Here is a 57,671-nt window from a genome sequence, read left to right as displayed (position 1 = left end):
TCGGATAACAAGGTAGAGCTCAAGGTCCTGGATCGGCACGGCAATCCGGTGGTCGCAGATCGCCTGTTCCACTCGGGCGAGCACCAGACCTACACGGTGCGTACTGCCGAAGGCTACGAAGTCACCGGAACGTCGAACCACCCGCTGCTGTGTCTGGTCGATGTTGCCGGCGTGCCCACACTGCTGTGGAAGCTGATCGACGAGATCCGGCCCAACGACTGCGTCGTGGTCCAGCGCACCCCCGCGGTGGAGTTCGGGCCCGGGGAATGGCACGACGTGCTGGAAGCCCTGCTGTTCGGTGCCTTCATCAGCGAGGGATTCGTATCGGTACGCCGCGCAGGTTTCAACAACCTGGATCGGGACTACTTCGATATGGTCGTCGGCGCGTACGACGCGGTGGTCGGCGGTCGGCGTTACGTGTCCTCGCGGACAATCGCCTCAGGTTCGCTGCTGCACGAACTCGACGTGCACAATCTGGCGGCGCTCAGGAAGACGCGGCTCGGCGAACTATGTGGGCAACGGTCCGCCGACAAGTATGTGCCGGAATGGCTCTGGCAGTCTCCGGCCGCGGTCAAGAGGGCATTTCTGCAAGCCCTCTTTGAGGGTGACGGTTCGTGTTCGGAGCTGCCGCGCAACACGATTCAAGTGTCATATTCGACGCGTAGCGGACGGCTCGCTGCCGAGGTACAGCAGATGCTGCTCGAATTCGGCGTTGTGTCGCGGCGTTACCAGCACGCGGTCGGCGAACACAAAGTCGTCATCACCAATCGCGCGCAAGCCGAAATGTTCGCGAGCCGGATCGGTTTTGGCGGCGCCAAGCAGGCCAAGCTGACCGCGATCCTGGCGGCCATGCCGGTATGCGCAGGCAGGGATGGCGACCACGTTCCCGGGCTGGCGGCCTTCATCCGGAAGCACGCGGGCGGCTCCTGGGCCGACCGGGATTGGCTGAATCGCCACAACCTAGACCGCATCCATCGCTGGCGGACGCGCGGCGCTGAAATCCTTTCGCACATCGCCGATCCCGACGTGCGTTCCATCGCGACCAACCTCACCGACGGCCGGTTCTACTATGCCCGCGTCGCATCCGTGACCGATGCCGGAGTGCAACCGGTATACAGCTTGCGGGTGGACACCGACGACCATGCGTTCCTCAGCAACGGCTTCGTCAGCCATAACACCGAGGCCCGGCTAACCCCGCTCGCGATGGAGATGCTGCGCGAAATCGACGAGGAGACAGTCGATTTCATCCCGAACTACGACGGCCGGGTGCAGGAACCCACGGTGCTGCCCAGCCGGTTCCCCAACCTGCTGGCCAACGGATCCGGCGGCATCGCGGTCGGGATGGCGACCAACATCCCGCCACACAACTTGCGCGAATTGGCAGAAGCCGTCTACTGGTGTCTGGACAATCACGAGGCCGACGAAGAAGCCACCCTGGCCGCAGTCTGCGAGCGGGTCAAGGGCCCGGACTTCCCCACCCACGGTCTGATCGTCGGTTCGCAGGGCATCCATGATGCCTACACCACCGGTCGCGGATCGATCCGGATGCGTGGAGTCGTTGAGATAGAAGAAGATTCGCGGGGCCGCACCTCGATCGTCATCACCGAGTTGCCCTATCAAGTCAACCACGACAACTTCATCACGTCGATCGCCGAGCAGGTCCGTGACGGCCGGCTCACCGGTATCGCCAACATCGAGGACCAATCCAGCGATCGGGTCGGCCTGCGCATCGTCGTCGAGATCAAGCGCGACGCGGTGGCCAAGGTGGTGCTGAACAACCTCTACAAGCACACCCAGCTGCAGACCAGCTTCGGCGCCAACATGTTGTCGATCGTCGACGGGGTGCCGCGCACGCTGCGGCTCGACCAGATGATCCGCTACTACGTGGCGCACCAACTCGACGTCATCGTTCGGCGCACCACCTACCGGCTGCGCAAGGCGAATGAACGCGCCCACATTCTGCGCGGTCTGGTCAAAGCGCTCGACGCGCTGGACGAAGTCATCGCGTTGATCCGGGCGTCGGAAACCGTCGACATCGCCCGGGCTGGACTGATCGAGCTGCTCGACATCGATGAGATCCAGGCGCAGGCCATCCTCGACATGCAGTTGCGTCGCCTGGCCGCTCTGGAGCGCCAGCGCATCATCGACGACCTGGCCAAGATCGAGGCCGAGATCGCCGACCTGGAAGACATCCTGGCCAAGCCAGAACGGCAGCGCGGCATCGTTCATGACGAGCTCGCCGAGATCGTCGAGAAGCACGGCGACGACCGACGGACCCGGATCATCGCGGCCGACGGTGACGTCAACGACGAGGACCTGATCGCCCGTGAAGAGGTCGTCGTCACCATCACCGAGACCGGTTACGCCAAGCGAACCAAGTCCGACCTCTACCGCAGCCAAAAGCGCGGCGGCAAGGGCGTGCAGGGTGCCGGCCTCAAGCAGGACGACATCGTCAAGCACTTCTTCGTCAGCTCGACGCACGACTGGATCCTGTTCTTCACCACCCAGGGGCGGGTCTACCGCGCCAAGGCGTACGAACTGCCCGAGGCGTCCAGGACGGCGCGCGGTCAGCACGTGGCGAACCTGCTGGCCTTTCAGCCGGAGGAACGCATCGCCCAGGTCATTCAGATCCGCGGCTACGAGGACGCCCCGTATCTGGTGCTGGCCACGCGCAACGGCCTGGTCAAGAAGACCAAGCTGACCGACTTCGACTCCAACCGATCGGGTGGAATCGTCGCGATCAACCTGCGCGACAACGACGAGTTGGTCGGCGCGGTGCTGTGCTCGGCGGACGAGGACCTGCTGCTGGTGTCGGCCAACGGCCAATCCATCCGGTTCTCGGCGACCGACGAGGCGCTGCGTCCGATGGGGCGCGCTACCTCCGGCGTCCAGGGCATGCGGTTCAACACCGACGATTACCTGTTGTCGCTCAACGTGGTTCGTGAAGGCACCTACCTGTTGGTGGCGACGTCCGGCGGCTACGCCAAGCGCACCGCGATCGAGGAGTATCCGGTGCAGGGGCGCGGCGGCAAGGGCGTGTTGACGGTCATGTTCGACCGGCGGCGCGGCAAGCTGGTGGGCGCGCTGATCGTCGACGATGACAGCGAGCTCTACGCCATCACCTCCGGGGGCGGGGTCATCCGCACCGCGGCGCGGCAGGTCCGCAAGGCGGGACGCCAGACCAAGGGCGTACGGCTGATGAACCTGGGCGAGGACAACACGCTGCTGGCCATCGCGCGCAACGCCGAGGAGAACGCGGACGAAGTCGCCGAGGAAGCGGAAGGCGCCGCGGAGTCCGATGGCTAGTCGGTGACAATCCCGGGGGCCCGGTTAATAGCCGGGCAATTAGACTCGGCCCGACCAGACAAAATGTGACTGCCATCGCCCCCGGGGGTCGTGGCAGGAGATCAAAGGAGTCGGGGTGAGCTCACCGAACGAGCCGGCCGCCCCCAAAAAGGGCGACGGCCTTAATGGGGATGGTTCGGCCGAGCGCGCTGGGATACACCGCGCGACACCGCCCGCACCGGCCGGCCGCGCCCCGGACGCGGGTGAATCGCCGCCGTGGCAGCAGCGCGGTGGGGCCCGGCCCCCGCAGGCACCCCAGCGCCAGAACGAGCCCCCCACCGAGGCCCGGCCGCCGGCGCCGTCGAGTGGTGTCGAGGCCCGGCTCAACCGGTTCGTCTCCGGCACTGCTGCCCCGGGCGCCGGCGCGCCCCCGCCAGGCAAGGCCCCGTCGCACGACGCCGACGCTCCCGGCGGGCGCGGTGACGGGCCTCCCTCGGAGGCCTATGCCAGCGAGCTGCCCGACCTGTCCGGCCCGATACCGCGGGGTCCGCAGCGCAAAACGGCACCCGACCGCGCGCCGGAGTCGTCGAGCTTGTCGGGGTCCGGCCGGTCGTCGGGGGCCGAGAGCCGCGAGGGCCGCGACACCCGCGAGAACCGCACCCAGGTGTCCCGGCGACCGCGCGGACCCGTGCGGGCCAGCATGCAGATCCGCCGGATTGATCCGTGGAGCACGCTGAAGGTGTCGCTACTGCTCTCGGTCGCGTTGTTCTTCGTCTGGATGATCGCCGTGGCCTTCCTGTACCTGGTCCTCGGCGGCATGGGCGTGTGGTCGAAGCTGAACAGCAACGTCGGGGACCTGCTTAACAACACCAGCGGCAGCAGCGGAGAACTGGTCTCAAGCGGCACCATCTTCGGGGGGGCCGTGTTGATCGGCCTGGTCAATATCGTGTTGTTGACGGCGATGGCCACCATCGCCGCGTTCGTCTACAACCTGACCACGGATCTGATCGGCGGCATCGAGGTGACGTTGGCCGACCGCGACTAGCGTTTTTGGGGGTGGGGCGGCAATTGCGGTAATCTCGTCGCTCGGCCGTACGCGTGTACGGGCCTATAGCTCAGGCGGTTAGAGCGCTTCGCTGATAACGAAGAGGTCGGAGGTTCGAGTCCTCCTAGGCCCACAACCATGTGCCCATCAAGACGTTGCGTAAGGCTGGCGCTGCCAATCACACTGATCGTTGTGGTGGCGGCGGTGGCGTGGTCCCGACGCGGGGTCGAAGTCTGGCACGTGGCGGTGGACGATCCCCCGGGTCAGCCACCCAATCACATCGAGGGGCCTTAGCTCAGTTGGTAGAGCACCGCCTTTGCAAGGCGGGTGTCAGGGGTTCGATTCCCCTAGGCTCCACATTGTGATGAGTCGCGTCATAGGTGACAGATGAGTCGCGTCATGGGTTACAGATTCCCCGGCCATCGGCCGGGGTTTTTGTTTTGGTTGCGCCAGTAGTTTCGTTCGGGGTTGATGTGGTGGGTGCTGAGGACGTGGTGGCTGGTTTTGCTGACGACGGTGACGGTGTGGGTGGTGACCAGGATCAGGGCGGGGGTGTGGGCGTGGGTGCGGCCGACGCCGAGGTGGTGGAGGCGGCTGCCGTGGCGCAGGGTGAGTTTGCCGAATTGGTCGATGGTGTCGTGGCGGATGCGGAATTGTGGGTGGGGTTGGCCGGTGGGGGTGGCTTTGGGTCGGGCGAGGTAGGCCTGTTCGGGGGTGAGCCGGCCGGGGTGAGCGCGGTGGGCTCGCGCGGTGTTGTAGATGGTTCGGAAGGTATCGAGTAGCTGTTGCAGGTCGGCCAGTGTGGCGGGTCGGGGTCGGGCGGCGAGCCAGCGTTTGAGGGTTTGGTGGAAGCGCTCGATTTTGCCTTGGGTTTGGGGGTGGCCGGGGTGGCCGTTTTTTTGGGTGATGCCCAGGCTGGCCAGCAGGCGTTCGAAGTCGTTGTGGCCGTGGGTGAATCGCGAGGTGTAGACCGATCCGTTGTCGGTCAGGGTGGCTGTGGGCAGGCCAAAGTGGGATGCGGTGGCGGTGAAGGTGGCCACGACGTCCCCACCGCCGACGCGGCGGTGGGCGATGCACGACAGCAGGTAGCGGGAGTGGTCGTCGAGCCAGTTGAGGATCTCGACGTCGGTGCCATCGGCCAGTGTCCAGTGGGTGAAGTCCGATTGCCAGCATTGTTTGGGTTGCTCGGCGTGGAAGCGGTGATAGGAGCTCTTGGGCCGTTTGCGTGGCTGTGGGGTGATCAGGCCGTGGTGGCCCAGGATGCGCCGGATCGTCGAGGTGGAGGGCACCGTCAGGCCCTGGCGGGCTAAATGGTCTTGCAGGGTCAGCGGGCCGGCGTCGAGGCCGTCAGCGACGAGTTGTTTGCGGGTCAGTACGACGGCGGCGATTACCTCATCACTGACAGCGCGGGGGTTGCTGGCGGGGCGTCGTGAGCGGGGATCGACGGCCTCAAGACCGTCGTGGTGGTAGCGCTTGAGGAGCCGGTAGATGTGTTGCCGGGACAACCCGTAAGCACGGGCTGCGTCGGTCACTGAGAGATGACCGCTGGTGACTTCGAGGACGACCACACGCGCTTTGGACATCCACCATGACTGTCACCTATGACGCGACTCATCGAGCATCGACACAGGTGTCACCCATGACCCGACTCATCTGTCACCTATGTCGTGAACTCACACACCCTAGGCTCCACATATCAGGGGCGCGGCTGCACGTCGACGCTGGGCGGGCGTGACTGCGGCTCCTGGGGCTTTGCCCGCACCGAGCGCCGCACAACGCTGAATGCGATGGCGCCACCGGCGAGGACTACAACGGCCGCCCCGGCCAACACCAACGGACGCCGGGTGCGGCGCTGGGCCCGCCGCGCATCCTGCAGAGCCTGGGGCAGGTTCGAAACAACCTCCTGCGCGGCCGCCAGTTCCTGCGCGACGGTTTGTTGGGCAGCGGCGAGTTCCTTGGCCAGACGCCCCTCTTGGTATTTGCGACGAATCTGCGCTGCGGTCGCCTGCGCCGACTGAGCACCCAGGCCGACGACTCCACGCGCAACGTCCACCGGCCCCAGCGTCGAGTAGGTAAGCCCGCGAGCGAGCCGCTCGCGCGGGGTCAGCCGGGATTCCGCCTTCGCGCTCATCTGCCGCCTTTCTCTGCACCGCCGAGGAAGCCTGCCGTCGGACTGGCTCACGGGTATCCGAACAGACTGCCAGCATAGGGATGCCAGCGGAACTGCTGTGCGCGCGCCACCTTTTCGGTCGGGGCTCGCGGCTCGGGGTGACACCGGGTGCGGGCCTCTCCACGCGGAGTGGCAGACTCTCATGCCGTGACCAACAGCCCCATTCAGACCGCCACCGCCACGCTGCACACCAACCGCGGCGACATCAAAGTCGCTCTGTTCGGAAACCATGCCCCCAAGACCGTCGCCAACTTCGTCGGCCTGGCGCAGGGCACCAAGGAGTACTCGACCCAGAACGCATCGGGTGGCTCCTCGGGTCCGTTCTACGATGGCGCGGTCTTTCACCGGGTGATCCAGGGCTTCATGATCCAGGGCGGCGACCCGACCGGAACGGGTCGCGGCGGCCCGGGCTACAAGTTCGCCGACGAGTTCCACCCCGAACTGCAATTCGACAAGCCGTACCTGCTGGCCATGGCGAACGCGGGCCCCGGCACCAATGGCTCCCAGTTCTTCATCACGGTCGGCAAGACTCCGCACCTGAACCGCCGGCACACCATCTTCGGCGAAGTGACGGACCCGGAGTCGCAGCGGGTTGTCGAGGCGATCTCGACGACATCCACGGACAGCAACGACCGCCCCACCGAGCCCGTCGTCATCGAGTCGATCACGATCTCCTAAGCCCGGCGCGGTCCCGTCAACGCGGGTTTCGGCCCGCGTAGCCGGCGGCCGTCAGCGCGTCGAGCACCTCCAGCGGGTCGGTCCCCAGATCCCATCGGGAGAAGAGCACCAGGCCGCCGTCGGCCGTTTCGACCTCGAGCAACCTCACCTGGCGTCCGTAGCGGCGGAATTGGGTGATGCGGATGATCATGATGTCGGGCGGCCGTAATAGCTGCGTCCTGAACCATCCCCGGAGCACCAAGCCGTCGGCGGTAATTGCCAGCTTGGGCCGCGCGCGCCACGTTGCGCCCGCAAACAAGATCAGACCCGTTGCGGCAATCCCGGTCAGAATGCGCCCGGGCACATCTGTGACCACGGTCACAGAGGCGATAGCCATCAGAATGCCGGCGGCGCCACAACCAGCAATTCCTCTGAGGCCGGGCTCCCATTGTGTTTGCTGCATGCGCCGCTCAAGCCCTCCCACCACGGTTGATGCAGTTATCCACAGACGCTATCAACAGTGGGGATAAATCACACGCGTGTGATTGGGTGGTCGCAGCGTTGCTGGCGCAGTAACGGGACAACCCAAAAATAAATTCATTCCGTAGCGGGCGTCGCTCAGTGCCAGCGCATCGTCAGCAACAAACCGGTGATCATGAAAGCGAACGCGATGGCGTAGTTCCACGGCCCCAGTTGCGCCATCCAGTTGAGCGCGGTCGGCGCCTGGCTTCCGACGGCCGCCAGCTGGAACACCATCAGCCAGACCAGTCCGATCAACATGAGACCGACGAACAACGCCACGAACCACACGCTTGACGGTCCGACCTTGACCTTCACCGGCGTACGGCTGACCGCGCTGACGGTGAAGTCATTCTTCTTGCGGACCTTGGACTTGGGCATGATTACCTCAACAACACGGTGAGCGGGACGGGGTGCAACGATAACGACCGCAGCTGCACGCACAGCTTGGCTACGAGACTAACTCACCCGGCACGCCGACCAGGAAATTGGAGAGCAGATGAGCGACCGAGGCCGGTCACCTTGGCGCTTCGGCGTCCCGGTGGTGTGCCTGCTGGCCGGATTGCTGCTCGCCGCCACGCACGGGGTGTCCGGGGGCGCCGAGATCCGCCGCAGCGACGCCCCCCGGCTGGTCGATCTGGTCCGAGAGGCCCAGGCGTCGGTGAATCATCTCAACGCCCAACGCGACGAGCTGTCCGGCAAGATCGACGTCGCGCACGGACGGTCCTCGGATCTCGCCCTGGCGGCGATGCTGCGACGCTCCGCCGAGCTGGCCGCCGAGGCGGGCATGAATCCGGTGCACGGCCCGGGGTTGACGGTCACCCTGGAGGACGCGCCGCGCGATGCCAATGGCCGTTTCCCGCGGGATGCGTCGCCCGACGACCTGGTGGTGCACCAGCAGGACATCGAGGCGGTGCTCAACGCCTTGTGGAGTGCCGGCGCGGAGGCGATCCAGATCAAAGACCAGCGCATCATCGCCACCTCGGTGCCCCGCTGCGTGGGCAATACGCTCTTGCTCAACGGCCGGACCTACAGCCCGCCCTACACGATCACCGCGATCGGCAACGCGGCCGCCATGCAGGCCGCGCTGGCCGCCGCTCCCCTGGTCACGCTGTACCGCCAATATGTGGTCCGATTCGGGCTCGGTTATCGCGAAGAGGTCAAGCCGGACGTCCAGATCGTCGGCCACACCGAGCCGGATCGGCTGCATTTCGCGCAGCCCATGGGAACCATCGGCTACTGATTTCCACCGGACGGTAACCTGGCACGGTGCGGATTCTCGTCGTCGACAACTACGACAGCTTCGTGTTCAACCTGGTGCAGTACCTCGGCCAGCTGGGCGTCGAGGCCGAGGTGTGGCGCAACGACGACGCCAGACTCTCCGACGAGGCCGCCATCGCCCAGCGGTTCGATGGCGTGTTGCTCAGCCCGGGCCCGGGTACCCCGGAACGCGCGGGTGCGTCCATCGGACTGGTGAGCGCCTGCGCCGCCGAGCGCACCCCGCTACTCGGAGTCTGCCTCGGCCATCAAGCCATCGGCGTCGCCTTCGGTGCCACCGTGGACCGCGCCCCCGAACTGCTGCACGGCAAGACCAGCAGCGTCTTTCACACCAATATCGGTGTCCTACAAGGACTTCCGGATCCCTTCACGGCAACCCGCTACCACTCGCTGACCATACTTCCCGAGTCGCTTCCGCCGGCGCTGGAGGTAACGGCCCGCACCCGCGGCGGCGTCATCATGGGTGTGCGGCACCGCGAGTTGCCGATTCACGGGGTCCAGTTTCATCCGGAGTCGATCCTGACCGAGGGCGGGCATCGGATGCTGGCGAACTGGCTGGCCTACTGCGGATGGGCGCGCGATGACACGCTGGTGCGGCGGCTGGAGAACGAGGTCCGGGCGGCGGTGCAGCCCTATCTCCCGGCCGATCCGCCGGCTACTGGCCGAACTTCAGCGTGATGATCCCGTCTCGGTTGCAACCGGTGCCGGCCGGCGGGTTCTGATACACCACCCGGTGCGACTGGGAGCCGCCCGCGTCCACGTCGGGGCCCTTGTCCAATACCCCGGTCCAGCCCAGCGCCCGTAACCGCGGCTCGGCGTCCGTCCAGAACATGCCGCTCAGGTCGGGCATCACGAACTGGTTGCCCTTGGACACCTGCAACTCGATGACCGAATCCACCGGGACCATCTGCCCCTTGGGCGGATTCGTGCCGATCACCTCCCCGGCGGGTCGCGTGCTGTCCACCTGCGCCTGGGTGATCTTGGTGAAGCCGTAGACGGTGAGGTTCTTCTGTGCGACGTCGACCGTCTGGCCGGCGACGTCGGGGACCTGCTTGGTCTCGGGACCGGAGCCGACGATGACGGTGATCACGTTGGTGATCGCGGACGTCTGGTTGGCCGGCGGGTTGGTGCCGATCACCTTGCCCAGCAACTCCGGACTCGACGGCGAGTTGGCCTGTTTGAATTTGCTGAACCCCGCCGCTTTGAGCTTGCTGACCGCGTCGGAGTAGCTCAGCGAGGAGACATCGGGCACCTCCCGCTGCTCGGGACCCGTCGACACGTTGATCGTAATTTCGTCACCCGCGCTCACCGATGCGTTCGCGCCGGGATCGGTGCTGATGACGTGGTCGGGTGGGATCGCTGAATCGGGCTTTTGCAAGGTACGCGTCTTGAAGCCGCGATTCTGCAGCGCCGCAATTGCATCGGCGGACACCTGGCCGCGCATGTCGGGCACCTGGACATCGCGGGTGGTGCCGCCGAAGGTGTTGAAGGCGATGACGACAACGATCGTCAGCACCGCCAGGGCGGCGACCGCGACGATCCAGCGGCCGACCGACCCGCCGTCGCCCTCGTCGATGCGACGGAGGGGTTGCCGGGGCAGCGGATCGGCGCGGGGTCCGGGTTGGTTTGCGCCGGAGGCGATCAGGCCGCTGCGGTCGGCGTCGGTGAGTACCTTTGGCGCCTCGGGCGGTTCGCCGTTGTGTACACGCACCAAATCGGCGCGCATCTCGGCCGCGGTCTGGTAGCGGTTGTCCGGGTTCTTGGCCAACGCCTTGAGCACGACGGCGTCGAGGTCGGCAGAGATGCCCTCGTGCCGCTGCGACGGCGGAATCGGATCCTCGCGCACGTGCTGGTAGGCGACCGCGACGGGCGAGTCTCCGGTGAAAGGCGGTTCCCCCGTGAGGATTTCGTAGAGCACGCAACCCAGCGAGTAGACGTCGGACCGTGCGTCCACGGTGTCGCCGCGGGCCTGCTCGGGCGAGAGGTACTGGGCCGTCCCGATCACGGCCGCGGTCTGGGTGACACTGTTGCCGCTGTCGGCGATCGCCCGGGCGATGCCGAAGTCCATCACCTTGACCGCGTTGGTGTTGCTGATCATGATGTTGGCCGGCTTGACGTCGCGGTGGATGATGCCGTTCTGGTGACTGAAGTTCAGGGCCTGGCACGCGTCGGCGATGATCTCGATTGCCCGCCGCGGGGGCAGTGGGCCGTCGGTGTGCACGATGTCGCGCAGCGTGACGCCGTCGACGTACTCCATGACGATGTAGGGCAGCGGGCCCGTCGGGGTCTCCGCCTCACCGGTGTCGTACACCGCGACGATCGACGGGTGGTTGAGCGCGGCGGCGTTTTGGGCCTCGCGGCGGAACCGGAGATAGAAGCTGGGATCGCGGGCCAGGTCGGCGCGCAGGACTTTGACCGCTACGTCGCGGTGTAACCGGACGTCGCGCGCCAGGTGAACCTCGGACATGCCCCCGAAGCCGAGGATTTCGCCCAGTTCATAGCGGTCAGAGAGGTGTTGAGGGGTGGTCATCGTGGTATCTCGTGTCGGGCCGGTGACGTCAGTGGTTCACCCCACCCGTCTTCGGCCGGCCCTCGTTGCAGTCCAGAATTCCTTATCGTCCCGCGATCCGTCCAGTTCAGCCGCAGCGCGGGGCCGGGCGCCGAACCGGTCGGGGTGTTGGTCGCCGGCGGCGCCGGCGGTGTCCCGGTGTCGGTGACCGTCGGGGGCGGCGGCTGTTGCTGGGTATCGGCCCGGGAATTGATGACGATGAGCACCGCGATGATGATCGCCAGCGCCCCGAGCACTCCGGCGGCCCACAACAGCGCGCGCTGGCCCGACGAGAAGGTGCGCCGGGCCGGGGGCGGGCGATGACCTCCGGTGGAGGGCCGGGATCGGCGTGGCGGGGCGGTTCGGGCAGGCGACACCGCGGCGGCCCTGGTCGTCGGACTCGACGGGATGGCGGCCGGCGATGCGCGGCCGGCAGGTGGTGTAGCGCTAGGCCGCGGCGGGCGCCGGCCAGCGCGCACCGCGGCCACGGCGTCGGCGAACGGCCCGCCGCTGCGGTAACGCATCGCCGGGTTCTTGACCAGCGTGATCTCGATGAGTTCGCGCACGTTGGGCGGCAGCTCCGCCGGCAGCGGCGGCGGGGGCTCCTTGATGTGCTTCATCGCCACCGTCAGCGCACCGTCACCGGTGAAGGGCCGCTTGCCCGATACGACTTCATAGCCAACGACTCCCAGCGAGTAGACGTCGCTGGCGGGGGTGGCGTCGTGGCCCAGAGCCTGTTCGGGGGCGATGTATTGGGCGGTTCCCATCACCATCCCCGTCTGCGTGACGGGCGCGGCGTCGACGGCCTTGGCGATACCGAAGTCGGTGATCTTGACCTGGCCCGTCGGCGTGATCAGGATGTTGCCGGGCTTGACGTCGCGGTGCACCAAGCCCGCCGCGTGTGCGACCTGCAGCGCCCGGCCGGTCTGCTCGAGCATGTCCAGCGCGTGCCGCAACGACAGCCGGCCCGTGCGCTTGAGCACCGAGTTCAGTGGCTCACCGTTGACCAGTTCCATCACCAGGTAGGCGGTGCGGCCCTCCCCGTCCAGCTGGCTTTCGCCGTAGTCGTGGACCTGGGCGATGCCGGGATGGTTGAGCATCGCGGTGGTGCGCGCTTCGGCGCGGAACCGCTCAATGAACTCCGGATCCTGGGAAAACTCCTGTTTAAGCACCTTGACGGCGACGCGCCGGCCCAGCCGGCTGTCCACCGCCTCCCACACTTGGCCCATGCCGCCGGTGGCGATCAGGCGCTGCAGGCGATATCTGCCAGACAGCGTCACACCAACTCGCGGGCTCATGGTCCTCCCTGTAGCGCGGCTTGGATCACAGCCCGTCCGATCGGCGCGGCGAGTGCACCTCCCGTCGCGGACAGGCGGTCGCCGCCATTCTCCACCAACACTGCCACGGCGACTCTCGGCGTCTGCGCGGGCGCGAAGGCGATGTACCACGCGTGCGGCGGCGTATTACGCGGATCGGTGCCATGCTCTGCGGTACCAGTCTTCGATGCAATCTGCACGCCGGGAATGGCCCCTTTCTGCTGTGCAACCTTCTCGGCACCGACCATCAGCTCTGTTAGCTTAGCGGCGACCTGGGGCGACACCGCGCGGCGCTGCTGATAGGGAGCAGTGGTGCTGATGTTGGCCAGATCGGGGCCCTTGAGGCTGTCGATCAGGTAGGGCTGCATCTGTACCCCGCCATTGGCGATCGTCGCGGCGATTTCGGCGTTCTCCAGCGGCGTCAGCGCGACGTCCTTCTGGCCGATGCTGGACATGCCCAGCGCGGCGGCGTCCGGGATGATCCCGACGGTTGATTCGGCGACCTGCAGCGGGATGACGCCCGGGGTGATGTCCAGGCCGAACGCGTGCGCCATGCTGCGCAGGGCGTCGGAGCCGGTATGCATGCCGAGCTGGACGAAGGCGGTGTTGCAGGAGAGTGCGAACGCCTGCTTGAGCGACACCGTAGCGTCGCTGCCACAGGGCTGGCCGCCATAGTTCTCCAACGTCGCGGTGCTGTCGGGCAGCGCAATCGAGGGCGCCGCGGTCAACTGCTCGGCGTCGGTGGCGCCGGCCTGCAGCGCCGCCGCGGTGGTGACCACCTTGAACGTGGAACCGGGCGGGTAGGTCTCCGCGATGGCGCGGTTGGTCAGCGGATTGTCGGGGTCGTCGCGAAGCCGCTGCCATGCCTGCGCCTGCACCTCGGGATCGTGCGACGAAAGCAGATTGGGGTCATAGGACGGCGACGACACCATGGCCAGGATCTTGCCGGTCGACGGCTCGAGGGCGACGACGGCGCCCTTGCACGGTGGGCCGCCACACCCCTGCTGCATCGCGTCCCAGCCTGCCTGCTGTACGCGCGGCCGGATGGTGGTGTCGACGTTGCCGCCGCGGGGATCGCGGCCGGTGAAGAAGTCGGCCAGGCGGCGGCCGAACAGCCGCTCGTCGGATCCGTTCAGCAGCGGGTCCTCGGCGCGTTCCAACCCGGTGCTCGAATAACGCAGGGAGTAGAAGCCGGTGATCGGCGCGTACACGGCCGGGGTGGGGTACACGCGCAGAAAACGGAAGCGGCTGTCGGTTGCCACCGAGTAGGCCAGCAGTTGGCCGCCGGCGACGATCTGGCCGCGTTGACGCGAATACTCATCCAGCAGCACGCGCTGGTTGCGCGGGTCGGCCCGCAGCGAATCGGCGGCGAACACCTGCGTCATCGTTGCGTTGAGCAGCAACAGCACGATCAACGCCATGACGGTGATCGAGATGCGGCGCAGAGAGGTGTTCATACCTTTTCGATCACCTCGGTGTTGGCAGCCGCGATCGGCGCATCCTTGCGCTCACGGCCCCGCAACGGATGCCGGGCGCTGTTGGAGATCCGAGCGAGGATGGCCAGCAGCACGTAGTTCGCCAGCAGCGACGATCCGCCGTAGGACATCCACGGTGTGGTCAAACCGGTCAGCGGAATCAGCTGCGTCACGCCGCCCACGACGATGAACAATTGGATGGCCAAGGTGGAGGCCAGCCCGGCGGCCAGCAGCTTGCCGAAGCTGTCCCGGGTGGCGATAGCGGTGCGCATGCCGCGGACGATGACGATGGTGTAGAGCATCAAGATGCTGGCGAGCCCGACGAGGCCGAGCTCCTCGCCAAACGCGGCGATGATGAAGTCCGTCGACGCGGCCGGCACGGTATCGGGTTGGCCGTTGCCCAGCCCGGTGCCGAAGATACCGCCGGTGGCAAAACTGAACAGCGACTGCACGATCTGGTAACCGCTGCCGTCGGGATCGGAGAACGGGTCCCACCACATTTGCACGCGGACGCGGACGTGCGCGAAGACGAAATACGCGATGACGCTGCCGGCCGCGAACAGCACGAGGCCGATCACCACCCAGCTGAACCGTTGTGTCGCAAGGTAAACCACCACCAAGAACGACGCATAGAGCAACAGCGAGGTACCAAGGTCCTTCTCGAACGCCATCACGCCCACCGAGATCACCCACGCGGCCAGCAGCGGCGCGAGGTCGCGCGGGCGCGGCAGGGTCAGGCCCATGAAATGCTTACCGACGCTGGTGAACAGGCCCCGCTTGGCGATCAACACGGCGGAAAAGAAGATGAGTAGCAAGATCTTCGAGAATTCAGCGGGCTGAATTGAGAAGCCGGGGAAGCGAATCCAGATCTTCGCGCCATTCTGTTCGGACAGCGACGCCGGGAGCAGCGCCGGAATCACCAACAGCACCAGGCCGGTTATTCCGCAGATATAGCCATACCGCGCGAGCTGCCGGTGGTCTTTCAGAAACGTGACCACGAGCGCGAACGTGACCACCCCGACCAGCGTCCACAGCATCTGCTGGTCGGCGCTGGGGTGCGGACGGCCGCTGAGCTGATTGTTCACCAGGTCGAGCCGGTGGATCATCACCAGCCCAAGTCCGTTGAGCAGAGCCACAATTGGCAACAGCAGTGGATCGGTATAAGGAGCGAACCGTCTGATAGCCAGGTGCGCTGACCCGAACACGAGCAGAAATATCAACCCGTAACTGATGACGTTCCAGCGCGGTACGCGGTCCTGGTTTGCCTCGACGATCAACAACGCGGCTACGGTGATCGCTGCGGCGAAGCACAGCAGCAGCAGCTCGGCGTTGCGACGGGTGGGCAGCGGAGGCGTGACTGCGACGGGCGGCTGCAGTTGTGTTGTCATGCCACCGTCCGGCAATCAATGCCAGGTTGAAGTGGAGGCGCTGGAAGCGCGGTGACCGTCTGCGATGTCGTCGCGGGGCTCGCCGGCGACGAGGGCGGGGGGCCGCCTGTGGCACTGGTAGGAGCGGGGGTGCTGGAGCCGGGAGGAGCGCTGGTTGGTGGCGTGGTCGGTGCTGGCGATGTCGCGACACTGGACTCGGGGGTGCCGCTCCCGGGGGCCGGCTGCCCCGGCGGCGATGTGGCTCGCGGGGACGGGCAGGTCGGCAGCAGGTACTCGGCGAGCAACTGTCTTAGCTGTGACTCGGCCTGGTCCAGGCTGCCGCCCGGCAGTCCGGTCTGGACCTGGACCTGCCCGGGACGGCGTAAGTCCCGCAACGTCATCAGCTGACAATTCGAATGACCGGATTGCCCATAGCTGATCAGGGAGAGTTCGTTGCGAGCGGTCAGGCAGCCCACCAGATACGGCTGCTGCAGGGGCACGCCCAACAAAGAACCTTGGATTCCGCGGACGATCGAAACTCTGCCGTCGTACTCGGCGACGTAATAGTTGCGCTGAATCACCCACCAGCCAATGGCCAAGCCCGACAGCACGAACAACACCGCCAGCGTCACCACAAAGAACATCCGCCGCCGGGGCCATCGCGGCCGGCTCGGCGGTTCAGGTTGTGGCGCAACGCGTTTGGCGGCCTCTTCGCGCGGCCTGATCGCCGAGGCGCGGCCCGCGGAGGTGTTGGGCAACGTCATCTGGTCGTCGTCCCCGGAAACCGCGCCGGCCAGAATCGGCTGGGTTTGGCCGTAGTCGTAGTCGACGACGTCGGCCACCACCACCGTCACGTTGTCCGGCCCACCGCCGCGTAGCGCCAGCTCGATGAGGCGGTATGCGGCTTCGGCTACGTCGGGGATCTGCAGCGCCTCGAGGATGGTCTCGTCGCTGACCGGGTCGCTGAGCCCGTCCGAGCAGAGCAGGTAGCGGTCACCGGCGCGCGCCTCGCGCATGGTCAACGTGGGCTCGACCTCGTGACCGGTCAGCGCGCGCATGATCAGTGACCGCTGCGGGTGGCTGTGCGCCTCTTCCCGGGTGATCCGACCTTCGTCAACCAGCGTTTGGACGAACGTGTCGTCCTTGGTGATCTGCGTCAGTTCACCGTCGCGCAGCAGATAGCCACGCGAGTCGCCGATGTGCACCAACCCAATTCGGTCGCCCGCGAACAGGATCGCGGTGAGCGTGGTGCCCATTCCCTCGAGCTCGGGCTCGGCCTCCACCTGCGCCGCGATAGCCGCGTTGCCGGAGCGCACCGCGGCGTCGAGCTTGGCCAGCAGGTCACCACCGGGCTCGTCGTCATCCAGGTGGGCCAGTGCGGCGATCACCAGCTGCGAGGCCACCTCGCCGGCGGCGTGGCCGCCCATGCCGTCGGCCAGGGCGAGGAGCCGCGCCCCGGCGTATACGGAATCTTCGTTGTTGGAGCGCACCAGGCCGCGGTCGCTGCGCGCGGCATATCGCAGGACCAGGGTCACGGGCGCAACTCGATCGCCGTTTTGCCGATCCGAATCGGCGTCCCTATCGGAACTCGTACCGCAGTCGTCACCTTTGCCCTGTCAAGGTAAGTGCCGTTGGTCGATCCTAGATCCTCGACGTACCATTCCGAACCGCGCTGCGAGAGGCGGGCGTGCCGCGTCGAGGCATAGTCGTCGGTCAGCACCAGCGTCGAGTCGTCAGCCCTTCCGATCAACACCGGCTGCCCGCTGAGTGTGATGCGTGCCCCCGCCAACGCACCCTCGGTAACCACAAGGTAGCGCGCGGCGTGCCGACGTTGCCGCGAGGGCAGCAGGGTGCTGCGCAGCGCCAAGCCGCGGTGCACCATGACAGCACCCGTCGGCGCGTAGATATCCGTCCGCAAAATCCGCAAGACGGACCAGATGAATACCCATAACAACATTAAAAATCCGGCGCGCGTCAGCTGCAGTACGAGTCCCTGCATCTGGCGTCCTTTCCGTCCTGGCCCCGAAATCCAGCGTCCCCCTGGCGCCCGTGACCCCGAGCACATCGGCAACGTCACGATACTTGGACGGCGGTCGACGCGGGGCGAAGCACGGCAGCGTTGAGCCCAGCGGGTTTAGTGGATCCGGACGATGATCTCCGAATGACCCAGGCGGATCACGTCGCCGTCCGCCAACTGCCACTCCTGCACCGGTGCGTTGTTGACGGTGGTCCCGTTGGTGGAGTTCAGGTCCGATAGGAGCGCCACCTGCCCGTCCCACCGGATCTCGAGGTGGCGTCGTGATACGCCGGTGTCGGGCAATCGGAATTGCGCGTCTTGTCCACGGCCGACGATATTGGAACCCTCGCGCAGCTGGTAAGTGCGGCCACTGCCGTCGTCGAGCTGCAGGGTGACCGTCGTTCCGGCCGCGCCGTAACCGCCCGCGCCGTAACCGCCATAGCCACCCGCCTGCTGGCCGTAGTCCGCCGGCTGCCCGTAGTCAGCGGGCTGCCCATACTCGCTGGGCTGTGCGTACTCGGCCTGCTGGCCATAGTCGTAGTCGCGATGCGCGGTCTCGGGATATCCGCCGGCCTGACCGGGGTATCCCCCGGCCGGCACGTTCTCGGCGTATTGGGTGTAGTCGCCGGGCCCGTAATCCTGTCGGCCGTAGCCGCCGCCCTGTTGGTAGCCCTGCTCGTACCCGCCCTGCTCGTAGCCGCCGCCTTGCTCGTATCCGGCACCCTGCTCCGGATACGCCGCCCGTTGCTCGGGCGGGGCGTAGCCCTCGTCCTGGCGGGCCGGCCCGCGGCCGTAGTCGCCGTAGCCGCCGTAGCCCTGCTGGCCTCCACCGGGCGGGGGGGCGTAGCCGCCGCCCGGACGGTAACCCTGCTCGTAGCCCTGGCCGCCGTACCCGGCGGGCGCGGGAGGGCGCTGCTCGTATTGCGGCGGGGGGCCGCCCTGGGCTTGGTCCGGGTAGCCGCCGGGGCCCTGGTAGCCGCGCTGGTCGGGGTAGCCGCCGGGGCTCTGGTAGCCGCGCTGGTCGGGGTAGCCGCCGGGGCCCTGGTAGCCGCCCTGCTCCGGGTAGCCGCCCTGTTCGGGGTGGCGTGGCGGCGGGTAGCCCTGCTGCGGCGGATAGCCGCCCTGCTCGGGCGGGTACCCGGCGCGTGGGTCGGGTCCGCCCTGTGGCTGGTCGCTGGCGCGCGCGTCGTCTTGCGGGCGCGCATAGCGCTCGTCGTAGTACTCGTCGCCAGGCCGCCCAGGCCCCGGAGGGCGGTAGCTCGAATCGTCAGTCATTGGTGCTACTCCTCGTTCTGCGCCGAACGCACTATTTGATTGTGGCCGGACGGGATCGTGGACCGTCGGGCGGGGCTGCACATCGGGGTTGACAGCACCGCGGGCGCGGTACTGCCCGGTACGCAAATCCGACGACTGCTCGAACCGGACGACCACATCACCATACGTTTGCCACCCCTGCTCATGGATGTAGTCGACCAAGTACCTAGCGAAAGCGCCCGACGTGAGATCAGGGTCGGCGCCCACCTTCTCGAAGTCGTGCCTACCGAGGGTAATGATGTATTCGTTGGGGGCCAAAAGCCGATTGCCGGGCAGTTTGTGGACGCCGTCGCGGGCTTCGCGGCGCAGGAGCGCCTCGACCTCCTGCGGAACGATCGAGCCGCCGAAGACGCGGGCGAACGCGTTGTCGACGGTGGCCTCGAGCTTGCGCTCGATCCGAGCGGCCAACCCCCGTTGGCTACTCATGCTCTGCCGTTCGCATGCACTTGCCGCGGCATTGCGCTGGCGCGCGGCAAACGATTCGGCCCGTCTCCCTCACCCCAGCATGTTATCGGTACAGCGCGACGGCGCGGCACCGTCGAAACTCTGAGAACTTCGTCGGTCCTGCTCAGAGGCGTTGTCCCCCAGCGTCCACGCCGTCCGCGCCCGACCAGGCGGGTTGGGGGATGCGGCTATTAGAGTGGTATGGTCCATCGGTTGTTTTTCCGGGCGAGTGGCGGAATGGCAGACGCGCTGGCTTCAGGTGCCAGTGTCCTTCGGGACGTGGGGGTTCAAGTCCCCCTTCGCCCACAGGTGTGATGAGTCGCGTCATAGGTGACAGATGAGTCGCGTCATGGGTTACAGATTCCCCGGCCATCGGCCGGGGTTTTTGTTTTGGTTGCGCCAGTAGTTTCCTTCGGGGTTGATGTGGTGGGTGCTGAGGACGTGGTGGCTGGTTTTGCTGACGACGGTGACGGTGTGGGTGGTGACCAGGATCAGGGCGGGGGTGTGGGCGTGGGTGCGGCCGACGCCGAGGTGGTGGAGGCGGCTGCCGTGGCGCAGGGTGAGTTTGCCGAATTGGTCGATGGTGTCGTGGCGGATGCGGAATTGTGGGTGGGGTTGGCCGGTGGGGGTGGCTTTGGGTCGGGCGAGGTAGGCCTGTTCGGGGGTGAGCCGGCCGGGGTGAGCGCGGTGGGCTCGCGCGGTGTTGTAGATGGTTCGGAAGGTATCGAGTAGCTGTTGCAGGTCGGCCAGTGTGGCGGGTCGGGGTCGGGCGGCGAGCCAGCGTTTGAGGGTTTGGTGGAAGCGCTCGATTTTGCCTTGGGTTTGGGGGTGGCCGGGGTGGCCGTTTTTTTGGGTGATGCCCAGGCTGGCCTGCAGGCGTTCGAAGTCGTTGTGGCCGTGGGTGAATCGCGAGGTGTAGACCGATCCGTTGTCGGTCAGGGTGGCTGTGGGCAGGCCAAAGTGGGATGCGGTGGCGGTGAAGGTGGCCACGACGTCTCTACCGCCGACGCGGCGGTGGGCGATGCACGACAGCAGGTAGCGGGAGTGGTCGTCGAGCCAGTTGAGGATCTCGATGTCGGTGCCATCGGCCAGGGTCCAGTGGGTGAAGTCCGATTGCCAGCATTGGTTGGGTTGCTCGGCTTGGAAGCGGTGATAGGAGCTCTTGGGCCGTTTGCGTGGCTGTGGGGTGATCAGGCCGTGGTGGCCCAGGATGCGCCGGATCGTCGAGGTGGAGGGCACCGTCAGGCCCTGGCGGGCTAAATGGTCTTGCAGGGTCAGCGGGCCGGCGTCGAGGCCGTCAGCGGCGAGTTGTTTGCGGGTCAGTACGACTGCGGCGATTACCTCATCACTGACAGCGCGGGGGTTGCTGGCGGGGCGTCGTGAGCGGGGATCGACGGCCTCAAGACCGTCGTGGTGGTAGCGCTTGAGGAGCCGGTAGATGTGTTGCCGGGACAACCCGTAAGCACGGGCTGCGTCGGTCACTGAGAGATGACCGCTGGTGACTTCGAGGACGACCACACGCGCTTTGGACATCCACCATGACTGTCACCTATGTCGCGACTCATCGAGCATCGACACAGGTGTAACCCATGACCCGACTCATCTGTCACCTATGTCGTGAACTCACACACCCCTTCGCCCACACTGAGCGGACCGGGGTCAAGTCCAGTGAGGTGGTGTACGACGTCGTCGTGTGATTCTTCGGGGTGATGGTTTAGGCGGTCAGTGCTGCGGGGGTGTCCTCCTGTTCTGTTGGTGGGGTGTGGTTGTCGCGGGATTTGCTGAGGACGTCGAGGCCGAGGTAGCGCCGAGATCCGGCCCATTCGTCGTGCTGTTCGGCCAGTACGGCGCCGACGAAGCGTATCAGGGCGTCGCGGTCGGGGAAGATCCCGACGACGTCGGTGCGCCGACGGATCTCTTTGTTGAGCCGTTCTTGGGGGTTGTTGGACCAGATCTGGCGCCAGATCTGCTTGGGAAATGCGGTGAACGCCAGCAGGTCCGCGCGGGCGTTCTCCAGGTGGTCGGCGACTTTGGGTAGCTTGTCCGATAGGGCATCGATGATGCGATCGTATTGGGCGGCAACGGAATCTGCGTCAGGCTGGTCGTAAACCGAGTGCAGCAGGGTGCGTACCCACGGCCAGGACGACTTCGGGGTGAGGGCCATCAGGTTGGCCGCGTAGCGCGTTCTGCAGCGCTGCCAGGACGGCCCGGGCAGGGTCGCCCCGATGGCTGCCAGCAGCCCGGCGTGGGCATCGGAGGTGACCAGCCGGACACCAGACAGACCGCGGGCGGTCAGCGACCGCAGGAACGTCAACCAGCCCGCGCCGTCCTCGGCGGTGGTGGCGTCGATGCCCAGGATTCGCGGTAGCCCTCGGCGTTGACACCGACCGCGATCAACGCGTGCACGTTGACCACCCGACCGGCCTCGCGGACCTTGAGGACCAGGGCGTCGGCGGCCATGAACGTGTACGGGCCGGCATCGAGCGGGCGGGTCCGGAAGGCTTCGACCGCGGCGTCGAGTTCCTTGGCGATCACCGATACCTGCGACTTCGACAATGACGTGATGCCCAGCGTCTCGACGAGCTTGTCCATTCGCCGTGTCGACACCCCGAGCAGATAGCAGGTGGCCACGACCGTGGTCAGTGCTCGCTCGGCGCGTTTGCGGCGTTCCAGCAGCCAGTCCGGGAAATACGAGCCGTGCCGCAGCTTGGGAATCGCCAGATCCAATGAACCTGCGCGAGTGTCGAATTGGCGATGGCGATAGCCATTGCGTTGGTTAGTGCGTTCGGCATTGCGTTGGCCATATCGCGCGCCGCACTGCGCGTCGGCGCCTGCGCCCATCAGCGTGTGGATAAACGTCGCCAGCAGTTCGCGCAGGACATCGGGGTGGGTGGCAGTGAGTCGTTGAGTCAACAGCTGCGGCCAGTCGATATCGTGGGCAGTGGTCATCGCGTTGATTCCTTTGCTCGAGTGACTTTGGACGGTCCCTCGAAGAATCACGCGATGACCTTCATTCATTCGGCTACGACACGCCGGGCATCCTGATCAGGCCCGACTCGTACAACACTCTGCTGGACGCAACCGCGGTTCGACGAACTGCAGCACGAAAAGTCGCGAACTCGAAAGAGGTCGTGACCTTTATGTTTGGGGATGACACGGACCACAGGTGCGACTTCAGTCCCTGCGGGGATTTTGTCGCGTGGATCCCCATAGTCATTGAAGCGTACTTACCACCATCCGTGGGGGTCGGTCCAGGTTGAAGGAGTTGAAGGAGTGTCGGCGAAGCTCATCACCCCAGTCACGCGCCGCAGAATCTTCGACACGATCACCCTGTCGAAGGTGCTGTGGGAGGGGAGGTTGGATGAGCCCGACTTTTTGGCGCGCATATACGACTTGGATTCGATGCCAAGCACCGATCGGAGGTACAAGTCAGCGTTCGGTGACATCCGGCAGCATCGCGTGAACAACCCTGAAGACTGGCCAGACGACTGGGTGTTTACCGACAGCCGCTTCGGGTTGCAGGACGGCGATGACGAACTCGTTCTGCGATTCCTCGCTGAAATGCTGCACCCCTTGGTGAGACCCGATGAGGAGGTCGGCAGACTTCTCAACCTTTCAATGAGGTCCTCGCGAGAGACGGTTACGAGCTCTACCCAGCTGACTGGATCAGCGGCCATGCCGTCTACGGATGGCGTCGTCGCGACTCTTTTCACGGCGCAAGCCCGGACCTTCGGCTCCGCGAACGTGAACTCCTGACCGACCCGGGGGTGCTGGAAGAGCATCTCGTACGCATATGTGACAGTCTCAGCTCAGATCCTTGTCGCGGCGATCTCGTCGTCGAAAAATCTGGTCGAGAGCTTGTTCAGGATCATTCTCGACCACTCTGGTGTGGCGTACGGACAGCGAGAAGATATTTCTCAGCTCTATCGGTACGTCGCCGATCTGCTTGAGCTGAAGGCAGATTCTGTTTCCCGGAGTGCTAAGGGAAGTGAGTCCGCGCAACAGATATTGCGCACGCTCGTCACCACTGTCCAGTCCTTGGCCGAACTGCGCAACGAGCTTGGAATTGGCCATGGGCAGTCGAAACGCAGCGTGGCGCTGACGAGGCACGCTCGATTGGCACTGAACGCAACTGTCGCCGTCACGGAGTTTGTGCTCGACACGTGGCAGGCACGCGTCGCCGCTGGACGGCTCTAACCGGGGTGTTTAGAGTTCTCATCGCCGGAAGTCGACGTATTAGCGTCAGATGCCGCCAACCACAACTCATTTGATTCGGGTGGTTGGCAGTAGGTTCTGAGGGGAAGGGAGGCCGCTAGTCGTGTCTGTTGAAACACTGTTGAAGGTTGGTACATCAATAGCTACGGTTTGCGGCAAGTCACTAATCGCCGGGAGGCGGTCGGCCTCCGAGCGGAAGATGACGCTTGTCGAGCTCGCCGGCGCCAGACACTTGGGGGTGTTGCCCCAGCGAAGTCTCAACCGACAACTCGAACAACTTGCAGAAACAGTTGCCCAGCGACTTCACCAACGACTGGACCCAGAACTGCAACGCATCCCGGCGAACGAACAAGAAGCGGCGATATTATTCGTCAGCCGCACTATCGAGGAAGCGCACTTTGACGACGGCATGCTTCTTGATAACAATCTGAGCGCAGAGGCTCTCTATCGGGTTGCGTATACGCATTCGCGACACCTCCAGCAGCAATACCTGTTAAGCGAACCTGCTACTCAGCTTTTTGAACTTATGCTACGAGAGGCAATTGAGCACTTAACTGAGGTAATAATTACGTTACCCAGCTTCCAAGGCCGCGGCATTAAAGAGATTCTGAGCCGAAACAACGAAGTGATCGACCTGCTCAATGAAGTGCTTACTCGCATGCCAAAACGGGGCGATACTCTAGGCGCCAGGAACAACGAAGACAATGAATTCGAATTGAAGTATCTTCGCGAACTGGCTCGAAAACTCGATAAGGTAGAGATCTTCGGGGTCACTAACGCGGGTCCCAGTCGTCGATACTCTCTTGACGCCGCCTACATCGGACTCTCAGTCTCGGCGCCGGCTGCGCCAGGAACACACCGCGACGCGCTTACTGAGACTCTCAGTGCCGACCTTGTGGTCTCGAAAGCCCGTCGCATATATCTGCGGGGAGAAGCTGGCTCCGGCAAGACTACTCTCGTGCGGTGGCTGGCCCTAATGTGTGCACAGCGAAGGCATTCCGAGCCGTTAAGAGCCTGGAACCGTGCTGTACCGTTCATCGTTGAGCTTCGAAGGTTTGCGGATATAGGATTGCCTGCCGTATCGGCGTTCGTCGAGTACGCATCGCAACCTCTAGCGGAACTTGCGCCCGATAAGTGGGCCCAAACGTTGCTCTCGCACGGACGCGGTGTCGTACTGCTCGATGGCGTAGACGAATTCTCTCAGAATCGGCGCCAAGAGCTACACGAATGGATCGCGGACCTGACGAGTGCTTACCCGGACGCAACGTTTATCGTTACTTCAAGGCCATCGGCAAGCGATGCTAACTGGCTCGAAGAATTCGAATTTGTCACCGCAGCGCTACTACCCATGACCCGGCCATACGTGGAACTGTTCATCAGTCGATGGCACGAAGCTATCGCCCTTGATGGGACGCATGATGCAGGTCAAATTGATGAGTATCGTCGATCGCTTCTGGCGACCTTCAAAAAGAGCCGTGCGCTTAGACAGCTCGCCGAAAACCCACTTCTCTGTGCACTCCTGTGCGCGTTGAATTGGAACAGACGCAAGCAGTTGCCTACCCGTCGGCTCGAAATTTATCGCACCGCCTTGGAGATGCTTCTCGATCGAAGAGATGCCGAGCGAAACATCCCAAGTAGCTCTGCCATTTCTCTCAGATTCGACGACAAAGTCGCGATCCTTAGCGATCTTGCCTACTGGTTCACCGTCAACGAATTGAGCGATGCGGAAAGGGGACGCGTCCTAGACAAGGTGCAGCGATCGGTCGACCATATGCCACATGTGAGCGAGTCGGCTGACGCGATCCTCACTTTTCTACTGGAGCGTTCCGGCATGCTCAGGGAGCCCGTCAATCAACGAGTCGACTTCATCCATAAAACATTTCAAGAATACCTGGCTGCCTCACGGATAGTTCAAGAGGGGTCGATCGAGCTACTTATCAATAACGCTGAGCGCGATGCTTACTCGGAAATCATCGTCATGGCATCCGGGTTCGCGCGGCAACGAGAAGCCGAGGTGCTCTTAACGTCGATATTGGACGCGGCGGATCAGGCGGAACGGCCGAAGGCGGCGAAGCTGAACTTTCTTGCGGCATCGTGCACCGAAGTCGTGACACGGATTGATCCAGAGCTTCGCCAACGGATTCTCGCAAGAATGGAAACGCTAATTCCGCCCGCGGACCAGGCTACAGCACGGATACTAGCGTCCGTCGGCGAAGAGATCGTCACGATGCTGCCGATCGAAAGCGGCAAGCTCACTGAAGCAGAGGCTGCGGCAACATTGTCTACAGCCGGGTTGATAGGTGGTGACGACGCGCTGTCGCTTATTGAAGCTTATCGCGACGACCGAAGGGCGAGAGTTCACCGTTCACGGATGGAAGCCTGGAGCCATTTCGATCCCGTACAATATGCGCAGCGCTGCTTTGGCGAGACGGGTCCTTGGCCTCTGAGTATTCGAGATCCCCAGGTCATATCTGGCTTAAAGCATATCAAGAGCGTATCTGAGGTAGCTATCCAGTTCAGCGGAGAGATCGACGCGGACGTCTTTGCACAGGTCGAAGACAGCAGTGTTATCAAAAGAATAGGGCTAAACGATAATCAGAAGATTTCATCGTTGGAGTTTATTCGGCGATTCGACGCGTTAACGAGTCTCTCGTTGAAGGGATGCTACCAGATCGATAAATACGATCACCTAGCGTCGTTGACGAACCTGAGTTCCCTTCAACTCCAAGGCTGCGGAGGCATAGTCGACCGAAAGTCATTAGTTGCTCTATCCGGCCTACATTCGCTGTCTCTTGATGTAGACATCGCCGGTTCTATGCGTCGTTTAGTTGATGAGTTTCCGAAAATGACCACACTCCAACTGTCGGGTCCAATGGCCTTGAACGAAACGGCTGAACTAGGCGAGGCGCAACAGTTACGGAAGTTAATACTGCGCGGTTGCAACAGCATCCGCGAGCTTACCGGCCTCGGAAGTTTCGGGCTTCGACAACTAGAAATCGAACTCGAAAATTTGAGCACACTAGTGGGCATCAGCGAGGCGACGACCCTGCGCTCGTTATCGATCGTAGGTTCAAGACACATCTCAGACTTTTCTTTTCTGGCGGGATTGCCGAATTTGGAGTATCTGAGCCTAGAGGACTGTGGTATCGAGGATGTTGGCGTGCTGTTGCCGTGCAGAAAGCTCAAACGGGTGGCGCTAGTACAATGCGATGTTATCTCTGATCTGGAGATTCTCCTGGATCTGCCCAAATTGCGTCAATTTGACTTCCATGCGGGTGACAGCATCAGTGCCATGGCATTCCAGATGGTGGCGGATAGGTTAAAAGAGCGCAATATTGCGTCGGTCACTTCGTTGCAGGCAGGTGCGTCGCCGCAGGGGCCCAGTGAAAACGACGATTGGAACGAGTCTGAAGTCGTCGTTGACGAGGACCCACTCGAACAGTACATGCGACACCCGGAACAATATGAGACTTGGCGCTGATCAGGAGTCGCAACCGACAGGCTTCAGCAATGGCGTAAGACAACGGGGCATGGACGAAGGTGGAACAGTCTCGATGGCGCAGTCAGTTGATCTGCTCCGCCGCCCAGCAACGTCGGACGCCCCGCGCGAGCGTCTGATCAGTTCGCGATGCCCAGGTCGTTTACTTCCAAGGCCCGCTCAGCCAGGACACTCAGCCGGGGGTGGTTAAGGAGAGCATCGCTGACTTTCTCTGTCGGAACTCCGAAATTCCTTCAAGGCGGCAAGGTAAGTCAGTAGGTGAACTGACTCGGGAACAACTTGAAGTTGGAAGTTGTCGTGAATTTGACGCCATCTGTTGGCGCTGCAGTGGGCGACGTGGTTGCGTGCGCATACAGCTCAACGGGCCCATTGATCGGTGTCGAGTTGGAGTGGAGCTTGTACGTCAGGGTCGAGGCGGTCGTGGAGTTCGCGAAGGCGGTTGTTAAGTACCAGGTCGCGTCCACCGCCGAGACACCAGCGATGGAAGCTTTCGGCGGCGGCCGGCGCCTGGCTGACGTATTCCTCGACGAGGCGGGAAGTATGTCCGCATAGTCCAACCACGACGCTCCACGCGTAGCTTGCGTGGTTAGCATTGAATATCGGCGCTGAGGTCACGGACTCGAGGAGTTCGTGACCCTCGTCTTTTCCGGCGGCCTCGACCGGGCTGAGCCCGCTTGGTGGCTGCAGTGAATTGACGCCTGTAGTCGGATCAGTAGCGTAATTGCAAGCTCAGGGGTGGCAATGGCCGCCGCGGCGCGGGACGTTGCGCAGCTACGGGGGATGCGATGCAGCTTCGCTACATAAGCGTTGGGGCGCTGATCGCCGAGGCCGGCGGTGACCCGTGGGCAATCAACAAAAGCTTGCAATCCGGGAGCCCGGGGCAGATCTCCTCGCTGGCAGAGGCGTTTCATCGCGCCGGCCGATGCACCGCTGAGGCGGAGCACGCCTTCGAGCAAGCCCGCAACCGCTTCAACGCTGCGTGGAACCGCCGGGATGGCGGCCATCCGATCAATGACTCCGTCGAAGTGCAGCGAGTGACCCAGTCGCTCGGCACCCAGTCCCTGCAGTTGCCCAAGATCGGCGTAGACCTGGAAAACATCGCCGCCTCCCTGGCTGAGGCGCAGAAGGCTGCAGAGACAGAGATCGCGACACTCGAGGCGCAGTTGCAAACGCTCGACGGCTTGATCGGCCAAGCCGTCGAAATGGAGCAGAACGGCCACCTCAGCGCGGAGGATAAGCGCACCCTTGATGCCCTCATCCGCAATTGCGAGAGGGATGCTATCGACGACACCAAAGCTGCAGTGGCACAGCTTCATTCGATACGCAACGGCTACTCCGATGGCTTACGCAATTCGCTGGGCAACCTGCGAAGCGACGGATACGATCCCGCCGCCCTTCACGACGTCGACGCCGACGGTTCGCCGAAGCCTACCGAGCTCCAGCTACAAGCGCTGGCCGATCTCCGCCGGATCACCGACCAAGCGGTGGTGGATCAAATGGGCAAGGTCCGCGCCGCGCAGGAGGCCTTGAACAAGGCCATGGCCGACCTCTATACCCATGGGCCGGGGTCACCCGAGGGCGAGGCCGCCAGCGCGAGGCTGCCCAAGCTGAAAGGCGACCTCGCTCACGCGCTCGACGACCTGGGCAAGATCCCCGACTACAAGGACGTCGACCCCGCATCGATAACGATCACTCCCGACGGCCGTTTCATGTTCACCCACACCGTGGATGGACAGCCGGTGCAGGTCTATGGGCAGCTCAAGGACGGCGCGGGCGAATTCTTCGACCAGGCGATGGGCACGTCCTATACCTTCAGCGGCGGCAAGTTGACCGGCATGCGCACGCTGGATTCCGGGAAGGTGGAAGCCACCCCGGAGCCGTTGTGGAGTGCCATCAGCACCGCGGTCGGCGGCGGTTATGTGCTGAAGGCAGGCGGTCAGGTGGCCTGGCAGGGGCTCAAGACGCTTTTCAGTCGCGAAGCAATAGAGGGCTTGACCGGCGACAATGTCTTTCCTCGCGCATTGAGCGGTGCGGAGGAGCGCGCGGCAAGTGCCGCAGCGGACCTGGCTCCACACGGTTCACCCACTCCGGGCGTAAGCGGGGAACCGGTGCCGGGCACCCACCCCGGGCCCGCACCGGTCGTCGAGCATGGGCCGCACCCGGGGGGTGGTGGTGGCGGCGAGCTTCCGCCCGATGCTGGACCACCCGCGGGACCGCATATGCCGGTGGCGCCGGACGGCCCACGGGCCCCGGTGCCCCCCGGGGCGCCGCCGCCTCCGTCCCTGCCTCCGGAGCACGAGTTGTTCAACGGCTACCACCCGGCGGAACCAGGCCCAGAGTTCACTCATCCCGACGGCAGCCTGTCTTATCCCGACGACATGCTGGCAACCAAACCATATGCGGTTCCGGGGACAGTGATTCCCGACGCGCATCTTGAACCGGGGACGATTCTTGGACGTTTCGGCAGCCCTTATGGCGCTTACTTGGCGCCCGAAGGCACGCCTTTCGCTGAGCTATCACTCCCGCCAGAGAGTGCGGTGAAGCCTTACTTTGAATACGCGGTGGGAGACCCATCTCTCCTACCTCCGGGCTGGCACATCGAACAATCTGAAGTGGCGCCGTGGTTCCATCAGCCAGGCGGCGGCCAGCAATTCCGAATCATCAAACCAGACGGCACAAATGGTACGGTGTCTGAACTGGAACTTTATGGAGTATTGGTACGGGTACGGTGAAAATGGCAGATTTTTCTCGATTATCGAACAACTGGTCGGTGTGGGCGCCCAAAGCGGGTTTGACCAACGTCACGACATCCCTCAGCTGTGGCGACTGCGACATTCTCTTCAAGTCGGACGACTATTCCGTGCATCTTCGGGATGGCGATGGAGGTTGGCGTGTCGACATAGTGGATGACCGCGGGCAAAGGCGTAACGATGTAGCGAGGTTTTTGACGTTTGAACTGGTCGAGAAGTATCTCGTCTGGAATTGGGTAACTGCTGCTCGTTCGGACCTGGCTTCAGGCGCTCTGGGTGCCAGCCTCTATAAGCTCGGCTACGCGCCCGGTGTTCAAGTCGTCGAGTTGGAAAAGGGCAATGTCGAATTGTGCCTGAACGGGGCGTGTGCAACATTAGTGGTCGGCGATGCGACAATCTTTAGTCACATCATGAAATGGTCGGTGGAAGACATTTTAAACATTGCCACTAGGGCCAGCTCTTAAAGCTATTGTCAATGCCGAATCTGGATTACCGCGAGTCTTTACGCTTGGACATCTAAGCCGCGACGGTAACCGGACCGGAGCCCGCAATGCAATAACCCGTAATGTTTCGGAGCGACTACGACCGCACCCACCGCAAAATATCCGGCGTCACGGCATCGGTGATGTCGTCGTATTCGGGGTGCTTCTTGAGCACGGTGGCGATCATCGAGCACACCGGGACGATGCGCTTGCCCTCGCCGCGCGCCTCGTTCAGCGCCTCCTCGACGAGGATCGTCGCCAGGCCCCGTCCGCCGTACGCCGGGTCGATTTCGGTATGGAAGAAGACCCGTTGGTCGCCGCGGTCGGCGAAGTCGGCGAGGCCGACCTGCTTGCCTTCGACGGCAATCGTGTACCGGCCCTCCTCAAGGCTGACGGTCGCTTCTGCTCCGGTCTTATCGGTGGTCATTCGCACTTTCCTTTCGTTGCGGATTCGGTCGAGGCCGCAGCCGAGTGGTCGGCAACGGCGGGGAGGGCAGTCGGGTAAGCGAACCCCGGTAGCCGTGGACGGCGCCGAAGCGTTCGTCACCGGCCTCCCACAGTTGGCGGTAACGCACGATCTCGTCGTGGCTTCGTCCCACGAAGTTCCACCACATCACCAGCTCTTCGGTGAACGGTGTCCCGCCGAGCAGTAACGTCCGCGCGGGCTGGTCCCCTTCGTTGCGCAGGCGCAACGACGAGCGGCCCGGCCTCAGGTATGCCAGCTCGGCAGCGGCCAAAGCGGCGTCCTCCACGAGGACCGCGCCGATGTCGCAGAGCACGCCATGCTCGAAAGCGGGATCGATATCGAGGTCCAGGTGAGTTCCGGCGTCGAGATCGACCTGGGCGCCCACCAACGGAGTGAAGGTATGCACCGGGGACCGGCTACCGGCCAGCTGGCCGAGGAATACCCGTGCCGTCGCGCCGGCAAGAGGCGTCCGCTCTGGCGCGTAGTGGGCGAAGGCGCGACCGGTGTCGCGATCGGCATCGGGCAGCGCCACCCAGAGCTGGACGCCGTGCAAGGCCGCCGCCGACCGAACCGATACCTCCGAATGGCAGATACCGGCGCCGGCGGTCATGAGATTCAACTCGCCGGGACGGACGGCCGCGTGCCTGCCGGCGCTGTCGTTGTGCTCCACTTCCCCACTGAACAACCAGCTGACTGTTTGTAGTCCGGTGTGTGGATGCGGCGGGACGTCCATGCGCACTGACGCTGGACCGTAATGGTCGATGAAGCACCAGGCGCCGATCAGCGAGCGCTGGCGCTGTGGCAGCGTGCGTCGTACGCGCATCGCCCGCGGCCCGCCCAACGGAACCTCGCGGGGACGCAGCACCTCGGTGCCCACGCTTGGCGAAGCAGCGCAGGCAACTTCGATCGGCGCCGATTCAAGGTTGCTCATCGTCCACCCCGACCGTACCCAGGTCCGCTACTTGCGTGGCGGTCGGAGCACCTTCATGGCCAGCCGCATGACGGGCTCGGGCACCCGGTCCTGCATGGACAACGCGGTGTCGGCGGCGCGGGAGCGCAGCGGCGTCCCCCGGCCGAAGACGCGGTTCAACGGTCCGCCGGACGGTTCGAGCACCACATGTAGAGGCGGCGTGCCGACGGTTGCTCCCAGCGCATTGGCGATGACCATCCGCTGGATCTCGCTGGTGCCCTCAAAGATGGTGTACAGCTTGGCATCCCGATACCACTTCTCCACCGGATGATCGGTGATGTAACCCCAGCCGCCCATGGTCTGAATGGCGCGTTCGGTGGCCTTGACGGCCACCTCGCTGGCGGCCATTTTCGACATCGACCCTTCGCCGCGTTCGAAGGGCACGTTGTTAGCGGCCATCCACGACGCTCGCCAGGTCAGCAACCGCGCCGCGTCGATCTGGGTGGCCAGCTCCGCCAGCGGGAAGGCGATGCCCTGGTTGTCGATGATCGGCGCGCCGAATGCCTCGCGCTCGGTCGCGTACGCCGTCGCGTACTCGAGCGCAGCGCGCGCGATGCCGATCGCCTGCGCGGCGACCATGGGCCGGGTCTGCTCGAAGGTGCCCAGTGTGGCAGAGCCCGACCGCTTTCCGCCCGCCACGACTTCGCGGGCCTTGGCGAGTTTGTGCTCCAGCTTCTCTTCTCCGCCAAGCAGATTGGCGCCGGGAACGCGGACGCCCTCGAACAGCAACTCGGCGGTGTGGGACGCGCGGCAGCCCAGTTTGTCCAACTTGCGCACCAGCTTGAGCCCGGGCGCGCCACCAGGCACCACGAACAGCGCCTGACCGCGATGGCCGAGTTCCTCGTCGACGACGGCGTTGACCACGTGCACGTTGGCGATTCCGCCGTTGCCGATCCACATCTTGTGGCCGTCGATGATCCAGTCGCCACCGTCGCGGCGCGCACGGGTGCGCAGATTCCGGACGTCGCTACCACCTTCGGGTTCCGAGATCGCCAGTGCTGCCAGCTTGAGATCGCCTGGGGTCCCGAAGCATTCGGGTGCCCACTCCAACATCTGCTCCGGGGAAGCGGCCTGCCCGATCGCCGAAAGGGCCAACGCCGGCATCACGATCGCCAGGCCAATCCCGGCGCAGCCCCAGAACAGCTCCTCCATGAACATCGGCAACGACAGGCCTGTCGGGTCGCCGATCAGATCGCGGTAAAACAACGGGCTGTAAAAACCGCGCTGGGCTGCCTCCTCCAAGACCGGCCACGGGAACTCTTGCCGTTGGTCGTAGTGCAGCGCGACGGGTCGGATCACTTCATCGGCGAACTCGTGGGCCCGCCTGGCCAGGTCGTGTTGCGCAGCCGTTGGGGTCAGGTCGAAAGTCATGGATCGCGCCTTTGGGTCGACAGACTCGGTCGTGCCGAAGCTCTACCCCGTTGGCTACGCCAGCAAACGGCCCCTGAACGGAACGAAACTTCACGCGGCCGAGCGAGGCCCGACCTTTGCGAGGGGCAGGTGCAGCACCACCGCAGCCACCGCAACCGACTCGTGTTCATGATTGGCGAGCAGAGCCGCATTCTCCGGCAGCTGGCGGGAGTTGATCTCTCCGGATGCGATGCGCCGCAGGACGTCGTGGGCCTGGGCCAGCTGTTCGCGCTTGCGGTACTGGCCCCCCGGGAGCTTGACGCCGGCCCACACGCCGTACTCCTCGCGGTGTGTGATGGCGTGTTGGGCACACCGTCGCTGCTGTGCCAACGGGCAGCGGCGCAGGCACTGGATGCGCGCCTCGACGGCCGACCGCTCGTATGCGCGGGCCTTCGCCGCGCCGTCGCCACCATCATCGTCGGGATAGCCGAACCACAGTTCCGGGTTGGCAGCGCAGGGGTGTCCCATGTCGGTCTCCTTGTCGAGCGTGAAACGTAGGCAAAAGCGTATACACGGATAGGCCCTGGGCGCAAGAGAAACGAGACAGAAACGTATATACATACCGATACGGTAGCTGCTGTGTAATATCCGGCCTATGGCCGGAGCGTGCTGTGAGCCGTGAATCGGCCGGCGCGGCCATCCGCGCCTTGAGAGAGTCACGAGACTGGTCGCTCGCTGACCTTGCCGCCGCGACCGGGGTCAGCATCATGGGCCTGAGCTTCCTCGAGCGCGGTGCCCGCAAGCCGCACAAAAGCACAGTTCAAAAGGTCGAGAATGGCCTCGGGCTGCCCCCGGGCACCTATTCGCGGCTGCTGGTGGCGGCCGATCCGGACGCGGAACTAGCCCGCCTGATGGCCGCCCAGCCCCCCGCCGTCGTCCCCGCCAGGCGCAGCGGACCCGTGGTCGTGGACCGGCACAGCGACACAGATGTGCTGGAAGGATATGCCGAAGCTCAGCTCGAAGCCCTCAAATCAGTCATCGATCGGTTGCCGGCGACAACATCAAACGAATATGAGACGTATATTCTGTCTGTGATCGCTCAGTGCGTGAAGGCCGAGACCCTGGCCGCCGGCTCCTGGCGGGTCGCGGTGAATGCCGGCGCAGACTCCACGGGCCGGCTCATGGAGCATCTCCAAGCCCTCGAGGCGACGCGGACCGCCCTGCTGAAACGGATGCCGAACAGCCTGAGCGCCCAGTTCGACCGAGCTTGCGCGGAGTCAACCCTGCCGGAGGCCATCATCGCCACGCTTGTCGGTGTCGACGTCGACGAGCTGTGGGACATCCGCAACCGGGGGGTTATCCCGCCAGGAGCACTCCCCCGCGTACGCGCCTTCGTCGACGCGGTCGAATCGAGCGGCCAACACGATGAGGGGGCGCAGTGAACCAAAGCGAAATCGCGCTCCTGAGCCGTGCTCATGACATGTTCGCCGGCGCCTTGCGACAGCCGACACTCGATGCGGACACCGCGCACTACAGCGACATGCTGCGAGGGGCTGCCGGGCCGAACGCGGGATTTGCGCACGGCGGCTACCGGCTGGCCGCGGAGCGCAGCCGGCAGCGGCTCGACGCCGCCGCGGCAACCGACGCCGCCGCCGCGGGCATCATCGCCGGCGCCGACCGGGACCGGGCCGAGGCCCGCGAGCTGACCCGAAACGTCCTCGACGAAGCCCGCGCCGAGCCCGCCGTCATTCCGGCCACCCCGATGGCCCAGCGCGAAGCGATGCGCCGACGGGCGGCACGACTGAGGGCGCAGCATGCGCATGTCGTGTCGGCCCGGCTTCGGGCCCGCCGGCGCCTCGCCGAACTGCGGGCCTTGCGCTACCAGCTCTGGCGTCGCCGCGTCGCCGGATTGGGGTTGACCGGGCGCGGCGCGATCGCGGTGCGCGCCGCGCTGTCGCGCTTGGGTCGTCCTTATGTGTGGGGCGCGACGGGGCCCGACCAGTTCGATTGCTCGGGCTTGGTCCAGTGGAGCTATGCGCAGGCGGGGATTCATTTGGACCGCACCACATATCAGCAAATCAACGACGGGATACCGGTGCCCCGCTCGCAGGTCCGGCCCGGCGATCTCGTCTTTCCGCACGCCGGCCACGTCCAGCTGGCCATCGGCAACAATCTGGTCGTCGAAGCGCCTTACTCGGGCGCCTCGGTGCGGATCAGCCCGCTGGGGCCCAACGTCGCTATTCGCCGACCGCTATGACGAACAGGGTGAGCCCATGACGGAACAAGGCGGACCTTCGGTAGCCGCGATACAGGCGCGGCAGTCGGCACTCGCCGGCCAGCATGGCACGGCGGCCGACGCCGACCGGGTGCTGGCGGAAGTGCTCTCCAGCGCGCACGCCGCCATGCGCGAGGGCGCCCGCCGACTCGATGCCATTGCCGAGCAGCTCGACCACGCGACCGTGCACCAGGCGCACCTTGCCGTTGATACACCTATGGGCGCGCGCGAGTTTCAGCGCTTCCTGCTGGCCAAACAGCGCGAGATCGCTTCCGTCGTCGAGGACGCGCGCGAACTCAGCCGAGCGAAAAAGGCTGTGCTGGAATCTCTTCGGGACCAGTACACCGCTGACAGCGGGTGAAGGGTGCGGTCGCAATGTCGTCCACAACCCTGCAGCACGGTGAATTGTCGAGGGCGAAACGCCTGGGTACGGTCGTCGAGCATGGAAAGGTCGCAACCCATCCCGCACGGATCTGACGCGGCCGCGACGGCGGTCGCCTAGCTGATGACGGCGCACGAGGAGCTTCTTGCCGCGGTGAAAGATGTCCGAGACCGCACCGGTGATCCGAACGCGTGGCAGGCGGGCCTGTCACCCAGTGAGCTGGTTGCCGTGATCACCCCGACAACTCGTCCAGAACAGCTCCAGGCGATCGCGGGCAAGATCCGCCAACAACTCGCGGCTCCACCGGATCGAGAGAGAGGCGAGGCGGCGGAGGCCATCGCGCACGCCGAAGCCGCCCTCGCCCACCAGAATTCGGCCAGCTCTCAGCTGGACATGCAAGTGATCACGGCCATCCTGAACGCTCACCTCAATGCCGTCGAAGGCAGCCAGGCGCTGACCAGGCTGCAACAAGACACCGAAGCCGCGGTACGAACGCGATCGGACCTCGACACCCCCGCCGGAGCTCGCGACTTTCAACGCTTCCTGATCGGCAAGCTCCGGGATATTCGCACGGTGGTCCTCAACGCGCGACTCGACGACACGTCGAAGTCAGCACTGATGGCCGCATGGACATCGCTGTATGACGCATCCAGGAATCCCGACGAGCGCGCCCCGGCCCGCGCGGTGAGCGCCGATGCGGAAACCGCAGCGCCGGCAGAGGACTCGAGCTGGGATCCGCTGCTGGACTCGTTGTTGTCCGACGACCCGGGTCTGGCGACCGATGACCTATCGGGAACGGAAGCGCCGCAGGCCGCGCCCGCTCCGGCGGCGCCCATGGCTCCCATGCTGCCGACGATGCCCAGCGTCGCGCCAGGGCTGCCGAGCTTCGGCGCAACACCGACCGGGCTGCAACTTCCCGGACTCGGCGGTGAAGATCGAACCGATCCGGGGCTGCTGGATGACGAAGGGACGCTGGACCCTTCCGAGCAACCGGATCCCAAGACCGAGCCTTCGTCGGATGATCCGAGCGACCAAAACGACGACGCCGGTCGGGATGCGGCCGCGGTCGAGGCCGAAGCGGCGCCGCCTGTTCCCACCACGGTGACCCTGCCCGACGGCGAGACAGTGACGGCCGCCAGCCCGCAATTGGCGGCGGCGATCAAAGCCGCGGTCGGTGGAGCGGCCATACCAGATGCGTTCCAACAGCAGGGAATAACGATCCCACCCCCGGGCTCCCCGGTCACCAGCCCGATCGAGCCGGCGCACGTGAGTCCGGCGGACGTCGGAATCTTCCTCGACCGCCACGCGCTTGCTCTCGGTCCAGGTAAGGCCCTTCTCGATGGCCAAATTCAGGACATCGCTACCGTGACCGGACCAAGCTTTCTAGGCTGGGAGCATCCGCCGGCGCCGGCCGCAGCCGTGACCTCGCCGACGAGACCCGATACACCAGCACCCACGCGGCCGGCGAGCGCGTCGACCACCTGACAGTAATGATCTCGCCGGTCTAGCCGGCGGCCGTGAACAGGAGGCAGCGGATGGCAGATTCGATCCACGTGGTACCCGCACACTTGCGTCAAGTCGCTGCGCGCCACCAGGAGACCTCCGACTACCTGCGGACGGTTCCTTCGTCACACGAGGCGATCCAGGAAAGCCTGGATTCGCTCGGGCCGATCTTTGGTGAACTTCGCGACGCCGGACGGGAACTGCTCGAGCTCAGGCGTCAGTGTTACGAGCAGCAGGCCGCGGATCACGCCGACCTGGCGGACAAGCTGACGGTATCCGCGACGATGTGGGAACAGCACGAGCAGGATGCGGCTCACAACTTCGGCGGCATCGTTGACCGCGGTCGATGACGGACGCGAACCCCGCTTTTGACACCGTTCATCCGAGTGGGCACATTCTCGTCCGCTCCTGCCGCGGCGGCTACATGCACAGCGTTGCGCTGAGCGAAGAGGCAATGGAGACCGACGCCGAGACGCTGGCACGAGGCATTTTGCTGACCGCCGACGTCTCCTGCCTCAAAGCACTGCTGGAGATTCGCGACGAGATCGTAGCGGCCGGACACACCCCCTCAGCTGAGGTTCCGACCCCCCGAGACCTCGACGCGGCGATCGAGAAGTTGTTGGCGCACAAACTGCGGCGCCGCAACAGGGCGATCTAGCCGGCTCAGAGGGCCTACAGCAGCCACGTCTTGGCAGCCTCGGGATCTGGAGCGATGTCGGCGGGCGGCTCTACGGGGTTGGGGCCGAACAACTCTCGTGCGCGGGCGAGCAAGGCACGCACTTCGTCGAGTTGCTGCTGCAGCGCAGATTCAGCCATGCCCCCACGCTACCCAGGCCGTTACACCTGCACAATTCACTCACCGGATAAGCCATTCATCAGACACCGGTACGCTTAACCGGTGGCGATCTTCGGTCGGATGACGGCGCGTCAGCGCCTCCGGAGAGCTACCCGGGAATCACTGGCGATGCCGGCTTTCAGCTCTCCCATCGATTGCACCCCATGGGTGATCGGTGGGCTCTGGCCTGCCGAGCTCTCGACGATAACCGCCGAAAACGCCACGCCCGCAGAGTATCTCAAAGCGGACTTGCAGCGGATCGCCGACGGCGCGAACGAGCAGCTGAAGATGATCAAGCGTGCCGGGTTGGCTGACTTGGCCCGCCAGGCGGAAGAAACCCGCGTCATCGATGAAGCGCGTGGCCGCGCCGTGCGGCGAGTCGAGTCGACGATGCGTCAGCTGCACGCGGCGAAGAGCGTGGTGAGCGCCGGATATCCACGCCGGCCGCCGGCCGAACCGCCGGCACCGGGCATGGAGCAGACCCGAATCATTCCTGCGGTGAGCGGCGCCAGACCTTCCGAAGCGCCCACCAGGACCACGCGTAAGCCGCGCTGGCGGGTCGACAAGCCGGCTCCCGTCGTGCCGGACCCCGAGCCGGTCAACCCCGGGTCGCCATACGAGACGCCTGCACGAGAGATCGGCGCGGAGGTCGCCGCCGGCCCAGAGGCGCCCGATATGGAGGCGACGCAGGTCATCCCGAGTGTGACGGAACCAGAGCATGTCATCGAACCGCGGGCCGAGCGTGTGGAGCCCGGTCGGCCGTCCGTGCCCGGCGATCGCCAGCGGGAGCAGGAGCAGGTACCGGACCAGGCGGAGCCGGTAGGGGCTCCGGACACCGACGCCGCGATGACCGCGAACGAGGAGACGCAGATCATCCCCGCGTTCACCGAAGTCGAGCCGGTCGTCGAGCGGCCGGTTGAGCGCGACCCCGCGGCGGACTGGGAGCCCCCACCCCTCCGCGACGGCCCAGGCCGCCACCATTTCGATGACAACGAAGCAGCGCCCGGTTCGACGGAACAGACGCAGGCCATTCCCGCGTTCACCGACGTCGAGCCGGTCGTCGAGCAGCCGATCGACACCACCCCGGCGACCGAGTGGGAGCCGGTAGGCGACGGCCGCCTCCAGGTCGACGTGGAGGAGCCGGCGACGGCGCCGGAGGAGGAGCAGCCGGCCCAGGAGCCGGAGCGCGCCGCCACCGCACCGTCGGCGTCGATGAAGGAGACCCGGGTCATCCCGGCGATCACCGAAGCCGAGCCCGTCGTCGACGAAGCAGCAGACAGCGGGCGCCATCACACGATCGCCAACCAGCCCGTCGCCGCGCGCGATGAGCCGGAGCCCACCCCACAGCCCCGCGAAAAGATCGGCACCACACCGGTTTTCGATGCCGACCGGCTGAATCGCCTCCTCGAGTTCGTGGTGCGCCAGGAGCCGCGGCTGAATTGGGCTGTCGGCGACCTTCCGGACGGCACGACCGTGCTGGTAACCGACTTGGCCCACGGCTGGATACCGGCGGGTATCAACCTTCCGGCGGGCGTGCGGCTATTGGAACCCGAGCGTCGCACCGGCAGGGTCGCCGCGTTGATCGGTGACGCCGCGCGCGTGGTGACCTATTCCCCCGGTGATTCGCTGCGGCGCTCGGCGGACTTCAGCACGACGAAGTCGTCGGTGGAAGCGCGGAAACTGCCGGCGATCGAGGACTTGAGCACGGTGCTGAGCCAGACCACGCGCCGGTTCGAAGGACTCCCCCGCATTGTGCAGCGGCTGGCGGACGCCGCTGCCGCGGAAGCCGTCATCATCGACCAGGAGGTCGACGTGTTGCGGGTGCACCTGGATACGGCGCGCTACCAGCTCTTGGTCCAGTACCCGTCTGTGAACACGGCCCTTTTACTCAAGTGTCTGTTGATGGCCGCAACCGAAGGCATCGCGAGCGCAGACCCGGTATCGGCGAATTATCACCTCGCCTGGTACCAGAAACTCGCCGCATAGCACCGCCGTGGGGTGTTCCGCGACCTGCGAGTTTGAATTGACGCTGGTTAGACGGCTCGACATACTGTGATCGTGTCGGATTCGGGCGGTCGCGCGAATCTAAGCGACAAGGACCTCGTCGAATCAGTTCTTCGCGAATTGAGCGAAGCGGCCGACAAGTGGGAAGCCCTCGTGGCCCAGGCTGAGGCCGTCACCTACAGCGTCGACCTCGGTGATATCTATGCGGTGGCCAATGCTGACGGTCGGCTGCTCAAGCTGACTCTGCATCCCGGCGTGATGACCGCATATGCGCACGGGGAGCTGGCCGACCGGCTGAACCTCGCGATCTCGGCGCTACGGGAAGAGGCCGAGGCCGAGAATCAGGCGAGTTACGGTGGCCCACTTCAGTAACCGACCACGCGCGCTCATCGACCGGCGCGTGTGTCGGATGGGCGCCGGCTCTCTTCGCGCGCACGCGCGCTCATCGACCGGCGCCGGGCGGGCCGGCGAAGGCTTGTGCGATCTCCAGCCAACGCTGCGCGTCGGGCCCATCCGCGGTGATGTCGAGGGCGCCGAGCGGGCGCCGCTGCGTGACCAAGTAACAGAAATCCTCGGCCGAACCGGTGACCCGCTGCGTCGCGTTAGGCGGTCCCCAGGTCCAGGTGTCACCACCGGGTCCGCGCAACTCGACCAGGAAGGGCTCGGCAGGGGCGGGCAGGTTGTTGACGGAGAAGGCGTAGTCGCGGGTGCGCACTCCCAGGTGGGCAATCGACCGCAGCCGATCGGTGGCGGCCCGTTTGATCCCCAATGCGTCGGCAACGTCCAGCCCGTGAGCCCACGTCTCCATCAGCCGCGCGGTAGCCATCGAGGCTGCGCTCATCGGCGGTCCGAACCAGGGAAGTTTGCGTTCGGCGGGCACCTGCAGCAGCGCCTCGTGCAGCCGGCCACGGGTGGCCCGCCAGTCGGCGAGCAGTTCGGTCGGCGGCAGAGCGGCCAGTTCGTCGGCGCCCGCGTCGACCAAGCCCGTCGGGTCGGCGGCCGCGGCCTTGAGCACGTCGGCAAACCCGGCCTCGTCGGTTACCGAGGTCAGCGCGACGCGGTCGGTCCACAACAGGTGGCCGATCTGGTGGGCGATGGACCATCCCGGCGCGGGCGTCGGGTCGGCCCAGCGGTCGGCCGAGAGCGGCGCGACCAGGGCATCGAGGCCGTCGCTCTCAGCGCGAAGGTCGGCAACAATCGATTCGGGACCTGCCATCACTGCCTCCGCTCGTCGGTCGCCACCGCCGGGGAACGATTATTCGCCTGGTCGCCGCGCCGTCCCAGGAAACTGTGCGTGGCCAGTCCGGCCAGGTAAAGCCCCGAGCCGAACAAGGCGAACGCCGGCGCGTGCCCGTCGCCGGGAATCAGCGCCGCGGCCACCGTGATGGAGGCGATGAACGCGACCCAGAACAGCGCGTCCTGCACCGCGAACACGTGCCCGCGCAGGGCGTCATCGACGTCCATCTGCATCGCAGAATCGGCGCACAGTTTGACCATCTGCCCGGTCACACCCAGAAAGAACCCGCACACCGCCATCACCGGCAGCAGCAACCCCGCACCCGCAACCTCGATGGTCGCCGACGCCGCGAGCGCACCGTTCACCGTCGCGTAGCGCCCCCACCTCCGGACCGCCGGCGGAGTCAGCACGTTGGCCAGAAACGCCCCGAGGCCGGCTGCCCCGAAGAACACCAGCGCGGTGCCCAATCCCCCGGCCTGCGGGTCTCTCATGTGGTGCACCAGCAGCAACACCAGCAGCGAGTTGATCCCGATCGCCATGCGGTGGGCGGCCAACCCGGACAGGGTGGCCGCGACCGTGGGCCGCTGCGCCACCGTGCGCGCGCCGTGCAACCAGCCGGTGATCACGGCATAGAAGACCGGTCCATGGATCGCCCTCTTGGTGTCGTCTGGCCCCAGCACGCGGGAGCCGAACCGCAAGGTCAGCAGCAAGGCGGTGGCGATGGGGACGCCGGTGAGAAAGATGATCGCCGAGGCGCCTGTGTCCCCGGCGCCGAACACCAACCGGGGCACGAGCATGAAGTTGGCGCCGATAAATGCGGCGATGGCTCCCGACGCGTTGGCCACGGCGTTCATCGTCACGACCTGTTCGCGCGGCACGACGTGCGGCAAGGACGCCGACAGCCCGGAGCCGACGAATCGGGCCAGGCCGTTGGCGAGCAGTGCGCCCAACAGCAGCGGCAGGTCGCCGGCTCGGACCGCCAGGATTGTGCCGATCGCGGCGATCAGGATGAGGCGGCCGGCGTTGGCGCCGACGATCACCAGTCGGCGGTCCCAACGGTCCATCAGGGCGCCGGCGAACGGACCTAACAGCGAGTAAGGCAAGAACAGCACGGTGAACGCCCGCGCGATGGCCATCGGATCGGCGGCGCGGTCCGGATTGAACAACAAGGCCCCGGCCAGACCCGCCTGGAACAGCCCGTCGCCGAACTGACTCGCCATGCGCACCTGGAGCAGCCGCCAGAAGTCCGGCAAACTGCGCACCGACCGCCAGATTTCGACGGGTGCGCTTGAGTGCATCCGGGATTGGATCACGAAACCGACTTCCACGATTGGGGCTAGCAAGCTCGTCACGGCTCGAGCCGACCCTCCAACAGTACAAATATTTACGTCCCGCGCTTGATTCGCCCGGGCGGCAAGTGCTGGATGCGATGATGGTGTGGTGCCGCCGCCCGAGGATCCAGAGGACTATGTCGCGCCGGCCGCGCAGCGGGTCCGCGCGGGTACGTTGCTGCTTGCCAACACCGATCTTTTCGAGCCGACGTTTCGGCGCAGCGTGATCTACATCGTCGAGCACAACGACGGTGGCACCTTAGGGGTAGTGCTCAACCGCGCCAGCGAAACGGCGGTGTACAACGTGCTGCCGCAGTGGACAAAATTGGCGGCCAAGCCGAAGACGATGTTCATCGGCGGCCCGGTGAAGCGTGACGCGGCCCTGTGCCTGGCGACACTGCGGGTTGGCGCCGACCCGCAGGGCGTGGTCGGCCTGCGGCACGTGGCCGGCCGGGTGGTGATGGTCGATCTCGATGCCGACCCCGACACGATCGCGCCGGTGGTGGAGGGGGTACGAATCTTCGCCGGCTACTCCGGCTGGACGATCGGTCAGCTCGAAGGCGAGATCGAACGTGACGACTGGATTGTCTTGTCGGCGTTGCCATCTGACGTTCTCTTCGGGGCGAGGTCCGACCTGTGGGGGCAGGTGCTGCGACGCCAGCCGCTGCCGCTGTCGTTGCTGGCGACCCATCCGATCGACCTGAGCCGCAACTAACGCCCCTCCCCCGGGGGCCCACCCCGCTGGCTCAGTGGCAGGACTGCGTGCAGCCGGAGCAGGCACCCGTGCAGGCCGGCGCCGCCGCTTCCTGCTGCAGCGCGAAGCGCGCGCTCTGCCACGACCCGGCGGCCAGCGTTCCGAAGGCACCGACGACGCAGACGATCAACACCACCAGTGCGGTGTGCGGCGGGGCTGCCAGCGCCACCACCCCACCGGCCGCCAGCATGATCGACGCGGCCAGTTGTGCCGGGGCCACCGACCGTAGCGCCAACGCGGTCGGATCGGCATTTTGGCCGCGTGCCAGTGACCATGTTCCGAACCCGGCCGAAGCCACCGCCGCGCACATGCACACCACCCCCGCAATCAGCATGGCCTCACAATACGAGCCCGACGGCCGGTCCGCTCAGTGGGCTCCAGCGGAGCCGCGGCACCGCCCTAGTGCTGCAGGAACGAGAAATTGGGCAGGGGCGGCAGGCCCGGAACCAGGGTCAGCAGGTTCGGCGCGGGCTGGCGGCTCGGCATGGGCGCCTGTACCGGCAGGCCGGTCGGCGCCGTCGCCGATGTCTGCCGCAGCGGAGCCACGGCTGGCGCCTGCCCGAGCGGCGCGGTAACCGGTACCTGCCCGACCGGCGCGGTGGCCGGAGCTTGCGCGACCGGAGCGGTGGCCGGAACTTGCGCGACCGGAGCGGTGGCCGGAACTTGCGCAACCGGGGGCAGCTGTGCGACCGGGGCCGGCGCCAGCCCGACCGGCGAGGCAGCGGGACTCTGGACCGGCGCGGGGACCGGGGCGCCCGGAACGGTCACCCGGAAACCGTTGACGATGGCGTCGGTGGCGGGCGCGTCGGCGACGGCCACCGCACGATCGGTTGTCACCGCGAGCGACACCAGGTACTTGTCGTGGCCGGAGGTGGCGATGACGTGGCGCCGCGAGGTGTTCAGCGTCATGTCGCCGTCGCGGTAGGTGCCTTCAACTATCGACGACGGGAACCCGCCGAAATCGGCCATCGAGGCGTTGGTGGGTTGCCAGGCCAACAGCTTCTGGCTGTCGACGTAGCCGTGGCTGATCGCCTCGCGGGGATCGAAGTTGCCGACCAGCTTGTACACCACCACCTGGGCATTCGAGGTGTAGATGCTGCTGCCTTGGCGGTCGGCGATCACCGCGAACGCGTCGGGCACATTGGGGTCCGGAACCTGGGTCCAGCGGGCGGGCACCGGCAGGGTGATGTCGAGCGCCTTGAGCCCGTCGGGCTTCTGCGCCTCGAGCTTGACCCCGTTCGACTGCAGGTATTCACGGATCGTCCCGGAGGTGGCGGGGGCGACCGCGGGTGCCGCCGGGGCGGGCGCGGCGGTTGCGGGGACCGGCGTAACCGGGCCCGTCGGCGAGGCAGCGGGGTTCGATGCCGGCGGGGTCGCGACGAACCGGTTGGTGGGCACCTGCCCCGGTGCGACGGTGGCATTCTGCGGAGCCGGTAGGGCCGGGGCGGGTGATGGCGCGGGAAGCGCGGGGTCAGCCGACGCGTTGGCGGCCGTGGCGACGGCCATGGCGATCAGTCCGGCGGCCATACCCCCCAAGAGCGCGCGGCGGGCGGGGACGATCTCAATCATCTGCCTCGGTCCTTCCAATGGCGCACTGCCAGCAGGTTTATCAGAGGCCGACTGTAACTACAGGTCAAAGCCGGTGAATAGGCTCGAAATCGACCTGGGATGAACCCCTGATCGGTGCGCAACGGAACCGAGACCATCCTGTGGCCCGGCGGGCGGGCTCGGGTTGCCTTATACCCTGTTCAGGTGACCGAATCCCCGACCACCGCCGCCGAGAGCAACCCCGGTGCCGTTCAGACGGACTCCGACGCCCCGACGTTTCGTTACACCGCGGCGCTGGCGGGCGATATCGAAAGAACGTGGCAGGAGAACTGGGCGAAGCTCGGCACGTTCAACGTGCCCAACCCGGTCGGATCCTTGGCCCCGACGGATGGCACGCCCGTTCCCGCTGACAAGTTGTTCGTGCAGGACATGTTTCCCTACCCCTCCGGTGAGGGACTGCACGTCGGCCATCCGCTGGGCTACATCGCCACCGACGTCTACGCCCGCTACTTCCGGATGACCGGGCATAACGTTCTGCATGCGTTGGGGTTCGATGCCTTCGGGTTGCCCGCCGAGCAGTACGCCGTGCAGACCGGCACGCATCCGCGGATCCGAACCGAGGCCAACGTCGTGAACTTCCGCCGTCAACTCGGCCGGCTGGGTCTCGGCCACGACAGCCGGCGCAGCTTTTCGACCACCGACGTCGAGTTCTACAAGTGGACGCAGTGGATCTTCCTGCAGATCTATAACGCCTGGTTCGACACTGCGGCCAACAAGGCCCGACCGATCGCAGACTTGATCGCGGAATTCGATTCCGGCGCAAGACAGCTGGAAGACGGACGCGAATGGTCTGCGTTGTCGACGGGGGAGCGGGCCGACGTGATCGACAGCCATAGGCTGGTCTACCGCGCCGACTCGATGGTCAACTGGTGTCCGGGATTGGGCACGGTGTTGGCCAACGAAGAGGTGACCGCCGACGGTCGCAGCGACCGCGGTAACTTCCCGGTGTTCCGGAAACGGTTGCGGCAGTGGATGATGCGGATCACCGCCTATGCCGACCGGCTGCTCGACGACCTGGAGCTCCTGGACTGGCCGGAACCGGTCAAAACCATGCAGCGCAACTGGATTGGGCGCTCCACTGGGACTCGGGCGCTGTTCTCGGCGCGTAACACCAGCGGTCAGACGGTCGACATCGAAGTGTTCACCACCCGACCGGACACGATGTTCGGTGCCACCTACCTGGTGCTGGCTCCCGAACATGACCTGGTCGACGGGCTGGTTACCGCCAGCTGGCCGGAGGCGACCGACCCGCGGTGGACCTACGGTGCCGCGACGCCGGGGGACGCCGTCGCAGGTTACCGGCAGGCGATCGCGGCGAAGTCGGATCTCGAGCGGCAGGAGAGCAAGGAGAAGTCCGGCGTCTTCCTGGGCAGCTACGCGACCAACCCAGCCAACGGTGAGCCGGTGCCGATCTTCATCGCCGACTACGTATTGGCCGGTTATGGGACGGGCGCCATCATGGCGGTTCCGGGTCACGATCAGCGCGACTGGGACTTCGCCCACCAGTTCGGGCTTCGCATCGTGGAAGTCATTGCCGGGGGCGATGTTTCGGAAGCCGCCTACCCCGGTGACGGTGTGCTGGTCAATTCCGGCTACCTCGACGGGATGGACGTGGCGACGGCGAAGGAAGCGATCACCGCTCGCCTGGAGGCGGATGGCCGCGGCTGGGCGCGTATCGAATTCAAGCTGCGCGACTGGCTTTTCGCACGGCAGCGCTACTGGGGTGAGCCGTTCCCAATCGTCTACGACAGTGACGGGCGTGCCCACGCGCTCGACGAAGCCGCGCTGCCGGTTGAGCTGCCCGATGTGCCGGACTACTCGCCCGTGCTGTTCGACCCCGACGACGCGGACAGCGAGCCGTCACCACCGCTGGCCAAGGCCACCGAATGGGTGCAAGTCGAACTGGATCTCGGCGACGGCCTGCAACCCTACACCCGTGACACCAACGTGATGCCACAGTGGGCCGGCAGCTCCTGGTACGAACTGCGCTACACCGATCCGTACAACTCGGAGCGGTTGTGCGACAAGGAGAACGAAGCCTATTGGATGGGTCCGCGGCCCGACGAGCACGGTCCGCAGGATCCCGGCGGTGTCGACCTGTACGTTGGAGGCGCCGAACACGCGGTGCTGCACCTGCTGTACGCGCGGTTCTGGCACAAGGTCTTGTACGACCTCGGACACGTCAGCTCCAAAGAGCCGTACCGTCGCCTGGTCAACCAGGGCTACATCCAAGCCTTCGCCTACACCGACTCGCGCGGCTCTTACGTCCCGGCCGACGAGGTGACCGAACGGGGTGGCCGCTTCTTCTATCGGGCTCCCGGCGGGGAGATCGAGGTGTTCCAGGAATTCGGCAAAATCGGTAAGAGCCTGAAGAATTCGATATCGCCCGACGAAATCTGCGACGAGTACGGAGCCGACACGCTGCGGGTGTACGAGATGTCGATGGGCCCCCTGGAAGCCTCCCGGCCGTGGGCCACCAAAGACGTCGTCGGGGCGCACCGCTTCCTGCAACGTGTATGGCGGCTGGTGGTCGACGAGCAGACCGGCGTCACCCGGGTGGTCGATGGGACCGGCCAAGACCTCGACACCGACACCCTGCGAGCGCTGCACCGTACCATCACAGGAGTTTCGGACGACTATGCGGCGCTGCGGAATAACACCGCGGCCGCCAAGCTCATCGAGTACACGAACCACCTGACCAAGAAGCACCGCGACGCGGTGCCGCGCGCGGCGGTCGAGCCGCTGGTGCTGATGCTGGCGCCACTGGCCCCGCATATGGCCGAGGAACTGTGGCTGCGACTGGGCCACACCACGTCGCTGGCGCATGGCCCGTTCCCTCAAGCCGATCCGGCCTACCTGGTCGACGACAGCGTCGAATACCCCGTCCAGGTCAACGGCAAAGTGCGGGGGCGCGTGGTGGTTGCCGCCGACGCCGACCAAGACACCCTGAAAGCCGCGGCCTTGTCGGACGAGAAGGTCCAGGCCTTTCTGGCGGGCGCACATCCGCGCAAGGTGATCGTCGTCCCGGGCCGACTGGTCAACCTGGTCGTCTAGCGAATAGCCTTGTCACCGGCCTGCGGGCCGCAGCACGACCTCGTGGACGTGCCCGTCTGGGGGAGTGGCCACCACGTTGGCCACCGCGGCCGCAACCGTTTCCGGTTTGAGAAACTTCGCGGGGTCGTACGTGCCGCCCTCGAATGCGACGAGTTCGCGCTGCATTTCGGTGTCGGTGCGGCCGGGATATACCGTGGTCACCCGCAGCTGCGGTTCGTCGGCGCGCAGCGAGTCGGCGAATGCGCGCAACGCGAATTTGCTCGCCGAATAGGAGGCCATTCCGGGGGAGACGTTGCGCCCCGCCCCGGAGTTGATGAAGACCACCTGCCCGCGGGCGCTCCGCAGGGCCGGTAGCAGCACCAGCGTAAGTTCCACCGGCCCAAGCACATTGACGGCGAAGGTGGCGCGCCACTCGTCCACGTTGGACTCCGCGACATGACCGGGGAAGGACACGCCTGCGTTGTGCACCAGCACGTCGAGTTCGTCGACGATCTCGCAGGTGGCCTCGATCTCGGAAGGGTCGGTCAGGTCCAGCGGGAAGGTCGTCGCGTCGAGCCGCGCCGCGACGGCGTCGAGCCGGTCGGAAGGCCGGCCGGCAAGCAGCAGCGTGTGGGTGGGGGCCAGCGCAGTGGCGATCGCGGCACCGATGCCGCCGCCGGCGCCGGTGATGAGTGCAGTGGGCATGTATACAGCCTACGGAAGTCGGGAAAGCCGTTGTCTATAGGGCGTTTTCACGCCTCTTTGGCCGCCGCGGGCTCACCTGCGGGCCCCGGGGCCGGTTCGCCGGAGGCCAGCCGCTGTAGCGGAGCCAGCGCCTGCATTAGGGTGTCCAGGTCGGCTGGGGGGAGCTGGCTGAGCATCGCAGCCAGGGAAGCGCGCCGGTTGGCCAGGGATTCACCATGCACCGCCCGTCCGCGCGGCGTGATGTCGACCAGCACCGCCCGCAGGTCGGACGGGTCACGGGAGCGTTTGACCAGACCGAGCTTTTCCAGCCGGCGGATCGCCACTGTGGTGGTCGGAGTCCGCACCCGTTCGTGGGCCGCCAGGTCGGTCATCCGAATCGGCCCCTGATCCAGCAAGGTCACCAGGATCGACAGTTGCGCCAGCGTCAGTTCTCCCGCGGCGGCGCCGCTCGGGTCGCCGCGACGCAGAATCGAAAACAACTTGGACAGCGCACGGTGCAAACCTTCCGCAAGCTCGGTCACATCGGCCGCGGTGGATTCGCTGTCCGCCATAACCGGGGAGTCTAACGCTATATCAGGCGGGTACAAGGTAGCTAAGCCTACTAATTACTACTGGTGGAACCGTCAAAGTACTTGCGACAGAAATCGCTGTAGACGTTCGGTCTGTGCAGCCTCGAAAATCTGCTCCGGGGGACCGGATTCCACGACCTTGCCCCGATCCATGAAGACGACCGTGTCGGATGCCGAGCGGGCGAACCCCATTTCATGCGTGACCACGAGCATCGTCATGCCGTCGGCGCCGAGATCGGCGATGAGTTGCAGAATCCCTTTCACCATTTCGGGATCCAGCGCAGAAGTCGCCTCGTCGAAGAACATCACTTGCGGCGCCATGGCCAGCGCGCGGGCGATCGCGACCCGTTGCTGCTGGCCGCCGGACAACATCGCGGGCCGCGCATCCGCCTTGTGCTTCAAGCCAACTCGTTCTAACTGGGCCAGGGCCAAGTCACGGGCTTCGTCCGCGGCCAGGCGGCGCAACTTGTGCGGCGCCATCGCGACATTTTTGAGCACACTCAGGTGCGGGAAGAGATTGAAATGCTGAAACACCATGCCGATGCGCTGGCGGAGCGCATTGGGATCGTCGCGCAACACCGATCGCCCGTCCAACAGGATGTCGCCACTGTCGGGTTCGTGCAACCGGTTCAAGGTGCGCAGCAGCGTCGACTTGCCCGATCCGGACGGGCCGATGACGGCCACGGTGGTCCCCGCGGGGGCCTCGAAATCGACACCGCGCAACACCTTGTTGCCACCGAGAGTCTGATGAATGTCTTTGGCGGCCAGGGAGACTGGCGCACGCCCCGTATTCACGTGATCTCCTGGCCGAACGTCGTCGTAAGCGTGTCGTCCGGGTCGGGGGTGCCCCGGCCGCGGCGCAGGCGCGTGTCGATGTAATTCACCAGGTGCGTCAACGGAATGGTCAATATCAAGTAGAAGAGGCCCGCAGCCACCAACGGCGACAGGCTGCCGGTCTGGGCATTCAAATCCCGGCCCACCTGGAAAAGCTCGCGCTGCTCGGCGATCAGGCCGAGGAAGTACACCAGAGCGGAGGCCTTCAGCAGGCCGATGAATTGGTTGACCAATGCCGGCAGCACCCGCCGTATTCCCTGTGGCACAACCACGAGCCGCATGGCGGTCGTATAGCTGAATCCCAGCGCGCGGGCAGCCTCCAACTGGCCGGGGTCCACGCTTTGGATTCCGGAACGCAGGATTTCGCCGATGTAGGCGGCAGCCATCAATCCCAACGCCGCAATCCCGAGCGGATAGGGATTCTTGTTGGTCAGCCCGCCGACCAACGGCCCGATGCCCATTCCGATCAGCAGGATGATCACCACTTCGGGCAGGCCCCGGAAGATATCGGTGTACACCCGCGCCGGCCAGCGCAGCCAGCGTCGGTGCGAGATGCCGGCCATGGCCAGCACCATCCCGACCGCGAGGCCGATCACGATTGCGCTGTTGGTCAGGATCAGTGTGTTGGGCAGCCCGGTAGTGAGCAGAACCGGGATGGCTCGTCGGTACATCTCCCAGTCGAAAAACGAATCGCGCAACTGCGCCAGCGTCGATTTGGGTGCGGCCGGTCCCGTCGGGCTGCGGTGCTGGCTCGCGGCGATCGCGGCGAAGTCGGGCAGGTTCGGCGTTGGCGCGGCTTTCGACCCGGGCTTCCAGCCGGCCGGCAGCGTGCGCGGCACCCACTGGCAGTAGAGCTTGGCCCAGGTGCCGTCGGCGATCGCCGCGTCCAGTCCGGAGTTCAGCGCATCGATCAGCGGTTTGTTCTCCTTGGCGACCGCATAGGCCACGAAATTGCCTGGGCTGAAAGTGTTCGCGACCGTGACCGCGGGATCGCCCGGGCGAATGACGGTCGAGGCAAGGGTCCCGGGTGCCACCCACGCATCGATCTGGCGGGTCTTGAGACTGGCGTAGAGGGTGGCAAAGCCCGGGTACTTCACCGGTTGCAGATGCAGGGTGTCAACGACATAGGACTCCTCGACGGTGCCCTGGACCACGCCGATACGCTGGCCGGCCGCCAGGTCGCTGAATTTGTGTATCGGCGAGCCGGGCGGCACCACGAGGGAATAGAAGCCGAAGTCGTAACCATTGGTGAACGCGACGGTGCGGCGGCGCTGGTCGGTCGCTTTCACCGATGCCGATCCCACGTCGAAACGCCGGGACGCCACTTGAGCCAACAAGGCGGAGAAGTCGGTGCTGACGAAGCGGAGCTGCAGATGCAGCTTGTCGGCGATGGCGCGCAGGAGCAAGTTGTCGAAGCCGCTGAATTCACCGGTGGGGTTGATGCAGATGTTGGGCGGGGCGTCCGACAGGGTGCCCACCGTCAGCACGCCCGGTGTGCCGAGGCCGAGAGCGCCGACGTCGACGGAGCCGATCGGCTCGACGGAATTGGTTGTATCCCGGTCTTCCTGGGGCGTGGGCTGGCTTTCGGTCAGGTCTTTGGGCAAGGCCCGTGCGCTCTCCACACCCGAGGGTGCGCATTGGTTCCAGTCGGCGGCCGCGGGCCCGGCCGGACCACCTAATGCCATGCCGCACACCAACACTGTCGTCGCGGCCAGTCCGATCAGCCTTCCGCGGCGCTGGGTGCGTTGGAACGCGCGCGCATTCATCCCTGCCACCGTATCGACCGGACGGCGGCCTCGTCGGGTGAGCGTGCCCTAGATCGCCAGCGACGGCTCGACGCCCGCGGGTTCGGCGTCGGCGAGTACGTCGAGCGGTTCCGGCGCCACGGGACCCATGCCGTCGGGCGCGGCGAACACCCCGCGCCGGGAGAGTTCGGCCAGCATGGTCTGTGCCATCAGGTAGGAGCGGGCGACGCAGGCGGCCCGGGCGGCCTCGGGGTCGCGCCGGTTGATCGCGGAAGTCTCCTCTTCGTAAGACGGGAGGATCTCTTCGCGGCTGCCCTGATATATCAGCCAGAACACCCGGGGCACCAGGTTTTGCGAGGCGCGGATCGTGGCGTGCAACCGCGGTCCGGCGTACTCGTCATTGATCGTGCGGCGGTATTCCGCCGCGATGTCGCAGAACGCACGTGAATCCTTGGCGGCGCGCAGCGATCGCATCAGGGCATCGAGCTGACCCAGGATCCGCGGGGTCGGGCTGGTGGCCGCGCGCGCGGAGGTGATGCCGTTGAGCAGGCCCTCGAGCTCGTGATGTTCGAGAACGGTCCCTTCGTTGAACCGCTCCACGAACGCACCGCGGTGGTAGCGGGTGGAGACAATGCCGTCGTGTTCGAGTTGCACCAACGCTTCTTGAATGGGAACTCGGCTCACGCCCAGGCCCAGCGCGATCTCATTGCGATCGACGCGGTCGCCGCTACGCAGCTTTCCCGTCAGCAAGAGGTGCAGGATGTGGGAAACGACCAGGTCCTTTTCTTTGACCCCGTATTTCTTCGGCATTCGTTGTTGAGTCTCTTTCAAACCCGGTTCGGCCAACTAGCGCGAGAAGCTTCTCACGAGTTGGCTCGTATTTTCCGGCGTTTGACGGAGGAATCTTGCGGCGAAAGGCCTTAACGACTGTCGCGCCACCGACACAGCGCTTCCGCGGCGCTCAGGTCGTAATCCGGACCATCACACCCCACCGTCAACAGCGTCACACCGAGGCCGACGAGGCTTTCGGCATTCTCGATCAGCCCACCGCGGTCCTGAACGGCGGCCGAGCGTTCGATGCTCGCCGGGTCGCGGCCGACGTCGGCGCAGTGCCGGGCCAAGACCTCTGACTTCGCCGGGAACTCCTCGGCGGAGGTGAAGCTGTGCCACAGGTCGGCGTGTTCGGCCACCAGCCGTAGCGTCTTACGCTCGCCGCCGCCGCCGATCAGGATCGGGATGTCGCGGGTCGGCGGCGGATTCAGCTTGGCCAGCCGCGCCTTGATCCGCGGGAGCGCGCCGGCGAGGTCATCCAGACGGCTGCCCGCGGTGCCGAAGTCGTACCCGTATTCGTCGTAGTCCTTCTGTTTCCAGCCCGAGCCGATCCCCAGCACGAGCCGGCCGTCGCAGATGTGGTCGACGGTTCGGGCCATGTCGGCGAGCAGCTCGGGATTCCGGTAGGAGTTGCAGGTGACGAGCGCACCGATCTGTATGCGCGACGTCTGCTCGGCCCAGGCCCCGAGCATGGTCCAGCATTCGAAATGCGCGCCGTCGGGGTCCCCGTATAGGGGGAAGAAGTGGTCCCAGTTGAACGCGATGTCGACCCCGATGTCCTCGCAGCGGCGCACGGCGTCACGGATTTGGCGGTACTGCGGCGCGTGCTGAGGTTGGAGTTGTACACCGACGCGGATGGGGAGCTCACAGGTCATATGACCACCGTAGGCTCACCGCGCTTCGAGCACACCGCGCAGCAGCTCGATCAGGGCCAGGGGTTGGTCGCTTTGCACGGAGTGCCCCGAATTCTCCACCACGTGTGAGGTTCGGAAATGCTTTGTGCGACGGCTTAATTCGGCGGCATCATCGTCGCTGACGAATCTCGAGTTGCCGCCGCGGATGAGGGTGATGGGTGCGGACAGCTTGTCCACGTCCTCCCACAGGACGTCGAAGTCGGGGAACTTGCGGATGGCGTCGTAGCGCCACGTCCAGTTGCCGTTTTCCAGCCGGCGCGAATTGTGAAAGACGCCGCGGCGCAGCGCCTTCACCTCGCGGTGCGGCGCCGCGGCGATCGTCAAATCCAGCATGGCCTCGAAGCTGGGGAATTCGCGTTCGCCGTGCATCAGCGCTACCGTGCCCTGCTGTTCCTTGGTCATCTCCGAGTGGCGTTGCAGCGCCGACGGGGTGACGTCGATGAGGACAAGTTCGTTCACCAGTTCGGGCGCCACGGCGGCCAGCCGTATCGCGGTCAACCCACCCAGCGACATGCCCACCACAAGATCGGCGCTGGGTGCGTGCTCGCGCACTGCGGGCAACAAGGCATCGGCGTTCAGCTGCGGCGAGTAGTCGCCGTCCTCGCGCCACGCCGAATGACCGTGCCCCGGCAGGTCCACGGCCAGTGCGGGTTCGCCGAGGCCGACGATGACGGTGTCCCACGTGTGGGCGTTCTGGCCGCCGCCGTGCAGGAAGACGATCCGCGGGGAAGTGCCACCCCAGCGCAGCGCGCTGATTTTCTCCTCACCGGCGCCCGCCTCCACGCGTTGCACGTCCAGCAGCGGACCGCTGACGCCGGCCTGCTCGGCATTCTCGGACAGCAGCGAGAATTCGTCGAGCCCGTCGAGTTCATCGTGGGAGGTATCGGCCACGACCATGAATCTAGCCCAGCGCATCGCCTCGACCATCTCGGGCGGCGAGGGCGACGGCTTCGGCCAATCCACGTCGATTCGTTCGATGCGAAGCTGCGCCGGCGGCTCGTCCCAGCGGTCGAAAACCCTGGCGAACGGGCAGTTTCCACGAACCGCCCCAGCACCGAGCGTCACGCCAGCGTGGCTGTGCTCGCCGAGCGTCACGCTGGTGTGACAAAGGGACCCGCAAACGAACGTGCGGTGAGGCCACCGAAGCGACCTCACCGCACAATCGGTGGAAAAAGGGGGTCAGCCCTCGATGATGAACTCTTCGAGCTGCGCGCGAGCGACGTCGTCGGGCAGCTGCTGCGGCGGGCTCTTCATCAGGTAGGCCGACGCCGGGATCACTGGGCCGCCGATGCCGCGGTCCTTGGCGATCTTGGCCGCGCGCACCGCGTCGATGATGACGCCCGCGGAGTTCGGCGAGTCCCACACCTCGAGCTTGTACTCCAGGTTCAGCGGCACGTCACCGAAGGCGCGGCCCTCCAGCCGCACGTAGGCCCACTTGCGGTCGTCCAGCCAGCCGACGTGGTCGGACGGGCCGATGTGCACGTCCCTGGTCTTGAACTCGCGCTGCACGTTCGACGTGACGGCCTGCGTCTTGGAGATCTTCTTGGACTCCAGCCGCTCACGCTCGAGCATGTTGAGGAAGTCCATGTTGCCGCCGACGTTGAGCTGCATGGTGCGGTCCAGCTGCACACCGCGGTCCTCGAACAGCTTGGCCATCACACGGTGGGTGATGGTGGCGCCGACCTGGCTCTTGATGTCGTCGCCCACAATCGGCACGCCTGCGTCAGCGAACTTCTTGGCCCACACCGGGTCCGAGGCGATGAACACCGGCAGCGCGTTGACGAACGCCACACCGGCGTCGATGGCGCACTGGGCGTAGAACTTGTCGGCCTCTTCCGAGCCCACGGGCAGGTAGGACACCAGCACGTCGACCTCGGCGTCCTTGAGCGCCTTGACCACGTCGACCGGCTCGACGTCCGACAGCTCGATGGTGTCGGCGTAGTACTTGCCGATGCCGTCCAGCGTCGGGCCGCGCTGCACCACGACGTTGGTGGGCGGCACGTCGGCGATCTTGATCGTGTTGTTCTCCGAGGCGAAGATCGCATCTGAGAGGTCGAAGCCGACCTTCTTGGCGTCGACGTCGAAGGCGGCGACGAACTTGACGTCGCGCACGTGGTACTGGCCGAACTTGACGTGCATCAGGCCAGGCACGGTGCTGTTCTGGTCGGCGTTCTGGTAGTACTCGACGCCCTGTACCAGCGAAGACGCGCAGTTACCGACGCCGACAATGGCGACTCGTACCTCCGTCGACGCGATTGGCGCGTTCTGGTCACTCATAAGGGCGTTCTCCTAACTCCATAACTCGGTGTCGCAGCTGATGAATTTCGTGCAGGGTTTTACGTCTGCTCGGAGACACCGGGCATCGCCCGCTCCGCAGCAATGAGCTCGTTGAGCCACTTCACTTCGCGCTCGCTGGACTCCAGCCCCAGTTGGTGAAGTTGGCGGGTGTAGCGATCGAACGAGCTGCTGGCCCGCGCCACGGCTTCACGCAGGCCTTCTCGCCGCTCCTCAACCTGACGGCGGCGACCCTCCAGGATGCGCATGCGCGCCTCCGCCGGAGTCCGGTTGAAGAACGCCAGGTGCACCCCGAAGCCGTCGTCGGTGTAGTTGTGCGGACCGGTGTCGGCCACCAGCTCACCGAAGCGCCGACGGCCCTCGTCGGTTAGCTGGTAGACGCGCCGGGCCCGCCGGACCGGCGTGCCGGCCGGGGCGGCGTCTTCGGCGATCAACCCTTCGGCCTGCATCCGCCGGAGGGCGGGGTACAGGGAACCGTACGAGAACGCACGGAACGCACCGAGGAGACCGGTCAGCCTTTTGCGCAACTCGTAACCGTGCATCGGCGATTCGATCAGCAGGCCCAGGATGGCGAGCTCAAGCATCGAATCACCTCCTTTGCGCGGCTGGTTACGACGGTTCGACGCCTCGCGTCATCGTATCGCCTCGATATATTCGCCACAACACCACCGGATGTTCGTCAGCTATTAGTCCGAGTGCGTGGAATCGAAATCGCGCCGTCCGCCGGCTGGCCCGGCAGTGGTTAAGACGGCAGATTCAGTTGCTTCAGGGTGCCGTCACCTGCGAAAACGATGTAGCCACCACCGTAGTCGCTGGAAACGTAGAGCGACAACGACAGGGCTCCAGGGGTGGTGGGGTCGCTGGCCGGCTGGATGTTGAGGTATTCGGTCTTGACGTCCGAAGGCTTCATGTGGAGGGTCTGCGGGGCACCGCGCATGATGCCCACCGTCGCCGTGACGTCGAACTTGCTCAGGTCCACCGGAACGGGCCCGTCCGCGGAACTCTTGGCCGAGCTTGTCGGGTCGCCCCAGCCGCCGCGATAGGTGTAGGCCAACACCCGGCGATCGTCGGAGGGATCCGGCCGGTCGAGCACCGCGTACGTCGGGTAGATCACCAAGCGGTAGCCCACCGCGTCGCCGAACCGCTTCCGTGTTTGCTCGAGCAGGCCGGTCAGGCCGCCGACCGAATGCAACTGGGTGGGCGGCGTCAGCACGACCGGGCCGACTCCGTCGGGCTTGGCGCCGGGGTCGGTGGTGAAGTCGAGCGGCGACGTGGTGTTGCCGTACATGCCCCACCCGATGCCGATGCCGAGCAGTACCGACACGACGAATGCGGCGGCGAGCACCCGCGCCAAAGACGTCAACCGGCAGGACGCCTGCAAGATCCTCGACAACGCCCTCAACGACGGCGAGCTGTCGATGGAAGAGCACCGGGAACGGGTGAGCGCGGCCACCAAGGCCGTCACGCTCGGCGACCTGCAGGACCTGGTGAGCGACCTGCAGACGGACAGCAGCGCCCTGCCGACAACCACCGTCAAGCGCCTGCCGGTGCCGCCGAGGCTCGGCGGCTGGGGGGTGCTCGCCGCCGCATTCGTCGTGTCGGTACTGCTCGGCATCGGCATCGGGTGGGGCATGTACGGCAACACCACG

The 57,671-nt window shown here is 65.4% G+C and carries 51 protein-coding genes, 3 tRNA genes and 2 pseudogenes (1 of these 56 running past the window's edge); 24 read left to right on the top strand and 32 right to left on the bottom strand.

The features are described from left to right. The 4 genes from gyrA to A5695_RS19495 form a co-directional block, all read left to right on the top strand. A protein-coding gene (gyrA, locus tag A5695_RS19510) for an intein-containing DNA gyrase subunit A (protein WP_068085777.1) crosses the window boundary here: on the top strand, positions 1-3,306 show its 3' portion. 474 nt of this gene lie to the left of the window's left edge; only the last 3,306 of its 3,780 coding nucleotides appear in the window; the start codon falls outside the window, past its left edge; its stop codon occupies positions 3,304-3,306. A gap of 115 nt (positions 3,307-3,421) precedes the next feature. Continuing rightward, positions 3,422-4,330, top strand: coding sequence for a DUF3566 domain-containing protein (locus tag A5695_RS19505; protein WP_068085774.1), 909 nt, complete (start codon positions 3,422-3,424; stop codon positions 4,328-4,330). A gap of 59 nt (positions 4,331-4,389) precedes the next feature. Continuing rightward, a tRNA-Ile gene (locus A5695_RS19500) sits at positions 4,390-4,463 on the top strand. A 151-nt stretch (positions 4,464-4,614) separates the two neighbouring features. Continuing rightward, positions 4,615-4,687: transfer RNA gene (locus A5695_RS19495), tRNA-Ala, on the top strand. A gap of 47 nt (positions 4,688-4,734) precedes the next feature. Here A5695_RS19495 and A5695_RS19490 read toward each other — a convergent pair. Together A5695_RS19490 and cwsA are read right to left on the bottom strand one after the other, a co-directional pair. Further along, positions 4,735-5,913, bottom strand: coding sequence for an IS481 family transposase (locus A5695_RS19490; protein ID WP_068085772.1), 1,179 nt, complete (start codon positions 5,911-5,913; stop codon positions 4,735-4,737). Between the two features lie 113 nt (positions 5,914-6,026). Continuing rightward, positions 6,027-6,461, bottom strand: a complete 435-nt coding sequence (gene cwsA, locus A5695_RS19485; RefSeq protein WP_068085770.1) for a cell wall synthesis protein CwsA — start codon at positions 6,459-6,461, stop codon at positions 6,027-6,029. A gap of 168 nt (positions 6,462-6,629) precedes the next feature. Between cwsA and A5695_RS19480 the strand changes: the two genes are divergently transcribed. Then, positions 6,630-7,178: a peptidylprolyl isomerase gene (locus A5695_RS19480; RefSeq protein ID WP_068085767.1), complete on the top strand. Its 549-nt coding sequence runs from the start codon at positions 6,630-6,632 to the stop codon at positions 7,176-7,178. 16 nt (positions 7,179-7,194) lie between these two features. Here the strand turns inward: A5695_RS19480 and A5695_RS19475 are convergent, their stop codons facing one another. Further along, positions 7,195-7,620, bottom strand: a complete 426-nt coding sequence (locus A5695_RS19475; protein ID WP_068085764.1) for a PH domain-containing protein — start codon at positions 7,618-7,620, stop codon at positions 7,195-7,197. A gap of 155 nt (positions 7,621-7,775) precedes the next feature. After that, a complete protein-coding gene (gene crgA, locus A5695_RS19470) occupies positions 7,776-8,057 on the bottom strand; it encodes a cell division protein CrgA (RefSeq protein ID WP_025738162.1) in 282 nt (93 codons plus the stop codon). 118 nt (positions 8,058-8,175) lie between these two features. Here crgA and A5695_RS19465 point away from each other — a divergent pair, with 118 nt between their 5' ends. Beyond that, positions 8,176-8,919, top strand: coding sequence for a DUF881 domain-containing protein (locus tag A5695_RS19465; RefSeq protein WP_068085762.1), 744 nt, complete (start codon positions 8,176-8,178; stop codon positions 8,917-8,919). Between the two features lie 26 nt (positions 8,920-8,945). Continuing rightward, positions 8,946-9,632: an aminodeoxychorismate/anthranilate synthase component II gene (locus A5695_RS19460; protein WP_068085760.1), complete on the top strand. Its 687-nt coding sequence runs from the start codon at positions 8,946-8,948 to the stop codon at positions 9,630-9,632. On the opposite strand, the gene pknB is transcribed toward A5695_RS19460, so the two are convergent. The 7 genes from pknB to A5695_RS19425 form a co-directional block, all read right to left on the bottom strand. Beyond that, positions 9,610-11,484 carry a Stk1 family PASTA domain-containing Ser/Thr kinase gene (pknB, locus tag A5695_RS19455; protein WP_068085755.1) on the bottom strand — a complete coding sequence of 625 codons (1,875 nt, stop codon included), beginning with the start codon at positions 11,482-11,484 and terminating at the stop codon, positions 9,610-9,612. The two genes, A5695_RS19460 and pknB, sit on opposite strands and share 23 nt — an antisense overlap. Continuing rightward, positions 11,481-12,800: a serine/threonine-protein kinase gene (locus tag A5695_RS19450; RefSeq protein WP_068085751.1), complete on the bottom strand. Its 1,320-nt coding sequence runs from the start codon at positions 12,798-12,800 to the stop codon at positions 11,481-11,483. Before A5695_RS19450 ends, pknB begins: the two co-directional genes overlap by 4 nt. Further along, on the bottom strand, positions 12,797-14,275 hold the full coding sequence (pbpA, locus tag A5695_RS19445; RefSeq protein ID WP_068085747.1) for a D,D-transpeptidase PbpA: 1,479 nt from the start codon (positions 14,273-14,275) through the stop codon (positions 12,797-12,799). The genes A5695_RS19450 and pbpA overlap by 4 nt, the downstream gene beginning before the upstream one ends. Further along, a complete protein-coding gene (locus A5695_RS19440) occupies positions 14,272-15,681 on the bottom strand; it encodes an FtsW/RodA/SpoVE family cell cycle protein (protein ID WP_068085744.1) in 1,410 nt (469 codons plus the stop codon). The genes pbpA and A5695_RS19440 overlap by 4 nt, the downstream gene beginning before the upstream one ends. After that, complete coding sequence (locus A5695_RS19435; RefSeq protein WP_068085741.1) at positions 15,678-17,195, bottom strand: PP2C family serine/threonine-protein phosphatase; 1,518 nt, start codon at positions 17,193-17,195, stop codon at positions 15,678-15,680. The genes A5695_RS19440 and A5695_RS19435 overlap by 4 nt, the downstream gene beginning before the upstream one ends. Next, positions 17,192-17,659 (bottom strand): FHA domain-containing protein, encoded by a 468-nt coding sequence (locus A5695_RS19430; RefSeq protein ID WP_068085737.1) that lies wholly within the window; start codon positions 17,657-17,659, stop codon positions 17,192-17,194. Before A5695_RS19430 ends, A5695_RS19435 begins: the two co-directional genes overlap by 4 nt. A gap of 135 nt (positions 17,660-17,794) precedes the next feature. Next, on the bottom strand, positions 17,795-19,417 hold the full coding sequence (locus A5695_RS19425) for a DUF3662 and FHA domain-containing protein (protein WP_068085735.1): 1,623 nt from the start codon (positions 19,415-19,417) through the stop codon (positions 17,795-17,797). Positions 19,418-19,658: 241 nt separating this feature from the next. Between A5695_RS19425 and A5695_RS19420 the strand changes: the two genes are divergently transcribed. Continuing rightward, positions 19,659-19,741 (top strand) — tRNA-Leu (locus A5695_RS19420). A 48-nt stretch (positions 19,742-19,789) separates the two neighbouring features. Here the strand turns inward: A5695_RS19420 and A5695_RS19415 are convergent. Together A5695_RS19415 and A5695_RS19410 are read right to left on the bottom strand one after the other, a co-directional pair. Then, positions 19,790-20,968: an IS481 family transposase gene (locus tag A5695_RS19415; protein WP_068085732.1), complete on the bottom strand. Its 1,179-nt coding sequence runs from the start codon at positions 20,966-20,968 to the stop codon at positions 19,790-19,792. 181 nt (positions 20,969-21,149) lie between these two features. Next, positions 21,150-22,384: pseudogene (locus A5695_RS19410) on the bottom strand (IS256 family transposase). A gap of 324 nt (positions 22,385-22,708) precedes the next feature. On the opposite strand from A5695_RS19410, the gene A5695_RS27825 reads away from it, so the two are divergent. The 5 genes from A5695_RS27825 (at position 22,709) to A5695_RS29790 (ending at position 30,363) form a co-directional block, all read left to right on the top strand. Then, on the top strand, positions 22,709-23,191 hold the full coding sequence (locus A5695_RS27825) for a hypothetical protein (RefSeq protein ID WP_082946189.1): 483 nt from the start codon (positions 22,709-22,711) through the stop codon (positions 23,189-23,191). A gap of 39 nt (positions 23,192-23,230) precedes the next feature. After that, positions 23,231-23,632: an abortive infection family protein gene (locus tag A5695_RS27820; RefSeq protein ID WP_197515555.1), complete on the top strand. Its 402-nt coding sequence runs from the start codon at positions 23,231-23,233 to the stop codon at positions 23,630-23,632. A gap of 217 nt (positions 23,633-23,849) precedes the next feature. Then, positions 23,850-27,131 (top strand): NACHT domain-containing protein, encoded by a 3,282-nt coding sequence (locus tag A5695_RS27815; protein ID WP_082946187.1) that lies wholly within the window; start codon positions 23,850-23,852, stop codon positions 27,129-27,131. An 803-nt stretch (positions 27,132-27,934) separates the two neighbouring features. Beyond that, the gene (locus A5695_RS19385; RefSeq protein ID WP_068085719.1) at positions 27,935-29,881 is read left to right on the top strand and encodes a TNT domain-containing protein; all 1,947 of its coding nucleotides are present in this window, start codon (positions 27,935-27,937) and stop codon (positions 29,879-29,881) included. Then, positions 29,878-30,363, top strand: a complete 486-nt coding sequence (locus A5695_RS29790; RefSeq protein ID WP_231974907.1) for a hypothetical protein — start codon at positions 29,878-29,880, stop codon at positions 30,361-30,363. Before A5695_RS19385 ends, A5695_RS29790 begins: the two co-directional genes overlap by 4 nt. Before the next feature lie 115 nt (positions 30,364-30,478). On the opposite strand, the gene A5695_RS19375 is transcribed toward A5695_RS29790, so the two are convergent. The 4 genes from A5695_RS19375 to A5695_RS19360 all read right to left on the bottom strand — a co-directional run bounded on the left by A5695_RS19375 (position 30,479) and on the right by A5695_RS19360 (position 33,695). Beyond that, complete coding sequence (locus A5695_RS19375) at positions 30,479-30,808, bottom strand: GNAT family N-acetyltransferase (RefSeq protein WP_068085716.1); 330 nt, start codon at positions 30,806-30,808, stop codon at positions 30,479-30,481. Further along, positions 30,795-31,778, bottom strand: coding sequence for a pirin family protein (locus tag A5695_RS19370; protein WP_068085713.1), 984 nt, complete (start codon positions 31,776-31,778; stop codon positions 30,795-30,797). The genes A5695_RS19375 and A5695_RS19370 overlap by 14 nt, the downstream gene beginning before the upstream one ends. 27 nt (positions 31,779-31,805) lie before the next feature. After that, complete coding sequence (locus A5695_RS19365; protein WP_068085711.1) at positions 31,806-33,188, bottom strand: acyl-CoA dehydrogenase family protein; 1,383 nt, start codon at positions 33,186-33,188, stop codon at positions 31,806-31,808. Between the two features lie 90 nt (positions 33,189-33,278). Then, positions 33,279-33,695 carry a WhiB family transcriptional regulator gene (locus A5695_RS19360; RefSeq protein ID WP_068085709.1) on the bottom strand — a complete coding sequence of 139 codons (417 nt, stop codon included), beginning with the start codon at positions 33,693-33,695 and terminating at the stop codon, positions 33,279-33,281. A gap of 143 nt (positions 33,696-33,838) precedes the next feature. On the opposite strand from A5695_RS19360, the gene A5695_RS19355 reads away from it, so the two are divergent. The 6 genes from A5695_RS19355 to A5695_RS19330 all read left to right on the top strand — a co-directional run bounded on the left by A5695_RS19355 (position 33,839) and on the right by A5695_RS19330 (position 37,985). After that, entirely contained in the window at positions 33,839-34,609 is a 771-nt protein-coding gene (locus tag A5695_RS19355; RefSeq protein WP_068085705.1) for a helix-turn-helix domain-containing protein, read from the top strand. Further along, positions 34,606-35,424: a C40 family peptidase gene (locus A5695_RS19350; protein ID WP_068085703.1), complete on the top strand. Its 819-nt coding sequence runs from the start codon at positions 34,606-34,608 to the stop codon at positions 35,422-35,424. Before A5695_RS19355 ends, A5695_RS19350 begins: the two co-directional genes overlap by 4 nt. A gap of 16 nt (positions 35,425-35,440) precedes the next feature. Further along, positions 35,441-35,803 (top strand): DUF4226 domain-containing protein, encoded by a 363-nt coding sequence (locus A5695_RS19345; protein ID WP_068085702.1) that lies wholly within the window; start codon positions 35,441-35,443, stop codon positions 35,801-35,803. Positions 35,804-35,947: 144 nt separating this feature from the next. Further along, entirely contained in the window at positions 35,948-37,309 is a 1,362-nt protein-coding gene (locus A5695_RS19340) for a DUF4226 domain-containing protein (protein ID WP_068085699.1), read from the top strand. A 50-nt stretch (positions 37,310-37,359) separates the two neighbouring features. After that, a complete protein-coding gene (locus A5695_RS19335) occupies positions 37,360-37,677 on the top strand; it encodes an ESX-1 secretion-associated protein (protein ID WP_068085697.1) in 318 nt (105 codons plus the stop codon). Then, on the top strand, positions 37,674-37,985 hold the full coding sequence (locus A5695_RS19330; RefSeq protein ID WP_067279683.1) for a DUF2694 family protein: 312 nt from the start codon (positions 37,674-37,676) through the stop codon (positions 37,983-37,985). The genes A5695_RS19335 and A5695_RS19330 overlap by 4 nt, the downstream gene beginning before the upstream one ends. A gap of 14 nt (positions 37,986-37,999) precedes the next feature. Here A5695_RS19330 and A5695_RS29175 read toward each other — a convergent pair whose 3' ends face one another. Next, positions 38,000-38,143 carry a hypothetical protein gene (locus A5695_RS29175; protein ID WP_197515554.1) on the bottom strand — a complete coding sequence of 48 codons (144 nt, stop codon included), beginning with the start codon at positions 38,141-38,143 and terminating at the stop codon, positions 38,000-38,002. Between the two features lie 82 nt (positions 38,144-38,225). Here A5695_RS29175 and A5695_RS19325 point away from each other — a divergent pair, with 82 nt between their 5' ends. After that, positions 38,226-40,148, top strand: coding sequence for a DUF5632 domain-containing protein (locus A5695_RS19325; RefSeq protein WP_231974906.1), 1,923 nt, complete (start codon positions 38,226-38,228; stop codon positions 40,146-40,148). 69 nt (positions 40,149-40,217) lie between these two features. Next, complete coding sequence (locus tag A5695_RS19320; protein WP_369830213.1) at positions 40,218-40,538, top strand: DUF2710 family protein; 321 nt, start codon at positions 40,218-40,220, stop codon at positions 40,536-40,538. A 70-nt stretch (positions 40,539-40,608) separates the two neighbouring features. On the opposite strand, the gene A5695_RS19315 is transcribed toward A5695_RS19320, so the two are convergent. Both A5695_RS19315 and A5695_RS19310 read right to left on the bottom strand, forming a co-directional pair. Then, the gene (locus tag A5695_RS19315) at positions 40,609-41,382 is read right to left on the bottom strand and encodes a TIGR03084 family metal-binding protein (protein WP_068085691.1); all 774 of its coding nucleotides are present in this window, start codon (positions 41,380-41,382) and stop codon (positions 40,609-40,611) included. Further along, entirely contained in the window at positions 41,382-42,701 is a 1,320-nt protein-coding gene (locus A5695_RS19310) for an MFS transporter (protein ID WP_068085810.1), read from the bottom strand. Before A5695_RS19310 ends, A5695_RS19315 begins: the two co-directional genes overlap by 1 nt. Before the next feature lie 139 nt (positions 42,702-42,840). Between A5695_RS19310 and A5695_RS19305 the strand changes: the two genes are divergently transcribed. Continuing rightward, on the top strand, positions 42,841-43,449 hold the full coding sequence (locus A5695_RS19305; protein ID WP_156749745.1) for a YqgE/AlgH family protein: 609 nt from the start codon (positions 42,841-42,843) through the stop codon (positions 43,447-43,449). A 31-nt stretch (positions 43,450-43,480) separates the two neighbouring features. On the opposite strand, the gene A5695_RS19300 is transcribed toward A5695_RS19305, so the two are convergent. Together A5695_RS19300 and A5695_RS19295 are read right to left on the bottom strand one after the other, a co-directional pair. Next, a complete protein-coding gene (locus tag A5695_RS19300) occupies positions 43,481-43,822 on the bottom strand; it encodes a hypothetical protein (RefSeq protein ID WP_068085689.1) in 342 nt (113 codons plus the stop codon). A 65-nt stretch (positions 43,823-43,887) separates the two neighbouring features. Then, a complete protein-coding gene (locus tag A5695_RS19295) occupies positions 43,888-45,057 on the bottom strand; it encodes an LpqN/LpqT family lipoprotein (protein WP_068085687.1) in 1,170 nt (389 codons plus the stop codon). A gap of 183 nt (positions 45,058-45,240) precedes the next feature. On the opposite strand from A5695_RS19295, the gene leuS reads away from it, so the two are divergent. After that, positions 45,241-48,150 carry a leucine--tRNA ligase gene (leuS, locus tag A5695_RS19290; protein WP_068085803.1) on the top strand — a complete coding sequence of 970 codons (2,910 nt, stop codon included), beginning with the start codon at positions 45,241-45,243 and terminating at the stop codon, positions 48,148-48,150. A 12-nt stretch (positions 48,151-48,162) separates the two neighbouring features. On the opposite strand, the gene A5695_RS19285 is transcribed toward leuS, so the two are convergent. The 10 genes and pseudogenes from A5695_RS19285 to A5695_RS19240 all read right to left on the bottom strand — a co-directional run. Beyond that, complete coding sequence (locus A5695_RS19285; protein WP_068085685.1) at positions 48,163-48,834, bottom strand: SDR family oxidoreductase; 672 nt, start codon at positions 48,832-48,834, stop codon at positions 48,163-48,165. Between the two features lie 47 nt (positions 48,835-48,881). Next, positions 48,882-49,385: a MarR family winged helix-turn-helix transcriptional regulator gene (locus A5695_RS19280; RefSeq protein WP_068085681.1), complete on the bottom strand. Its 504-nt coding sequence runs from the start codon at positions 49,383-49,385 to the stop codon at positions 48,882-48,884. A 72-nt stretch (positions 49,386-49,457) separates the two neighbouring features. Then, the gene (locus A5695_RS19275) at positions 49,458-50,198 is read right to left on the bottom strand and encodes an amino acid ABC transporter ATP-binding protein (RefSeq protein ID WP_068085678.1); all 741 of its coding nucleotides are present in this window, start codon (positions 50,196-50,198) and stop codon (positions 49,458-49,460) included. After that, positions 50,195-52,003 carry an ABC transporter substrate-binding protein/permease gene (locus A5695_RS19270; protein ID WP_068085673.1) on the bottom strand — a complete coding sequence of 603 codons (1,809 nt, stop codon included), beginning with the start codon at positions 52,001-52,003 and terminating at the stop codon, positions 50,195-50,197. The genes A5695_RS19275 and A5695_RS19270 overlap by 4 nt, the downstream gene beginning before the upstream one ends. Positions 52,004-52,051: 48 nt before the next feature. Further along, on the bottom strand, positions 52,052-52,792 hold the full coding sequence (locus A5695_RS19265; protein ID WP_068085671.1) for a GntR family transcriptional regulator: 741 nt from the start codon (positions 52,790-52,792) through the stop codon (positions 52,052-52,054). A 110-nt stretch (positions 52,793-52,902) separates the two neighbouring features. Further along, positions 52,903-53,688, bottom strand: coding sequence for an LLM class F420-dependent oxidoreductase (locus A5695_RS19260; protein ID WP_068085669.1), 786 nt, complete (start codon positions 53,686-53,688; stop codon positions 52,903-52,905). Between the two features lie 15 nt (positions 53,689-53,703). After that, positions 53,704-54,624: an alpha/beta fold hydrolase gene (locus A5695_RS19255; protein ID WP_156749746.1), complete on the bottom strand. Its 921-nt coding sequence runs from the start codon at positions 54,622-54,624 to the stop codon at positions 53,704-53,706. 282 nt (positions 54,625-54,906) lie between these two features. Then, complete coding sequence (locus tag A5695_RS19250) at positions 54,907-56,004, bottom strand: inositol-3-phosphate synthase (RefSeq protein WP_068085666.1); 1,098 nt, start codon at positions 56,002-56,004, stop codon at positions 54,907-54,909. Between the two features lie 59 nt (positions 56,005-56,063). Then, a complete protein-coding gene (locus A5695_RS19245; protein WP_068085664.1) occupies positions 56,064-56,606 on the bottom strand; it encodes a PadR family transcriptional regulator in 543 nt (180 codons plus the stop codon). A 158-nt stretch (positions 56,607-56,764) separates the two neighbouring features. Further along, a pseudogene (locus A5695_RS19240) lies at positions 56,765-57,367 on the bottom strand (hypothetical protein); the annotation flags it as partial. Between A5695_RS19240 and A5695_RS19235 the strand changes: the two are divergent. Continuing rightward, positions 57,327-57,671, top strand: a 345-nt coding sequence (locus tag A5695_RS19235) for a DUF1707 domain-containing protein (RefSeq protein ID WP_231974905.1), incomplete at its 3' end; no start/stop codon positions are given. The pseudogene A5695_RS19240 and the gene A5695_RS19235 overlap by 41 nt on opposite strands.

This window comes from Mycobacterium sp. E1747 (assembly GCF_001667775.1).
Taxonomy (GTDB): domain Bacteria; phylum Actinomycetota; class Actinomycetes; order Mycobacteriales; family Mycobacteriaceae; genus Mycobacterium.
This window is presented reverse-complemented; position numbering and strand designations above follow the sequence as displayed.

Bases quoted from the DNA above. Each gene is read 5' to 3' on its own strand.
- A5695_RS19490 (WP_068085772.1), bottom strand. From the start codon at position 5,913: ATGTCCAAAGCGCGTGTGGTCGTCCTCGAAGTCACCAGCGGTCATCTC.
- cwsA (WP_068085770.1), bottom strand. From the start codon at position 6,461: ATGAGCGCGAAGGCGGAATCCCGGCTGACCCCGCGCGAGCGGCTCGCT.
- A5695_RS19475 (WP_068085764.1), bottom strand. From the start codon at position 7,620: ATGCAGCAAACACAATGGGAGCCCGGCCTCAGAGGAATTGCTGGTTGT.
- crgA (WP_025738162.1), bottom strand. From the start codon at position 8,057: ATGCCCAAGTCCAAGGTCCGCAAGAAGAATGACTTCACCGTCAGCGCG.
- A5695_RS19465 (WP_068085762.1), top strand. From the start codon at position 8,176: ATGAGCGACCGAGGCCGGTCACCTTGGCGCTTCGGCGTCCCGGTGGTG.
- pknB (WP_068085755.1), bottom strand. From the start codon at position 11,484: ATGACCACCCCTCAACACCTCTCTGACCGCTATGAACTGGGCGAAATC.
- A5695_RS19450 (WP_068085751.1), bottom strand. From the start codon at position 12,800: ATGAGCCCGCGAGTTGGTGTGACGCTGTCTGGCAGATATCGCCTGCAG.
- pbpA (WP_068085747.1), bottom strand. From the start codon at position 14,275: ATGAACACCTCTCTGCGCCGCATCTCGATCACCGTCATGGCGTTGATC.
- A5695_RS19440 (WP_068085744.1), bottom strand. From the start codon at position 15,681: ATGACAACACAACTGCAGCCGCCCGTCGCAGTCACGCCTCCGCTGCCC.
- A5695_RS19430 (WP_068085737.1), bottom strand. From the start codon at position 17,659: ATGCAGGGACTCGTACTGCAGCTGACGCGCGCCGGATTTTTAATGTTG.
- A5695_RS19425 (WP_068085735.1), bottom strand. From the start codon at position 19,417: ATGAGTAGCCAACGGGGGTTGGCCGCTCGGATCGAGCGCAAGCTCGAG.
- A5695_RS19415 (WP_068085732.1), bottom strand. From the start codon at position 20,968: ATGTCCAAAGCGCGTGTGGTCGTCCTCGAAGTCACCAGCGGTCATCTC.
- A5695_RS27815 (WP_082946187.1), top strand. From the start codon at position 23,850: ATGACGCTTGTCGAGCTCGCCGGCGCCAGACACTTGGGGGTGTTGCCC.
- A5695_RS19385 (WP_068085719.1), top strand. From the start codon at position 27,935: ATGCAGCTTCGCTACATAAGCGTTGGGGCGCTGATCGCCGAGGCCGGC.
- A5695_RS19375 (WP_068085716.1), bottom strand. From the start codon at position 30,808: ATGACCACCGATAAGACCGGAGCAGAAGCGACCGTCAGCCTTGAGGAG.
- A5695_RS19370 (WP_068085713.1), bottom strand. From the start codon at position 31,778: ATGAGCAACCTTGAATCGGCGCCGATCGAAGTTGCCTGCGCTGCTTCG.
- A5695_RS19365 (WP_068085711.1), bottom strand. From the start codon at position 33,188: ATGACTTTCGACCTGACCCCAACGGCTGCGCAACACGACCTGGCCAGG.
- A5695_RS19360 (WP_068085709.1), bottom strand. From the start codon at position 33,695: ATGGGACACCCCTGCGCTGCCAACCCGGAACTGTGGTTCGGCTATCCC.
- A5695_RS19345 (WP_068085702.1), top strand. From the start codon at position 35,441: ATGACGGAACAAGGCGGACCTTCGGTAGCCGCGATACAGGCGCGGCAG.
- A5695_RS19340 (WP_068085699.1), top strand. From the start codon at position 35,948: ATGACGGCGCACGAGGAGCTTCTTGCCGCGGTGAAAGATGTCCGAGAC.
- A5695_RS19335 (WP_068085697.1), top strand. From the start codon at position 37,360: ATGGCAGATTCGATCCACGTGGTACCCGCACACTTGCGTCAAGTCGCT.
- A5695_RS19330 (WP_067279683.1), top strand. From the start codon at position 37,674: ATGACGGACGCGAACCCCGCTTTTGACACCGTTCATCCGAGTGGGCAC.
- A5695_RS29175 (WP_197515554.1), bottom strand. From the start codon at position 38,143: ATGGCTGAATCTGCGCTGCAGCAGCAACTCGACGAAGTGCGTGCCTTG.
- A5695_RS19315 (WP_068085691.1), bottom strand. From the start codon at position 41,382: ATGGCAGGTCCCGAATCGATTGTTGCCGACCTTCGCGCTGAGAGCGAC.
- A5695_RS19310 (WP_068085810.1), bottom strand. From the start codon at position 42,701: ATGCACTCAAGCGCACCCGTCGAAATCTGGCGGTCGGTGCGCAGTTTG.
- A5695_RS19300 (WP_068085689.1), bottom strand. From the start codon at position 43,822: ATGCTGATTGCGGGGGTGGTGTGCATGTGCGCGGCGGTGGCTTCGGCC.
- A5695_RS19295 (WP_068085687.1), bottom strand. From the start codon at position 45,057: ATGATTGAGATCGTCCCCGCCCGCCGCGCGCTCTTGGGGGGTATGGCC.
- A5695_RS19285 (WP_068085685.1), bottom strand. From the start codon at position 48,834: ATGCCCACTGCACTCATCACCGGCGCCGGCGGCGGCATCGGTGCCGCG.
- A5695_RS19280 (WP_068085681.1), bottom strand. From the start codon at position 49,385: ATGGCGGACAGCGAATCCACCGCGGCCGATGTGACCGAGCTTGCGGAA.
- A5695_RS19270 (WP_068085673.1), bottom strand. From the start codon at position 52,003: ATGAATGCGCGCGCGTTCCAACGCACCCAGCGCCGCGGAAGGCTGATC.
- A5695_RS19265 (WP_068085671.1), bottom strand. From the start codon at position 52,792: ATGCCGAAGAAATACGGGGTCAAAGAAAAGGACCTGGTCGTTTCCCAC.
- A5695_RS19260 (WP_068085669.1), bottom strand. From the start codon at position 53,688: ATGACCTGTGAGCTCCCCATCCGCGTCGGTGTACAACTCCAACCTCAG.
- A5695_RS19255 (WP_156749746.1), bottom strand. From the start codon at position 54,624: ATGGTCGTGGCCGATACCTCCCACGATGAACTCGACGGGCTCGACGAA.
- A5695_RS19250 (WP_068085666.1), bottom strand. From the start codon at position 56,004: ATGAGTGACCAGAACGCGCCAATCGCGTCGACGGAGGTACGAGTCGCC.
- A5695_RS19245 (WP_068085664.1), bottom strand. From the start codon at position 56,606: ATGCTTGAGCTCGCCATCCTGGGCCTGCTGATCGAATCGCCGATGCAC.